The sequence below is a fragment of the Rathayibacter sp. CAU 1779 genome (assembly GCF_054551755.1).
In genome coordinates, this window is the sequence record NZ_JBTOLK010000001.1 from 745,225 (window position 1) to 801,030 (window position 55,806).

The window sequence follows — 55,806 nt, forward strand, 5'->3', positions numbered from 1 at the left end:
CTCCCCTCCCCCCCCCCCCCCCCCCCCCCCCCTGCGCCGGCTGAGACGGCGCAGCAGTGCGCGCTTGGCGCTGGTGCGGCATGCCCCGCCTACCCCTCCGACGTCAGCAGCGCCTTGATCGCGCGGCGCTCGTCCATCGCCGCGTAGCCCTCCGCGACCTGCGACAGCGGCAGCGTGAGGTCGAACACCTTTCCAGGGTCGATCTCGCGACGCTCGATGCGCGCGACGAGGTCCGGCAGGAAGCGGCGGACGGGTGCCGGTCCGCCCAGCAGGTGCACCGTGGCGTAGAAGAGCTCCTCGCCGGGAAGTGCGACATTGTGCGAGACGCCGACGAATCCGACGTGTCCGCCGTGGCGGGTGGAGCGGATCGCCTGCATCATCGACTCCTGCGTGCCGACGGCCTCGATCACGGAGTGCGCGCCGAGTCCGTTGGTGAGTTCCTTGATGCGGGCCACACCGTCGTCCCCGCGTTCAGTGACGATGTCTGTCGCACCGTACTCGAGCGCGAGGTTCTGCCGGGATTCGTGGCGGGACATCGCGATGATCCGCTCCGCTCCCAGTTGCTTCGCGGCGAGCACGCCGAGGAGTCCGACGGCTCCGTCGCCGACGACCGCGACCGTCTTGCCTGGACCGACCTCGGCGGCCACGGCCCCGAACCATCCGGTGCCGAGCACGTCGGAGGCGGCGAGGAGCGAAGGGATGAGGTCGGCGTCCGGGGTGCCGTTCGTCGCGACGAGTGTGCCGTCCGCGAGCGGGACACGCAGGTACTCGGCTTGCGCGCCCTCTCTGCCCATCGACTGCACGTGCACGCATCGGGACTGGAATCCTGCCGCGCAGATCTCGCACGTGTTGTCCGAGGCCATGAACGAGCCGACCACGAAGTCGCCCACCTTCACGGTCTTCACATCGGTGCCGATCTCCTCGATCACCCCGACGTACTCGTGGCCCATCGGAATGGGGCGACGCACCTCGTTGATGCCGCGGTAGGTCCACAGATCCGACCCGCACACGCAGGATGCCGCAACCCTGATGACCGCATCCGTCGGCTCGATGATGCGCGGGTCATCGCGGTGTTCGTACCGCACGTCGCCCGGGCCGTACAGAACAGCTCCGTACATGTCAGTGCTCCTCGTGTCGTGTCGTGTCGCGGATGCCACCAGCTAACGCCCGTTCCGCGGCGCGCGGGAGTGTCTGGCGAGACGTGTACTGGCAGGGCGTCCCACGGCATCCGGTCGCGGCGTAGCGTCGCTGGTGTCGCTGGTGTCGCTGGTGTCGCTGGTGTCGCTGGTGTCGCTGGTGTCGCTGGTGTTGCTGGTGTTGCTGGTGTTGCTGGTGTTGCTGGTGTTGCTGGTGTTGCTGGTGTTGCTCGTGTTGCTCGTGTTGCTCGTGTTGCTCGTGTTGCTCGTGTTGCTCGTGTCGCTCGTGACGATCGTGTTGATGGTGTTGCTCGCCTTGACCGTCCTGATCGCGCCAGCTTTTGGGTGTCGCGCCCGAAATGCTGGCGCGGTAGCCACGAGCGGGCGCTGGAGGCCTGACGCGATCGGCGCGGTACGCAAGAGCGGGTGCTGAAAGTCTGGCGCGATCGGCGCGCTGGCAGCGCAGAGAGAAGGAGAGCATGAACCTCGAACCGACTCATCCGACCGGCAAGGGCTCTCCCGACTGGTTCACCGGCGATGTGTACGTGGATCCGATCGCCACTCGCAAGCCCGAGCCGTCCCGCATGGTGGTCAGCCGCGTGCGGTTCACGCCGGGCGCCCACACCGCCTGGCATTCGCACGCTCAGGGACAGACCCTGCACATCACCGAGGGCGTCGCGCTGATCGGGACGAGGGATGGCACGGTCATCCGCGCCGTTCCCGGCCAGACGGTCTACACGCCTCCCGGCGAGGAGCACTGGCATGGCGCGACGGCCGACCTCTTCATGGAGCACCTGGCGATGCTCGAGGACGGCGACGGATCCGAGCCGACGACCATCTGGCTCGAGCACGTCAGCGACGAGGGCTACGGCGCCGCGAACGCCAGCGCCGCCAGCGGCACCAGCGCAGACGCGTGACTCGACCCAACCATCCGCCGTTTTCCGTCGAGCGACCCGCTTGCTGTCGAGCCACCCCCTTACCGACGTGATTACGGGGGTGGCTCGGCGACAGAGGGGTGGCTCGGCAACGGAGGGGTGGCTCGGGGTGACGGGGACGGGGATGGGTGTGACAGCCACCCCGGATCGACGTGATCACCGGGGCGGCTCGGCATTGGAGGGGTGGCTCGGCGTGACAGGGACGGGCGCGACCCCGCGCAGCACCGCGTCGACGGCGTAGTCGAGTTCGGCGCGCGGATCCGAGACGTCCTGCTGCGGAGCCGCGGCCAGAGCCGGGAAGCGCGCGGCGACGGCTGCGCCCAGCCAGGGTTCCGGATCCGACGCCGTCACCGACCGTTCGAGCGTCGCGTACGTGCGGATCAGGCTGTCCAGCAGCAGAGCCAGGCGCAGCGCGTCGACGCCGGACGCCGGCGGGATCCCACGCACGAGCGCATCGATCCACGCGTAGGGACGCGGTTGGCGCGGCATCCCCGTCGCCTTCACGTCGGTCAGCCACGGATGCGCCGCATACCGGTCCGCGAGCAGCCGTACCCACTTCCGGGAGCGTGCCTGCCAGTCGCGCCCCGTGATGGCGGGCGGATCGCCGATCGCGGCATCCACCATCAGCTCGACGAGCGTCGCCTTGGCGTCGACGTAGCGGTACAGCGCCGTGGTGGTCATGCCGAGACGGGCTGCGACGCGGGAGAGGGAGACAGCGTCGAGCCCGATCTCATCCGCCAATTCCACGGCGGATGCCGCGACCTCCTCCGGGCTGAAGCGCGCCTTGGGCCCGCGAACCGGTGAGGACTCGACGCCCCAGAGCACCTTGAGCGCACGACTTTCCGAACTGTGCATGACATTCACTGTAGCTTCTGTTACTGTGAACATCATTCACAGAAAGGGATGTCACATCATGACCACTGCATTCATCACGGGAGCATCATCCGGAATCGGCGCACGCACGGCGGCGCTGCTGGTCGAGCGCGGGCTGACCGTCTTCGGCGCGGCACGCAACACCGACGCGGTAGCGGCGATCGAGGGTGTGATCCCGGTCAAGCTCGACCTCTCCGACGACGCCTCGATCCGCGCTGCCGTTGCGCAGGTGACCGAGCGTGTCGGCACGGTGGACATCCTGATCAACTGCGCCGGCTACGGCGAGTTCGGCACCGTTGAGGAGACCTCACTCGACGCCGCGCGTCAGCAGCTCGAGGTGAACGTGGTCGGAGCGATGGGCCTCATCCAGGCGGTGCTGCCCGGCATGCGCGACGCCCGCCGCGGGCGCATCGTCAACGTGTCGTCGCTCGCCGGCGAGTTCGCCGCGCCGCTCGGCGGCTGGTACCACGCCTCGAAGTTCGCCCTGGAGGCACTCTCCGACTCGCTCCGCGGCGAGGTCGCGCAGTTCGGCGTCGACGTCACGCTCGTGCAGCCCAGCTATGTGGCAACGGACTGGCACGACACAGCCATGGAGCACCTCGCAGAGGCATCCGGCGACGGTCCCTACGCCGGCATGGCGGCCGCCATGCGCCGCTACTTCTCCAGCCCCGCGCTTGCCAAGCAGATGTCGACCCCGGATGCCGTCGCCCGGCTGATCGTGAAGGCCGCGGTGACTCCGCACCCGCGGACGCGCTACCGCATCGGCGCGGGTGCGAACATCGCCGTCGCCATGGCGACCGTGCTGCCGGACCGCACCTTCGACGCCCTCACCCGCAAGCAGTTCGGGTACGCCTGATCGGCCTCCGTCGCTGTCTACCGGTCGCCGACTCTGTCGCGCCACTTGCGCACTCTCGCGCCGCCCTTCCTGACGCTTGATGTCGCTTCCGGTCGCCGATGCGACGACACGGGCCAGGAACTCGGGGGTGGGAGTGGCGATGCGACGACACGGGCCAGGAACTCCGGGTGGGAGTGGCGATGCGACGACACGGGCCAGGAACTCCGGGTGAGAGTGCCGATGCGACCGCGGCGACTGTCCTCCTAGACTGCGACAGTGTCCGTGACCACCCGCCGCATGCAGGACCTGACCGTCGACGACCACACCATCACCGTTCCGCTGGTGTGGAACGAGCCGGCGGATGTCCGCACCATCGACGTGCACGCATCCGTCATCACCGGAGAGGGCGGCTCCGACCTCCCCTACCTTGTGTACCTGCAGGGCGGACCGGGATTCGAGGCGCCGCGTCCGTTCCACTCGTCGACGGATCCGTACTGGCTGGACCTCGCCCTCGCGCACTATCGCGTCGTGATGATCGACCAGCGCGGCACCGGCACGTCGACACCGGTGAGCGACGCGGACCTGGAGCGCGGAGCATCCGAGCTCGCCGAGTACATCACGCACCTGCGCGCCGACTCGATCGTGCGCGACTGCGAGGCGATGCGCGAGCACCTGGGCGCCACGACGTGGAGCGTGCTCGGCCAGTCGTTCGGCGGGTTCACGACGCTCGCGTATCTGACGACGGATGCCGCATCCCTCGAGCACGTGTACCTCACCGGCGGCCTGAGTGCCGTCGGTCGTCATCCCGATGAGGTCTACGCCCTCACGTACGACAAGATGCGCACCGAGTCCCTGAGGTACTACCGGCGCTTCCCCGAGCATCGGGATGCCATGCGCCGCCTCGTCGACCGCGCGGACGCCGGACGGATCGTGTTGCCCGACGGCGAGGTGGTGTCCGTCTCGCGGCTGCGCTCCATCGGCATGCTGCTCGGCACGAACGACGGATGGCAGACGGTCTGGTCGCTCCTCAACCAGGATCCGGCCACCAACGCGTTCCGCCACGACCTGGCGCACGCACTCCCGTTCTCGGCCCGCAACCCGCTGTACTACGTGTTCCACGAGTCCAGCTACGCGGACGGACACGCCACCCGCTGGTCGGCCGAACGCGTGGAGCCGGACGACTTCCGCGCGGATCCCACGCTCCTCACCGGGGAACACGTACGGCGTGAATGGCTCGACACCGTCCCCGGCCTGCGGCCGTGGCGTGACGTCACGCTGGAGCTCGCGGAGTTCGAGTGGCCGCGGCTCTACGACGCGAGCGTGCTGCAGGCATCCGGTGCCCGCGGTGCGGCGGCCGTGTACGTCAACGACGCGTATGTTCCGTTCGAGTTCTCGATGGAGACCGCTGCGCTGCTGCCCGGCGTGACGCCGTGGGTGACGAGCGAGCACGAACACAACGGGCTGCGCTCCGGCGACGTGCTGACGCGCCTGATCGACCTCGCGCACGGACGCCGCCTGCGCTAGTCGTCATCGCACTCGCGCCGGGCCCGAATGCCTGGCGCTCGATGTCGCTTCCCGCGAGGGAAGCGACCACACGCGCCAGGGATTCGTGCGTGGCGCGAGTCAGCGGGCCGAAGGGCGCTGCGGCGCCGTGCTCGCGCGCACCACGAGGCGGCGCTCAGAACCCGCTCAGAACCCGGTCGGCGCCCGCAGCGTGTACGGCGCCTCGAGGGCCGCGGCCTCGTCATCCGTGAGCTCGAGGTCGAGTGCGGCGACCGCGTCGTCCAGGTGTGCGGGCTTCGATGCGCCCACGATCGGGGCATCCACCACAGGGTTGCGCAGCACCCAGCCCAGTGCGACCTGCGCCATCGGGATGCCGCGCGCGGCTGCGACACGCTCGACGGCATCCGCGATCGGCTGGTCGGCATCCTGGAAGAAACGGTTCTGCAGCGGATCCGTCTGGCCGCGCTGACTGGACTGCTGACCCCAGGGCCGGGTGAGGCGCCCCTTCGCGAGCGGGCTCCACGGGATGGATCCCACCCCCTGGTCGTCCAGCAGCGGGAACATCTCGCGCTCGTCCTCGCGCATCATCAGCGAGTACTGGTTCTGCATCGAGACGAAGCGGGTCCAGCCGCCGAGGTCGGCGGCGTGCTGCAGCTTGGCGAACTGCCACGCCCACATCGAGGATGCCCCGATGTACCGCGCCTTGCCCGCCTTCACCACGTCGTGCAGTGCCTCCATCGTCTCCTCGACCGGGGTTTCCTGGTCGAAGCGGTGGATCTGGTACAGGTCGACGAAGTCCGTGCCGAGGCGCTTCAGCGACGCGTCGATGTTCTCCATGATCGCTCGGCGGCTGAGCCCTGATCCGCCGGGACCGTCGTGCATACGGAAGTTCACCTTCGTTGCCAGCACGATCTCCTCGCGGCGGGTGAGCTCGCGCATCGCGCGGCCCACGATCTCCTCGCTGGTGCCGTAGCTGTAGATGTTGGCGGTGTCCCAGAACGTGATGCCGAGTTCGAACGCGTGCCGAATGATCGGCAGCGCGTCGTCGTAGCCCAGCGACCACTCGTTCCAACCGGTGGAACGGTCGCCGAAGCTCATGCACCCGAGGGTGATGCGGCTCACCTTGAGGCCGGTGCTGCCGAGTCGTGTGTACTCCATGGCGGTTCTCCTTGTGTTCGTTCTGCTGGCTGAGCGTGTCTCTCCCACGGGTTCAACGTCTCTCCTGCTGGTTGAGCTTGTCGAAACCAGCATTGTCAGGCGTCGGCTGGTTTCGACGGGCTCAACCAGCGGGTAGGCCTCGACCGGGGTCAAGCGGCGGAGGTGGCCGGTTCCAGGCGCAGCGTCACGTCGTGCACCGACGGTCCGACGATCCCGGCCGTGATGCTTGCGTAGCGCGCCGCGTACTTGTCCCGGTACGCGGCGTCGACGGCGGGCTGCTCGGCGGCATCCGCCAGCACGAACTCGACGTCGTGTGCGACACCGGCGATCCGGATGCTCCCCCGCCCCGAAGCGATCGCCCGCCGGTACCACGGATTGGCGGCGCCGTGCGCCGACCGGATGTACACCCCACCGTCGGCGGCGACCGACCAGATGGTGACATACGGACGCAGACTGCCGTCGGCACGGTACGAGCTGATGCCGACTTCCTCGTTCCGGGTGACGGATGCCAGGTCGTCGTCGGTCCAATGCGTGCTCATGGTGCTCCTCCCTCGTGGACGTGTCCATGTCACCGCGATCAGCGGCGACACGCCAGTGCCCGCCGTTCCGTGTATTGCCAGTACCTCCCTTTCCCGCCTCACGGGACGTACCGTCGAGGCATGACGATGCAGCAAGACGTGCGCGAGTTCCTCAGTTCTCGCCGCGCGAAGGTCACGCCGGAGCAGGCTGGACTGCCGGTCTACGGCGGAAACCGTCGTGTGCCCGGGCTGCGCCGCGAGGAGGTCGCGATGCTCGCCGGCGTGAGCGTCGACTACTACAACCGGCTCGAGCGCGGCAATCTCGCCGGCGTCTCCGAGACGGTGCTCGACGCGCTGTCGCGGGCACTCCAGCTTGACGAGGCCGAGACGGCGCACCTGTTCGATCTGGCGCGTCAGGCCAACCGGTCGCCCCTTGCCCGGGCACCGCGCAAGCGGTCTGATGTCGTGAGGCCGAGCATCCAGCGGGTCCTGGATGCCATCACCGACGCCCCGGCACTGCTTCGCAACAACTACTTCGACTACGTCTCCGCCAATGCGATGGGTCGTGCGCTCTATGCGCCCGTGTTCGCCGAGCCGGCACCGAACAGCGCGCGCTTCACGTTCCTGAATCCTGCCGCGCGGGACTTCTATCCCGAGTGGGAACAGGTCTCGGCCGAGCTGGTCGCCACCATGCGTGGCGAGGCCGGACGGAACCCGTACGACAAGCGTCTGAGCGACCTCGTCGGCGAGCTGTCGACGCGATCGGACCGGTTCCGCACCCTGTGGGGTGCTCACAACGTTCGCTACCACCGCAGCGGGGTCAAGCGGCTGCATCATCCCGTCGTCGGCGACCTCGAGCTCGTCTACGAGGCGCTCGAACTGCCCGCGGATGCCGGCCTCACAATCTCGACATACACCGCCGAGCCCGGCACCCCGTCTGCAGACGCCCTCAAACTTCTCGCCAGTTGGGCGGCCACCAGGGACGCCCCGCCCTCGCATCCAACGGAATCGCGTCCCTCGGCGGCGCCGTCAGCCTCCGCCGGCTGAGCCTGTCGAGCCAGCCCTCTCTGTCCATCACACCTCGTCCATCACACCTCGCTGGTTGAGCTTGTCGGAACCGGCCCTGCCCGACCACGCTGGCCCGACAAGCTCGACCGGCGAGAACAGCTGAACCGGCGGGAACCGTTCAGCCCGCGGGAACAGCTCAACCGGCGGGAACCGTCCAGCCCGCGATACGCCACACAAGGAGAACCACTCATGATCGATCTCACACTGAACAACGGCGTGACGATGCCCGCTCTGGGCTTCGGCGTCTTCCAGAGTGCGCCGGAGGTGACCGCGCAGGCGGTCGAGACGGCGCTGAACGTCGGCTACCGGCACATCGACACGGCCGCCGCATACGGCAACGAGCGCGAGGTGGGCGAGGGCATCCGTCGCTCCGGCGTGCCGCGCGACGACGTCTTCATCGAGACGAAGGTCTGGGTATCGGACTACGGCTACGACCAGACGCTGCACGCGTTCGAGAAGGCCGTCGGCAAACTCGGGATCGAGACCCTCGACCTGCTGATCCTGCACCAGCCGGCTCCCGACCGGTTCGACAAGACGATCGCCGCATACAAGGCGCTCGAGACCCTGCTCGCCGACGGACGCGTGCGCTCGATCGGCGTCAGCAACTTCATTCCCGAGAAGCTGCAAGAACTGGTGGATGCCACCCGGATCGTTCCCGCCGTCAACCAGGTCGAGCTGCACCCGTACTTCCGCCAGCCGGACGTTCAGGCTGCGGATGCCGAGCACGGCGTCATCACGCAGGCATGGTCGCCGATCGGCGGTATCACGTTCTACCCCGGATACGGGGACGAGCGGCGCAGCGTGATGGACGACCCCACCCTGCAGGAGCTCGCGGCGACCCACGCCAAGTCGCCGGCGCAGGTGATGCTGCGGTGGCACCTGCAGCAGGGACGGTCGGCGATCCCCAAGTCGACGAACCCGGAGCGGATCGCGCAGAACTTCGATGTCTTCGACTTCGAATTGAGTGCCGAAGAACTGGCACGGATCGATGCGCTCGACACTGGTGTGCGCAGCGGGCCTGACCCCGAGGTGCCGCGGCCGGCGATGTTCGACAGGGTGATCCCCGAGGTCTGATCCCGCGCCGTGACTTCCCGCGGTGTCCTCCCGCGCTGTGTCTCCCCGGTCTGTGTCTTCCAGCGGCACTTCGGACCCGATGCCGGCGCGCCGCGAGCGGCCCCCGGCGTGTCTCAGGGAATCGCCGCGGGAACGAACGCATTCCTGAGCCGACTGGGCGAGTCGAAGTGCAGTGCCGGCAGGCACCCTTCGACTCGCACCGCTCGCTCAGGGGGCCGAGGGAGCCGAGGGGGCCGAGGGAGCCGAGGGGGCCGAAAGAGCCGAGGGGGCCGAGGGAGACGAAAGATCCGTGAGAGCCGATGGCACCGCGAATGGTCCCGTCGAGGCCCGCAGCACGAGCTCGTTGTCGATGAGCCGCAGTCCCGAATCGATGCGCTCGCCTCTGATCGCCTGACTGAGCAGCCCGAACGCCTGCTGCCCCACCTCGGTGAAGTTCTGGCGCACCGTCGTCAGCGGCGGCCAATACTCGGCGGATTCCGGGTTGTCGTCGAATCCGACCACGCTGATCTCGGCTGGCACCGCCCGTCCGGCTTCGTGCAGGGCACGGAGAACGCCGAGCGCGAGCTGGTCGTTGGCGCAGAACACGGCCGTCACATCGTCCCTGCCGGCGATGACCTTGCCTGCTTCGTAGCCTGACTCGGCGTTCCACGTGCCGCCGAGCAGCTTCGGCACGTCGCATCCGTGGGCCTCGAGCGTCTCGCGCCAGGCGTCGGCCCGGTCGGCGGCGGCGTTCGAGGTGTCCGTGGGTCCGGACACATGCCAGACCGTCGGATGTCCCAACTCCAGCAGGTGCTCGACCGCCAGCCGCGCGCCCTGCTTCTGGTTCGCGTTGACGGAGACACGATCCTCGTACTCGCGAGAGTCGACGAGCACCGACGGGATGCGATCCGGAAACGTGATCGAATGCTCGCTGAGTTCGTGCGCCTCGACGATGACGATGATGCCGTCGACGGCTTCCTGGTCGAGCCGGGAGAGGGCATCCGTGATGCTGCCGGTTGAGGGATCCCCCGTGGAGATCAGGTCGATGGAGAAACCCTTTGCGGCCGCAGCCGTCGTGATGGCGTCGAGGATGCGCACCGATCCGATGTTCTGCAACGAGAACATCAGCACGCCGACGTTCTGGAAGCGCCCGCTCTTCAATGCCCGGGCCGCGCTGTTCGGTCGGTAGTCCAGCTCGGCCATGGCCGCGAGCACGCGATCCCTCGTGGCCGCCTTCACGGTGTCGAGCCCGTTGGAGACGCGGCTCACGGTCTGTGCTGACACTCCGGCGCGGGCGGCGACGTCCGCGATGGATGCTGCGCGTTGGCGCCCTCGCGGCTCCATCAACACCATGCGTCACTCCCTGCCGTCGACCGCGCGCCGTGCGGCGGCAGGATCGGTTCCTGCATCGTATTCAACTCCGGCGTTCGCCCGCACCCACGGTGCGTCCCAGCTCTCTCGTTCGGTCTGGTTCCGGCACCACATCGTTCGGCTGTCTGTTCCTTTCGCCCGAGGGCCCGCGGGACCGACACTTCGGGACATCCGAGCAGGGATAGGGCGACGCTCGCCACGACGTGCTCGATCGGTCTTCGCGCGCGTGGTCCTTGCGCGCTCGCGGTCTCGCGCGTGTGGTCTCGCGCACGCCCATGCGTTCCGCTGTCCCTTCGTGTCGCTCACGGCGTGCTGAACCGACACTTCGGGACAGCGGAACCACAGAGGTCCAGGGCCTTTGGGCCACTGGAGTGGCGCCACAAGACCCCGTGCCACGGGCCCCACGGCCACACGACCCGGGGCGCGACGACTCGGAGCCGGGACTCGTCGAGCGCGGAGCCGGCGCCCGACGGGTGACGTGGCCAAAGCACCCGTGCAACTATGTTAGCGTAAACATGTTTACGTGAACATTGCGTGATCGGATGTCGACCCGAACGGCATCCACCCCTGGTGCGAACCGGTGCCTCATGGCGCCGGGGAGCACCGCCCCCTACGCACCCGATGAAGGTTGCCCGTGTCATCCCTTACTCACAACACCGCAGGTCGGCTGAGCACGACCGCCGCGACGTCGCAGACCGCCGCTGCCGCAGACTCGCACAACGCTGCTGCGGCAACGTCCCGGCAGACGGTCGCCACGGGCCGACGGAAGACGACGACCCCGCCCGGCCGACGCAAGGGCTCCGTGCTGCAGCGACGCGTCTCGTTCGCCGGCGTCGGCTTCGTGACGCCGTTCATGATCGGACTCGCGCTCTTCGTCGTCGCACCGATCGTGTACGCCCTCTACCTCAGCGTGTTCCGCACGCAGCTGGTCGGCGGCACGACGTTCGTCGGGCTGGGCAACTACATCTCGCTGTTCCAGGACGTGAAGTTCTGGCAGTCGTTCCTGCGCGTGCTGCTGTTCCTCGTGGTGCAGGTGCCGATCATGCTGGTGCTGTCTCTCGTGGCGGCTCTGGCGCTGGACAGCGCCCGCCTGCACGGCGCCGGATTCTTCCGCATCGCGATCTTCCTGCCCTACGCGGTTCCCGGCGTGGTCGCCGCCCTCATCTGGGGTTTCATCTACGGCGACCAGTTCGGACTGACGGCGGCCGTCAACCACGCGTTCGGATGGCACCTCGAGCCGCTCGCCAAGTCCTGGATCCTCGGCTCGATCGGCAACATCGTGACCTGGGAGTTCATGGGCTACAACATGCTCATCTTCTACTCCGCGCTGCGGGTCATCTCCCCTGACCTGTACGAGGCGGCCGAGCTCGACGGTGCCGGAGGGTGGCGCGTGATGTGGAGCATCAAGCTCCCGGCACTGCGGGGCTCCATCGTGATCGCGGTGATCTTCTCGATCATCGGAAGCTTCCAGCTCTTCAACGAGCCGAACCTTCTGCAGCCGCTCGCACCGAACTCGATCAGCAGCTACTTCACCCCCAACATGTACGCCTACAACCTGTCGTTCGCCGGTCAGCAGTTCAACTACTCCGCCACCGTCGCGATCGTGATGGGCCTCATCACCGCAGTCATCGCGTACGTGGTGCAGGTACGAGGCACGAGCGCGGAGAACCGATGAGCGCAGAACCGATGATCACCGGACCGATGACGACCGCCGCCACAACGACGACCACTCGCACGACTGCCGCGTCCGCGACCACGCGACGTGCGGCATCCGCTGCCCGTCGTTCCTCGCCGGTGCGCCGCCGTCGCTCAGCGACCGTCGCCCGCCCGCGCAAGAACCTCGTGCTCACGATCGTGATGATCGTCTTCGTCATCTACTCGTTCGTGCCGCTGGTGTGGCTGTTGATCAACGCGTCGAAGACGCAGGGCGACCTGTTCTCCACGTTCGGTCTCGGGTTCGGCAACCACTTCGCGCTGTGGGACAACATCGTCGAGACCCTCACGTACAAAGACGGCATCTTCGTGCACTGGCTCGGCAACACGCTGCTGTACGTCGTCGTCGGCGCCGGCGGCGCGACGCTGCTGGCCACCCTCGCCGGATACGGCCTGGCCAAGTACAAGTTCCGCGGCCGCCGCGCGGTGTTCGCCATCGTGCTCGGCGCCATCGCCGTTCCGGGCACCGCGCTGGCCGTGCCGACGTTCCTGCTGTTCAGCCAGCTCGGCCTGACGAACACGCCGTGGGCGGTGATCCTGCCGTCGCTGATCAGCCCGTTCGGCCTCTACCTGGTCTGGACGTTCGCGATCGACGCCGTTCCGACCGAGGTCCTCGAGGCAGCGCGCATGGATGGCGCGAGCGAGTTCCGCACCTTCTTCACGATCTCGCTGAAGCTCCTGGCGCCGGGCATCGTGACGGTCGCGTTGTTTGCCATCGTCGCCACCTGGAACAACTACTTCCTGCCGCTCATCATGCTCAGCGACCCCACTTGGTATCCGCTCACCGTCGGTCTCAGCCAGTGGAGCGCACAGGCAACGGGCGTGGGCGCGCAGCCCATCTTCAACCTGGTCATCACCGGAAGCCTCCTCACGATCGTGCCGATCGTCGTGGCCTTCCTCTTCCTCCAGCGCTACTGGCAGTCCGGCCTGACCGCCGGAAGCGTCAAGGCCTGACCGGGCAGCGGATGCCACCACCCGGCATCCGCGTCATCTCACCTCTTCAATTCCCTCCATCTTGTTTCGACCCCTTCCATCCCGATGAAGTGAAAGGCAACCCATGAATCACAGCAAGCGATCGTCGGCTCTGCGCCGCATCGCATCCGTGGCCGCGGCGGGCGCCGTCGTGGCCGCCGCTCTGGTCGGATGCTCGTCCGGCTCCGGTAACGGAGGCAGCGCATCCGACGTCGAGTCCGCCCTGCAGAAGGGCGGAACGATCACCTACTGGACGTGGACCCCCGCCGCCAAGGCGCAGGTCAAGGCGTTCGAGAAGGCCTACCCGAAGGTGAAGGTGAACCTCGTCAACGCGGGCACCAACACCACCGAGTACACCAAGCTGCAGAACGCCGTGAAGGCGGGCAAGGGCGCTCCGGATGTCGCCCAGGTCGAGTACTACGCACTGCCGCAGTTCGCCCTCAGCGACTCCCTCGTCGACCTGAACCAGTTCGGCTTCGACAAGCTGAAGAGCGACTACTCGGTCGGACCCTGGAACAACGTCAACGTGCAGGACAAGCTCGTCGGCCTGCCGCAGGACTCCGGCCCCATGGCGCTGTTCTACAACAAGACGGTCTTCGAGAAGTACGGCATCGACGTGCCCACCACGTGGGACCAGTACGTCGACGCGGCCAAGAAGCTCCACGCGGCCGACCCCAACGCGTACATCACCGCTGACAGCGGCGACCCGGGCTTCATGACGAGCATGGCGTGGCAGGCGGGCGGCCACCCGTTCAAGGTCGACGGCACGAACGTGACCATCAACCTGCAGGACGAGGGCACCAAGAAGTTCACGTCCGTCTGGAACCAACTCGTGGAGAACAACCTCCTCTCCCAGACCCCCGGCTGGACCGACGACTGGTACAAGCAGCTCGGCAACGGCGACATCGCGACGATGATCACCGGTGCATGGATGCCGGGCGTGCTCGAGTCCTCGGTGCCGCAGGCCTCCGGTGACTGGGCCGTTGCCCCGATCCCGACGTACGACGGCAAGGCCGCCAACGCCGAGAACGGCGGCAGCTCCGAGGTCGTCATGAAGCAGAGCAAGAACCAGGCGCTGGCCGCCGGATTCCTCAAGTGGCTGAACGACAGCAAGGACAGCGTCAAGATCTTCATCAACTCGGGCGGCGGATTCCCGTCGACCACGGCCGACCAGAACTCGAGCGCCTTCCTGAACCAGGCTCCCGAGTACTTCGGCGGTCAGAAGATCAACCAGGTGCTGGTCGACGGCGCCAAGGACGTGCTCACCGGATGGCAGTACCTGCCGTACGAGGTGTACGCGAACAGCATCTTCTCCGACACCGTCGGACAGTCCTACAGCGATGCCAAGCCGCTCGACGACGGACTGAAGCAGTGGCAGCAGTCCCTCGTGAAGTACGGCAACGAGCAGGGCTTCAAGGTCAAGGCCGGATAGCCAGCTCACCCACCCGAGAGCGGACCGGCTCGGAATCCTCGAGCCGGCCCGCTGTCCATGTACGGTCCTAGCCGACACGGACAACGCCGGCCCACCGGCACTTCACACACCGCCCCCGCACCACCTGGAGTCCATCCCATGGGTCGTTTCGAGATCGGATCCGACGCCTTCCTGCTCGACGGCACACCCTTTCGCGTCATCTCGGGAGCCATGCACTACTTCCGCGTGCATCCGGGGCAGTGGCGGGAGCGCATCCGCCTGGCCAAGGCGATGGGCCTCAACACCATCGAGACCTACGTTCCATGGAACGAGCACGAGCCCGAGCCGGGAGTCTTCGTCACGGATGACCCACGGCTGGGCCTGCGTCGCTACCTCGAGCTCATCGCTGAGGAGGGCATGCACGCCATCGTGCGTCCCGGTCCGTATATCTGCGCGGAGTGGGACGGCGGCGGGCTCCCGGCCTGGCTGCTCACGGATCCGGATCTGCGGATGCGCACCTCGGATCCGCGCTTCCTCGAACCCGCGAGCCGTTTCCTGCACCACATCCTCGGGCAGGTCGCGCCGCTGCAGATCGACAACGGCGGACCCGTCATCCTCGTGCAGGTCGAGAACGAATACGGCGCGTACGGACGCGACAAGGAGTACCTCAAGGCGCTGACCGAGGTGACCCGCGCATCCGGGATCACGGTTCCGCTCATCACGGTGGATCAACCGGCCGGCGACATGATCGCGGACGGCAGCCTGCCGGAGCTGCACAAGACGGCATCCTTCGGATCCCACGCCGCTGAGCGGCTCGCCCATCTGCGCGAGCAGCAGCCGACCGGGCCGCTGATGTGCGGCGAGTTCTGGTGCGGATGGTTCGACCACTGGGGCGCGCATCACCACACGACGTCGGCACAGGCATCCGCTCACGAGCTCGACGCTCTGCTGGCGGCCGGCGCCTCAGTGAACATCTACATGGTGCACGGCGGCACCAACTTCGGCTTCACGAACGGCGCCAACGACAAGGGCGTCTACCAGCCGATCACGACCTCCTACGACTACGACGCCCCGATCGACGAGGCGGGACGGCCGACCGAGAAGTTCTGGGCGTTCCGCGAGGTGATCGCGAAGTACGCGCCGGTGCCCCACTTCGGGCGGGCGGATGCGCCGACCGCGCCGACGTTCGAGGTTCCGCTTCGTCCGGCCGCAGACGTGCTGACCGCGGCCGAGTCGCTGCAGCACGCGGTTCGGCGTTCGGGCGACCCGCTGCTTCCGCGCGAGGGCCCTCTCACAGATGACGTCCGTCTCCCAGATGGCGTCCGTTTGGCAGACGACGTCGTTCTGGCAGACGAGGTCCTTCTAGTAGATGACGTCCGTCTTGCAGATGATGTCCTTCTTGCAGATGACGTCCGTCTTGCAGATGATGTCCTTCTTGCAGATGACGTCCTTCTTCCAGATGACGTCACACTCGTAGATGACGAGACCGTCGATGCCGTCGCGCCTGCGGATGTCGCATCCCCGGCCCCCGCCTGGACCCGCCACACCGCGCTCCCCACCATGGAAGATCTCGGGGTGTACCGCGGCCTCGTCGCCTACCGCACGACCCTCGACACGGATGCTCCCGCACTCCTCGCCTTCGCCGAGGTACGCGACCGTGCGATCGTCCTCGTGGACGGCATCCGCATCGGGGTTCTTGCGCGTGAGCGGCACGAGCGTGCGCTCGTGGTCCCCGCCGGACGCGAGCTCGTGGTGATCGTCGAGGATGAGGGCCGCGTGGACTACGGACTCCGCATCGGCGAACGCAAGGGTCTCATCGGCCCGGCCACGCTCGACGGCGTCGCCCTCGACGCCTGGGACACGCTCGTGCTCGACGTGGACGCGCTCGTCGACGAGCGTGCCGTCGTCCCCTCGTCCGCGAGGGATTCCGAGGGTGCCGCCGTCCTCTCGTCCGCTCTTGATGCCGACCGTTCCGCTGTCCCGAACGGTCGGTCAGCGGTCTCCGAGGCGACACGAACGGACAGCGGAACGGAGTCCGGCGACGTTCTCTCGACACGAACGGACAGCGGTATCGGGTCAACTGAGGCGTCTTCGACGCCCGCGATGCTTCCGACGTTCCACCGCGCGGAGTTCGACCTCGCAGAGCCATCCGATCTATTCCTCAGCACGGACGGCTGGGGTAAAGGCCTCGCCTGGCTGAACGGCTTCGCGCTCGGTCGTTACTGGAGTGCCGGGCCGCAGCACACGTTGTATGTGCCACGCGGAGCGACGCGTGCGGGATCCAACGACCTTGTCATCCTGGAGCTGGATGCCATGGCCGAACCCGTCGCCCGCTTCGTCGCCGACCTCGAACTGGGGCACACGGAGGAGTAGTCCGACAGGACCCGCGGGTGTGCGAACCGTCGCGACGCTCGTCGGGCGGCTGCTGCCAGGATGGCGGGGTGGGCGCGCGAACGAGAGCGGTGATCTGGGACTGGAACGGCACCCTCCTCGACGACGTCGAGCCGGCCATGCGCACCATGAACACCGTGCTCGCCGAGTTCGGCATGCCGGTCGTGCCGGATCTTGCGACGTACCGTTCACTGTTCGGCTTCCCGATCCGTGACTTCTATGCCCGGCTCGGGTTCGATGTGACTCCTGGCGGGCAGTTCGAAGGCGCGGCAGACCGCTATCTGGAGCTGTTCGACGCGGCGGTGCTCGAGGCATCCTTGCGGCCGGGTGCACGTGAGGCGGTCGACGCCGTGCGCGGGCTCGGGATTCGGCAGGTGCTCATCTCGGCCACCGTCGAGCCGATGCTGCACCGGCAGCTCGAACCGCACGGTGTCCAGGGGTGGTTCGACGAGATCCACGGCATCACGGATGCCTATGCCGGCTCCAAAGCGTCCGCGATCGCCGGATGGCTGGCTTCGTCCTGCCTGGATGCTCGCGACGTGGTCATGGTCGGCGACACCGATCACGACGAGAGCACCGCCAGCGAACTGGGCGCGAGGTTCGTCGCGTTCGAACACGGCCACCAGGCCGGCCGCTTCGGTGTCGACGTGAGGATCGACGACCTCAGGCTGTTGCCGCTGCTGCTCTGACGGCCCGACGACGGCAACCGCCCCCAGCCTCCGGCGAGCGGTCTCAGTGCCGGCACAGCTGCGCATTCCGACGGTTCCGCCGAAGCAGGACCTTCTACCTGGCAGACACCCATCCCAAGGCGACGGCGTAGACCGGCAGTAGTAGCAGGGCCGCGATCTCGACCAGGGCCAACACTGAAGGGCAGATCCAAGCTGCCCGGAGCCACTTGCGATTGTTGTCTTCGGCGTGAGTACGGTGCAGTGCAGCAGCGGCGGCGAGAGGGAGCGCCACAATCGGCACGGGACTGACCCACACGGCAGCGCGGGCGAAGACCTCCCACGTCTCGAGGTCGCGAGGACCTGTCTCCTTCTTGCGCAGGCGATCCGCTTCGTCCTCCAGTTTCTTGCGTGCGAGGTCGAGAAGAGGCGCCGAACGATCACCCCATAGGCGGGGTAGCGATAGAGACGCTGGAACAAGCACGACAGGCACGAAGAGGAGAAGCCCGAAGCCTATCGCGGGTACATAGGCCCAGGGCTGGTCTCGTTCGACAACGAGCGGGAGTGCGTAGCCGATGAGCTGGACCGCGAAGATAAGCACCATCATGGCCGGAAGAATTGTCAGCATGATCAGATCGAGAGCCTTGCCACGAAGCACCGCCGTCGCGGCCTCAGGTAGGACGATCACAGCTGTTGCTGTGGAGATCACCGCGATGCTGGCGAAGATGAAGGCTGCGTTGCTGTCCGGTACCAGACTCCAAGCGGCGAGAGCGGCCAGAGTGACGGCGCTGACGCCCGTGCCGCAGCTCCACCAGATGAACCGCTGACGTGGGCGAGTGGATCTGTGGCCGGAGACGCGATCTGCGGCGATGCGGAGAGCGGCGATCCCCTTCTCGCGATACGCGTCCGCCAGCCGTAGAACGCGCGCTTCCTGCTGAGTGATCGCTGCCGCATCCGAGGTGAGAAGCAGTGCGACGACGGCGCCGAGTGGGACGCCGAAAAGACCTTTCACATCGAGAGCTGACTCGCTCACGGTCGTCACGAAGCCATTGACGAACGTGCAGAGGGCGATGTACGCGGCCGCGGTCGCGACAATGCTTGAGAATCCTCCCCAGAACTGGCGATGCGCGACCGCGTCTTCCGGTGTAAGGCGATCAGGGTCGCGAGGGAGTCTGAGGAGCGCCTGGAGTGCGATCGAGACGGTCAGGAGAACAACGAGCGCCGCGCCCGCATCCTGGAGAGTGATGCTCGGGTAGGGGAAGGAAGGGCTCTTCGTCACCCGATTCTCGAGCAGCGATTCGGTTGCGAACACGATTTGGGCCGCGTACAACAGAACGGCGACTCCGACCGCCGTTCCGATCGTGCGCAGAATCGCTCGTGAGTACCGTGCTCCTGCTTCGACGACTACCGACGGCTGAGGCGTCAGTGGCGCCGGCGGTGTTTCCGGGGCAGTTGGAGTCTGTGTGCGAGCGCCCTGAGCAAGGAATCTCATGATGCTGCCTTTCCGCCTTCTGATGCCGTCAACGGCAGCTGCGTTCTGCAACTGAGCAACATAACTCTCGCCACCGACATCCGGAGCGCGGATGGTGATTCGCTCGTCGAGCGCACGGTCGACTGGGAAGCATGAACGCCGGGCGGCGTCGTGCTCGACCGCGTCCGACCCGTAAGCGGAGCGCGGGCTCGTAGATCTCATGACCAAGAACTACGTCCGGATCGCCGGACAATAACCGATATCACACACGATATAATCGAAGCATGGCCCGATTCGACGTCACCGTGGCTCCGTCGCTCGTCAGCGCGGCGCGACGCGACGCCGGACTGACGCAGCGAGAACTCGCAGAACGAGCCGGCATCGCGCAACCGAATCTCGCGGCGATCGAGGCTGGTCGCCGCGTGCCATCCGACGACCTCCTGGAGCGCATCCTTCGCGCAGCGGACTATCGGCCCAGCACCGCCCTTCGCCTGCACCGCTCCGAGGTGGAGGCGATCGCCCGCCGGTTCAGGCTCGAGAATCCGCGCGTCTTCGGCTCGGTGGCGACGGGGACCGACGGATACACCAGCGACATCGACCTGCTCGTTGATCTGCCGAGCGACGTGGACACGCTCCGCGCTTATGCAGCGCCCGAGTACATCGAGCGACTCCTCGGGTTTCCGGTGGACATGTTCGTTGCATCCGCGGCAAGCGGGTCGGAGATCGGGAACCGTGTGCTCGCCGAGGCTGTGCCGTTGTGAGGCGTGCGTCTCCGACCAGTTCGAAGGATGGATCCGATGAGCATCGTCAGCGTGACGCGAGAAATCTCGCGATCGAACTTGCTGGCATCCGTTCGAGAGTGGAACGCGTGCGATCCAGCGACCCCGGTGATTTCGTCGAGGGATCGCCGTCGCACGATGCTGCGAGCATGGCGATCATCCGCTTGAAGGCACTCACCGAAGTTCCCGACTTCGCACCTTTCTTCCGAGTGCTCGATGACGAGCAATTGGCGGGACTGACCCGCGTCAGGAACATCGCGGCCCACGGCGGATATCTGGCCATGAACGACGACATTCTCTGGGACGTCGTGACCCAGCGCCTTGAGCCCATCCTCGATGTCGTCGAGAAGTTGGTGCGGGAAGGCGACTGACCCTACACGGCCCTGCCTACCTCACGCCAGAATCGTCCAAGGATCCTCGATCAACCGCGTGAACGTCTGCAGCCACTGCGCGGCGAGGGCGCCGTCGATGATCCGGTGGTCGCTGTTCAGCGTGTAGCGCATGCGCTGCCGCGGCACGATCTGTCCGTCCACGACCGCGGGCTCCACCTTCGTGCCGCCGACGGCGAGGATCGCGCCCTCTGGCGGGTTGATGATCGCGGTGAACTCCTCGACCCCGTACATGCCGAGATTGCTGATGGTGAACGTTCCGCCGCTCATCTGCGTCGGGGTGAGCTTGCGGTCCTGCGCAAGCTTCACCAGCTGCTTGGCTTCCTCGGCCAGGCGGCCGACCGATTTGGTGTCGGCGTCGTCGATCACCGGCACCACGAGGCCGTGGTCGGAGGCGACAGCGATGCCGATGTTGATGCGGTGATGCACCTGCATGGTGGTGGCATCCTCGCCGGTGAAGCTGGCGTTCACGAGCGGATGCTCGCGCAACGCGAGCGCAGCGGCCCGCACCAGCAGGTCGTTGACGCTGACCTTCTGCCGTCCGGCCGCGACGAGGCGCTCGTTGAGCGTCGCGCGCATGGTCATCAGCTCTTCGGCGTCGGCGACGGCCGTGACGGCGAAGTGTGGGATGGTCCGGGCGCTCTCCGCGAGTCGCCGCGCGATCACCCGCCGCACCGAATCCATCGGCACCTGCTCGGTGCCGCGGCGCTCGTCGAGCGAGCTCGATCCGGGACGGGGAGCGGATGCCTGGGCCGGCGCCGGAGCGGACGCCGTGGGTGCGCTCTCCGCGGGCGCGGGAGCCGCAGGGGCCGCAGCCGATGCGGGCGCGCCGGCCGTGGCATCCGCTGCGCCGATGAGGTGCTCGACGTCGGCACGGATGATGCGCCCTCCGGGACCGGTGCCCGTCACGGAACGCAGGTCGATGCCGTTCTCGCGAGCGATCGTGCGGACCACGGGCGACGCGAGCAGACGCTCCCGTGAATTCGCACCCGCGGCTGCGGCTGCAGGTTCCGAGGATGCGGCCGGTGCGGATGCGGTCGGTGCGGACGCGGTCGGTGCGGACGCGGTCGGTGCGGAAGCAGCCGGCGCAGCAGTCTCGGCGACCGACCGGGTCGGCGTCTCGGCGGTGGCCGTCTCGACGGCGTCCGCGGTGGCGTCTTCGGGAGTCGCCGCCGCGCCGGGAGCGGTGGCAGCCGAGGCCGCGCCTGCGGCCGCACTCGGGGTGGTCTCACCACCGCCCGATCCGCCCGGCGTTCCGTCCAGCTCCGCGATCGGGGTGCCGATCGCCACCGTCTTGCCCTCCGGCACGAGGATCGCGGTCAACGTCCCCGCTTCGTAGGCCTCGAAGTCCATGGTGGCCTTGTCGGTCTCGATCTCGGCGAGCGTCTCACCTGCCTCGACGTGGTCGCCGATCTTCTTGTACCAGGTGGAGATCGCGCCCTCCTCCATCGTGTCGGAGAGGCGGGGCATGGTGATCTGTTTCATGACGATTCCTTGTTGTTCGTCGAAGGTCTCAGTTCGTCCGGAGCGCTCAGCGCCGCCGTCCGACGGCGTCGAGCGTCTGGTGCACGGCGTTCACGACGTCGTAGACCGACGGCAGCGCCGCGGTCTCGAGCGGCTTCGCATAAGGCAGCGGAACCTCGGCCATGGCCACGCGCCGCACGGGGGCATCCAGGTAGTCGAACGCTCCGTCGGAGATGGATGCGGCGATCTCTGCGCCGATGCCGTACGTGAGCCAGTCGTCCTCGAGCACGACCGCCGCGTTCGTCTTCTTCACGGACTCGATCACCGTGTCGCGGTCGAGTGGACGCAGGCTGCGCAGGTCGACCACCTCGATGTCGAGACCCTCGGTCTCGGCCAGACGGTCGGCGACCTGCTGGGCGACCAGGGCCATCCGGGAGTATCCGATGAGCGTGAGGTCCTTGCCGGTGCGCGTGACCTTGGCTTTGCCGATCTCGGCCGGCTCCACGTGGTCGGGCACGTCGCCCTTCGTGTTGTAGAGCGCGAGGTTCTCGAGGAACAGCACCGGGTCGTCGTCTCGGATGGATGCCATCAGCAGCGCCTTCGCGTCGGCCGGCGTCGACGGGGCGACCACCTTCATCCCGGGCACGAACGCGTAGTACAGCTCGATGTTCTGCGAGTGGGATGCGCCCAGCTGCTGCCCGCCGCCGCCCGGCGTGCGGATTACCATCGGCACGCCCAGCTGTCCGCCGAACATGCCGTGGATCTTCGCCGCATGGTTCACGATCTGGTCGAGCGCGAGCAGCGAGAAGTTGATGGTCATGATCTCCACGACCGGCCGGAGGCCCAGCATCGCGGCGCCGATCGCCGCGCCGGTGAAGCCCTCCTCGGAGATGGGGGTGTCGCGCACGCGGCGCGCGCCGAACTCCTTGAGCAGGCCGGCGGTGATCTTGTACGAGCCGTCGAAGATGCCGATCTCCTCGCCGATCAGCATCACGTTCTCGTCGCGCAGCAGCTCCTCGCGCAGCGTGTCGTGCAGCGCCTGCCGGTAGGTCATCTCGGTCATGCGATCCTCCCGGAAGCCTGCGCGGTGGTGGCCAGAGCCGGGGAGGGAAGCGCCGGGAACAGCGGATCGCCCGGGTATCGACGCGAATCGTTCGCGACCGGTGTGGCGTACGTGTAGTCGAAGAGGGTCGAGACATCCGGATTCGGGCTGGATGACGCGAACGACGCCGCATCGTCGACGATCGCCGTCGCCTGCCGGTCGATCTCTGCCAGCTCCGTGTCGTCGAGCACGCCGGCCTTCTTGAGCGTGGCCGCGAACGTGTGCACGGGATCGTTCTCCTTGAGAAGCTCGACCGTCTCCGCGCTGCGGTACTTGGCCGGGTCGACGACGGAGTGCCCGCGAAGGCGCTCGGTCATCACCTCGAGCAGATACGGACGTCCGGATCGCGCTACCGCGACGGCCTTCTTCGCGGCGGCGGCGGTCTCCTCCGGATCGAGTCCGTTCACTCGAGCGGATTCGATGCGGTAGGCGGCGCCGCGCTTGTACAGGTCGGGTTCCGCGGACGAGTGCGCGACATCCGTTCCCATGCCGAGGCCGTTGTTGATGATGACGTAGACGATCGGAAGGTCCCAGAGGCCGGCGAGGTTCAGCGACTCGTGAAACGCGCCGGTCGCCGTGGTGCCGTCGCCCATGGTGCACATGACGATCTCGGACCGGCCCTGGTACTGCAGCGCGAGCGCCGCGCCGGTGGCGATAGGCAGTTGGCCGCCGACGATGCCGTATCCGCCGAGCAGGCGGTGCGTCACGTCGAACATGTGCATCGAGCCGCCCCAGCCCTTGGAGACGCCGTCGACGCGGCCGTAGAGCTCGGCCATCACCCGTCGCGGCTCGATGCCGCGGTTCAGCGCATAGCCGTGCTCGCGGTAGTTCGTGAACAGGTAGTCGTCGGGGTTCAGCTCGCCGAGCAGACCGACGATCGCGGCCTCTTCGCCGAGGTTGAGGTGGCAATATCCGCCGATCAGGGCTTCGGTATAGGCGCGCTGCGCGCGCTCCTCGAAGCGGCGGATGAGCATCATGTGCGTGTAGTACTCCGTCAGCCGCTGCCGCTCGGCGTCGCCCAGCTTCGGGCGGCGTGTGGAGCGGGACGGAGCAGGACGGGTCGTGCGAGCGGACGTGGTTCGCGTCGTCCGCGCCGGATCGGCCATGGAACGGTTCTCCTCCCGGCGTCTCGTGGGCGCCTGTTGTAAATGACACCGGTGAGTATCATTACAGAGGAAATCATACGCCGTGCGCAGCGGGATCGGGAGGCCGTCATGAAGGTGGCAGTCGAGGAGCCGCGTCGTGGCCGTCCGACGGCCGAACAGCGGGAGGAGCGGCGGGAGCGGATGCTGGAACGCTCGCTCGCCGTCTTCCTGGAGCGCGGATACCAGGGGTCCAGTCTCGATGAGCTGGCGCGCGCATCCGGGGTCACCAAACGCACCATCTACACGGACTACGGCGACAAAGAAGGACTCTTCGCCGCCATGGTGGAGGCCCTCGCCGGCGGGATCAGCCACGGATCCGACACCACGGGCGACACGCTCGAGTCGCTCGCCACGCGCATCGTCGTGCGCATCCACTCGGAAGATCTGGTCGGCCTGCACCGCCTGGTCATCGCCGAGGCGCCGCGCTTTCCGGAGCTCGCCAGGGCGTTCTACGAAAGCACCGACGCCCGCCACATCGTTGCGCTGCGCGCGCATCTCGTGCACGAGCACGGCGAGGAGGCCGGCGAGCTCGCGCCCGCCCTGTTCTCCCTGCTGCTCGGCGAACGCCACAGGCAGAGGCTGCTCGGCGTCGAGGGCCCCGCATCCGAGGCGGAAGCCCTGCGGATCGTGCGGGACGCCCGCAGGCTCCTCGGCCTGACGCCGCGTCGGTAGCGGCGCGCGGAGTCACAGGGAAACGTGCGCGGCACCCTCGTTCCGCTGTCCCTTGATGTCGCTCCTCGACGGATCCCGCGACGCGAAGGGACAGCGGAACCGGGATGCGGCGACCGCGTCGTCCGCACTTCGGTGAGCCGCGTGCGGCACCTACCCTGATCCCATGGGTGAACTGAACGGGACGGTGGCCGTCGTGACCGGAGCGTCGAGCGGGATCGGGGAGGCGACCGCGCGGGCGCTCGCCGCGGAGGGCGCGAGCGTTGCGCTCATCGCACGTCGACGCGATCGGCTGGAGGGGCTGGCGCAGGAACTGGCATCCGCGGGGTCGACAGCGCTGGTCGTCGAAGCCGATGTCACCGACCGCGATCAGGCGCGCACGGCGGTCGCACGCACGGTCGATGAGTGGGGGCGGCTGGACATCCTGGTGAACAACGCGGGCGTCATGCTGCTCGGCCCCATCGAGGGTGCACCCATCGAGGAGTGGGACCGGATGCTCGACCTCAACCTCCGCGCGCTGCTCTCCGTGACCGAGGCGGCGCTTCCGCATCTGCTGGCGGCGGCCGACAGCGGCCCGCGCCGCGTCGCGGATCTGGTGAACATCTCGTCGACGGCCGGACGCCAGGTGAAGCGCGGATCCGCGGTCTACAACCTCACGAAGCACGGCGTCGGCGCCTTCAGCGAGTCGTTCCGCCAGGAGTTCAGCCGTCGCCACCTGCGAGTGGGCGTGGTCGAGCCCGGTGCCGTTGACACGGAGTTGCGTGAGCACCTGCGTCCGGAGGTGCGGGAGGCGCAGGCCAAGCGGATGGCGACGATGGAGCGGCTCCAGGCACCCGACATCGCGGATGCCATTCGCTACATGGTCACGCGCCCGCGGCACATGGTGGTCAACGAGCTGCTCGTGCGGCCGACGGAGCAGGACGACTGAGACCGGATGCCTACGACTGCCCGGACTCCTCGAGGATGGTCCGTAGCCGGTCGAGATCCGCGGCGATCAGTGCCGCATCTCGCGCGAACTCCTCGTCCGTCGCATCGAGCTGTCGCACCGTGAAGATGATCTCCGCGCCATCCGGGTGGTCGATCACGCGCAGCGCGTTGTACGTCGTCTCGCCCGACGGCAGAGTGACCCAGTGGTCGAGCACGCCGAAGTCGTTGCGCGGCGCGAACGTCATGCGGATGCTTCCCATCGGCGACTCCGTGACAAGCACGTCGCCGTCGTGTGTGATCGGCGCGTTCGTGAGGCCGGCAGCCCACGCCGGCAGATTGTCGACATCCGCGGCGTAGTTGTAGACCTGCTGTCGTGACCGACGGATGACGGCACTCACGTGACGACTGGGCATTTCGCGTCGTTCGGACATGTGACCCATTGTCCAGGAGGGGTCCGACATCGGCGGGCGAGCGGTGGCGCATTCGCCCCCGCTCCGCTGTCCCTTGACGTCGCCTCTGGACGGTTCTGGCGACACGAAGGGACAGCGGAAGTGGGACACAGGTCGGAGTGGGACGCCGGAGGGCGTGCCGCGGCCGACGGGCGAGTGACCCACGGCGACCTGGGAGCGTGATCAGCGCACGAGCACAACGCCGTCTCGGTCCGCCCAGGCCGAATCCGCGGTGAGCACCTCGGCCTGCAGCCGAGCACCGAGCGCCAGACAGAGGCGGTCCTCGAGCGAGAGGTTCTCCCCGCGGCGCCACAGGGATGCGGCGGCCTCGGCATCCGCGACGGTCACCGGCTGCACCGTCAGGTCATAGCTGAGCAGCACGCCTCGCGCGAGTGCCCAGTCCGCTCCGGATGTAGCGACCTTCTGCGCTGTCTCCGAACAGTTCGCGGCGCTGACGCGCCACCTGATTCGAGCCGGCCGGCCGTCACGCGTTCGATCAGCCCGAAGCGGCATATACGCTGCCACGAGTGGACCGGATGACGACGGGATTGCTTCGGGGATTGGGCCGATTCAGCGCGGCGCATCCGTGGTCGCACAACGATGCCTACACGCCGTGGATAATGCGGCACGCCCGCAAAGTTCGTCGGGCCGGCGGACTCAGCGCGCTGGATGTGGGATGCGGCACCGGAAACCTGCTTCGCAAACTCGCGGATGTCATGCACGATCTCACCGGTATCGAACCGGACGTCCAGACCGCCATGCGCGCCCGCGCCAACCTGGCCGACATCAACACGGCGACCGTGCATCAGGCCTCATTCGAGGCGGTCTCTCTCGGCCAGCCGAGCTACGACCTGGTGACGTTTGTTGCGGTGCTTCATCACATGCCCTTGACGCAGACGCTTGCAGCTGCTCGATCATTGGTGCGGCCCGGAGGCCGTCTGGTCATTGTCGGGCTGGCGCGTGAAACTCCGGCCGATCTGCCGTGGTCCGTCGCCTCTGTGTTCCTCAACCCGCTCATCGGGGCGGTGCGACATCCCCGGCGCGCGCGCGAAACCCCGGAGAACATGACGGCCCCAACCGCAGAGCCGCAAGAGACGTTCGAGCAGATCGTGGATGCGGCGCGCGCCGTGATCCCGAGCGTGAAGATACGCCGCTCGCTCTTCTGGCGCTATACGGCTGTTTGGGTGGCGCCGGTGTCCGAGTAGCGAACCTTCACGAACCTCCCCGCATTTCCATTATCCCTTGGGAGGGGGGCCTTGCGGCAAGGCCCCCCAGTTGAGGCAGAATCGCTGATCGTGCCGGAAATCGAGGCGCGAACAAGGTGGGAGTATGCATGGCATCGGCTGACGCGAGTGACGAGAGAAGAGGCGACGCGAGAGTGTCGGCCGAAGCCGGCGGTCGTGCTGGGGCGCGCAGCGCATTCGACCTGCCACCGCGGCTTGCCGCGAAGGCGGATCCCGCGCTGATCGGCGGGGACGAGGCGCAGTTCGCCGCCATCGGCACCGCCCTCCGCACCAGGATCGATGACCTGAACAGGCGTCTGGACGAGGAGCGCGCCGCGCCTGGCGGGGCCGGCCAGCAGTCGATGGACCGGGATCTCGAGGTGCGGCGGCTGGCATCCGAGCTGCGGTTGATGCGCCGGTTCGGCCTGGACCTATGCCTCGGGCGCATGGTGACCACAGACGGCGAGGCCGTGTACATCGGGCGCATCGGGCTCACGGACGACGACGGACGGCGGCTGCTCGTGGACTGGCGGGCGCCGGCATCCGAGCCGTTCTTCGCGGCGACGCACGCCAATCCGATGGGGCTCGTCAGCCGGAGACGCTATCGCTGGAGCGTCGGCCGTGTCAGCGACTACTGGGACGAGGTCTTCACCGCCGAGGGCCTGGAACACAACGCGGCGCTCGACGACCAGTCGGCCTTCATCGCGAGCCTCGGCACGAGCCGGTCGTCGCGCATGCGCGACGTGCTGAGCACGATCCAGGCGGATCAGGATGCCATCATCCGCGCCGATTCGCACGGCCCGTTGGTCGTCGACGGCGGTCCGGGAACCGGCAAGACCGTCGTCGCGCTGCACAGGGCCGCGTACCTCCTCTACTCGGAGCCCCGGTTCGCCCGCGGCGGTGGCGGCGTGCTGTTCGTCGGTCCGCACCAGGCCTACCTGTCGTACGTCGACGACGTACTGCCGAGTCTCGGCGAGGAGAGCGTGCAGATCTGCACGCTGCGGGACATGCTGCCGGAGGGCGCGGAAGCGCGCGAGGAGCGGGATGCGCGGGTGGCCGCACTGAAGGCATCCGAAGGGCTCGAGCGCGCGGTGGAGGCGGCCGTCCGTGCGTACGAGACGCCGCCGGCGGCCGCGCTGACGGTCGAGACGCCGTGGGCGGAGATCGAGGTCGGATCGGCGCAGTGGCGCGAGGCCTTCGGATCCGCCGAGCCCGGGTCGACCCACAACGACGCGCGCGATCAGGTGTGGGAGTCGCTGCTGGAGATCCTGATCGACGAAGCCGACGATGAGGATGCTCCCCCGCACCTGATCCGTCGCTACCTCGCCCAGGACGAGGCGCTCACGCACGCCTTCACCCGGGCGTGGCCGGTGCTGGATCCGGCAGGCGTCGTCTCGGATCTGCTCACCGTGCCCGGCTATCTCGCGGGGTGCGCGCCCTGGCTGTCGGACGATGACGTGCGGATGCTGCAGCGCGAGGACGGGCGCGCGTGGACGACATCCGATTTGCCGCTGCTGGATGCCGCACGTCAGCGCATCGGCGACCCGGAGGCGATCAGGCGCTCCCGGCAGCGTGAGGCGGCGGTCGCCGCCGAGCAGGAGCAGAAGAACCTGGTCGTCGCCGACCTGATCGCCGCCGATGACTCGGAGCTGATGGTCATGAAGATGCTGCGCGGCGAGGACCTGCAGAACACGCTCGTGGACCAGGACGCGTTGCCCGCCATCGATCCGGACCTGCTGGCCGGGCCGTTCGCCCATGTCATCGTCGATGAGGCACAGGAGTTGACGGATGCCGAGTGGCAGATGCTGCTGCGTCGCTGTCCGTCTCGCAGCTTCACGATCGTCGGCGATCGGGCGCAGGCACGACACGGCTTTACGCAGAGCTGGCAGGAGCGGCTGGCCCGAGTCGGCGTCGGCGAGGTCACGATGTCGTCGCTCAGCGTGAACTACCGCACGCCCGTCGAGGTGATGACCGAGGCGGAGCCGGTGATCCGTGCCGCGTTCCCGGATGCGAACGTGCCGACCTCGATCCGCACGAGCGGCATCCCGGTCGTGCACGGGTCGGTCACCGAGCTCGAGGAGATCCTCGAGTCGTGGCTGGAGTCGAGCGCAGACGGGGTGGCGTGCGTCATCGGTGCACCGGACTTCCGCGGGATGCCGCGCGTCCGCTCGCTCAGCCCCGTCACGGTCAAGGGACTGGAGTTCGACCTGGTGGTGATCGTGGATCCGGATGCCTTCGGCGACGGCATCGAGGGCGCGGTCGACCGCTACGTGGCGATGACCCGGTCGACGCAGCAGCTCGCGATCCTGGCGACGGCGACCGGCTGACCCACTCCATCCGCGGTCAGTTCGCATGATCGCAGGCACCGCGATCGGCTGCGATCACGCGACGTGGTCGTACACCTATCGTCGGGTCGAATGTCGGATGCCTCGCCTAGCGTCGACGCATGAGCGACGAAGCGAACACCGAGTGGACCGTCGAGCGACATCTGGCAGGCCAGCCCGAGGCATCCGTCGAGTTGTACCGGGCGTTCATCCGGATGGTGGAGGGCATCGGACCCTTCACCTACGCGGTCGCAAAGTCGACCATCACACTGAAGGGTGTGCGGCGCGGCTTCGCGGGCGCCAGGCCCACCGCGAAGGGCCTCTCGGGATACTTCGACGTGCAGCGCGTGATCGAGGACGACCGGATCCAGAGGTCGTCGCCCTACACGAAGCGGCTCTTCGTGCACCAGTTCCTCATCACGGATGCCGCGCAGCTCGACTCAGAGTTCGAGGGCTGGCTGTGGGAGGCGTACGCGGTGGGGGCGGGCGAGCACCTCGCATCCGCATGACGGCAGGCGGCGTCTGACCGTCAGCCGGACCGCAACAGCATCCGATCTCGGCGGCGTGCAGACTCAGGGGCGCGCAACTCAGCGGCGGAGCGCGGTGGGCCGTGGTATCCCGAGGTCTTCGATGAGGTCGCCGAGAGCACGGTCCAGCTCCGCGCCGGCCTGGGCCACCTTGTTGATGCCGAAGCCGCCGAGGCTCGCGCTCGGCACGTCGAACCCCAGCACGGTGCCGGCGTCTCGCGCTGCGTGCGCCTCCAGGCGCAGCGGTGAGTACAGCAGCGCGGCGGGATCGTGCCGGAACAGTCGGGCACCGATGCCGTGGTTCACGATCAGCCAGACGGCGCTCGCCGTCGGGTTGCCGGCGAAGCGCATGAGCTCATCCGGACGGGAGGTCCACACGCGCACGAATCCGCTCGGCGCCTCCCACTGCAGGCCGCGCACGAAGCCCGACCAGTCGCCGTCCTCGGTGAGGCGGGCGGAGGCATCCGCATCGGTGAGCGACGGGACGGCCTCTTCGAACGCGGCGACGAAGGAGTCGAAGCGGGCGTTGAGGTGCAGCTGCACCCTGGTCGCGGCGTATTCGGTGGTGGTCTCGGTCGCGTCGTAGCTCACTGTGACATCCTGCCGCGCCGGACAGCGCCACAATGGTCGGATGCCAACCCGACTGATCATGGACTGCGACACCGGAACCGACGACGCGATAGCGATCATGGCGGCAATCGGTCATCCCGAGCTCGAGCTGCTGGCGATCACGACGGTGAACGGCAACGTCGCACTGCCGAACGTCACCGAGAACACCCTGCGCGTGCTCGACCATCTCGGGTCGAGCATCTCGGTGTACGAGGGGGCCGAACGCCCGCTCGTGCGCGATGACCTGCCGATTCCCCGGGACGTGCTGAACGCCGACAACCCCGAGTTCCAGGCGCCGCTCGCGCTTCCGACCGCGCGGAGTCACGCTCAGGCGACGCCTGCCGTGGAGTTCTTCGTTGACTTCTACCGCGACGACGCCAACGCCGACGTGACCCTCGTGGCGACGGGCCCGCTCACCAACGTGGCGGCCGCGCTGCGGAGGGATCCCGCCCTCAGCGAGCGGATCCCTCGTCTCGTGCTCATGGGCGGCGCGGTCTCCGGCGGCAACGTCACGGCGGTGGCCGAGTTCAACATCTGGGTCGACGCGGATGCCGCACAGGAGGTGTTGACCGCCGGCATCCGCGACGTCGTCGTCATGCCGCTGGATGCCACGCACAGCGCTCCGCTCACCGTCGCAGACTGCGACGCGCTCGCCGCGCTCGGCACCCCAGGCGGGCAGGCGGCGGCCGCGTTCATCAGGCACCGCATCGAAACGGACGGCGACGGAACGGCCGGCGACGCCGAGACCGGACCGGATGCCCCGGTGCACGACCCGCTGTGCGTCGCGTACCTCGTCGACCCCCTGGTGCTCACGGAGTCGGGGCGATACCCGGTGACGGTCGAGACCACGGGCGAGCACACGCTCGGCGAGCTGATCGTGGATCGTCGCCCTTGGTCGCCCGGCGGACCCTCGGCGACGGTCGCCCTTCGCGCGGACCACGACAGGTACATCGGCTTTCTGCGCGACGCGCTCCGCGGCTGACGACACGCCGCCCGGAGGTCTTGGTCAGCCGCCAGACACCGCCGACACGTACCCGTGCATGAAGCCGATGACGAACATCACCACGCCGACGATCGTCCCGATGATCGACACCGCGAGCCCGACGTAGCCGAGCCACTTCGTCGAGCCTCTGTGCAGCGCGATCCCGGACAGCACGAAGCCTGCGATCAGCAGCAGGATCCCGACGAGCTCCGGACCGGTCCACGGCAGCACGACGGCGATCAGACCCAGGACGGCCGCAGCCACGGCGCTGTAGCCAACGACATCGCTCGATTCAGACCGAGCCGGGCCGATGGGGCCGGCAGGCGATGCCGTCGCGGCGCCAGCGACACGGTCGGTCCAGGCGGATCCGTCCCAGTAGCGGAGCCCGGAGGATTCGTCCTCGTACCAGCCCGCCGGCGCCTGTCCACTCATCCGTCGATCCTCCCGTTGCGTCATCCGCGTCATCCGCCGAACGCGACCACCCCTGTTCGGGTGTCGAGAACGAGCATGCCACCTGCGTGGGCCGGTGTGCAGAGAGTGCGGGCTCATCCGTCGCGAAGTCTGCTCGCACCTCCCGGCCACCCTCTGGGGGCGGAAGAGCGATGGCTCAGGCGGCCAGATGGAACGTGTCTGCGAAGCGTCCGAGCAGTTCGCTCCGGCCGTCGAGCACCTCGACGACGCCCGTGGCGATCGCCCGATCCGCGGTCAGTTCCCCGGTGATGAGATGACGGATGTCCGGCCCGGCAGCGAAGGCGAGGTCGGCCGGTCCTATCCCCCGTGTCACATCGAGTGCCGAGCCGTCCACCCGAACGAGCAGCTCGGCCGCGCCGAACCGCGTGGCGTACGAGGTGGTGGGCAGGGTCGCCGCCACCTGCGGACGGAACGCGGTGCGCAGATCCATCGTCACCGAGTCGGGCGTGATGACCTGCTCGTCGCGCGGATCGTCCAGCGCCTTGAAACCCCAGGCGCCGAACGCCAGCACGATCGGCTCCAGTTCGCGGCCGTACGGCGTGAGCTCGTAGAGGATGATGCGCGAACGTGGCGCCCTGCGGATGACGCCCGCCGCCTGCAGCTCTTTGAGCCGCGCTGCCAGGATGTTGCTCGGGATGCGTGGAAGCCCCGCGGCGAGCTCACCGTAGCGACGTGGCCCGACGAGCAGATCGCGCACGATGAGCAGCGCCCAGCGTTCGCCAACGAGCTCCAGGGCTCGCGTGATGCCGCCGTACTGGCCGTAGTCGCGCGCTGCCATCGAGCTCAGGACTGCTGGACCGGGGCCTGCTGGCTCGCGTACGCCTCCGGACCCTCCTGTGCGGCGACCGGATCCATCCAGCCGAACTCGACGATGTTGCCGTCGGGATCGGTCACCTGGCGCTGGTACATGAAGCCATAGTCCGCTGCCGGACGCGCCTCTGTGCCGCCTGCGGCGAGCCCGTCGGCGACGACCGCATCGACCTCCTCGCGGCTGTCGCGGAACAGCGCCACCGTCATCGACGGATTCGCCGCCGGGTTGCCGATGGGCAGATCCGTGAACGTCTGGAAGTAGTCGCGCGTCACGAGCATGAAGTAGTTGTGGTCTTCGTCGACGACGATGCAGGCCGCGTTGTGATCGGTGAACTTCGGATTCACCGTGCCGCCGATCGCCTCGTAGAACGCCTTGGCGCGCTCGAGATCGGTGACGGGCAGGTTGACGAACATCATGCTCATGGTGGTCCCCTTTGTCGGTTCCGTATCCGGTGTGTTCTTCGTGCGAACGCGTTAACACTTGCAAAAAGCAAGCTGACTGTCAAGAGACTCGACTTGCCCCGCCGCCGGCTCCGGATGACGGGCGATCCGACCCGCACCCCGAATGCGACACCCCGGCACCCGATGCGACCCGCGAACGCGACACCCGGTCATCCGGCGGGGCCGGACCGTCGCAGCCCACGAGAATGGGCCCGTGGTCGATCAGGGGGAACAGCCAGGGCATCCGCACCGTCGCCTCAAACAGGGCAAAGGTCGGATGGAGGCGATCAGCGACGGCGTTTTCGCGGTGGCGATGACGCTCCTCGTGCTGGACCTCGCCATCCCGCTCGCCGCACGAGGGAACCTCGTGGGCGCCCTCCTGAAGGAGTGGCCCGGCTACCTCGGCTTCCTCGTGAGCTTCGCCACCATCGGGACCATCTGGCTCGGGCACAACACGATGACGGAGTACCTCGAGCGCGTGGATCCGGTGCTCCTCCGCCTGAACCTCCTCCTCCTGTTCTTCGTCTGCCTGCTGCCCTTCGCGACGGGACTGCTCGGCGAGTTCCGAGACGCAGAAGGCGCTGAACGCGTCGCGTCGGTGACCTACGGGATCATGCTGCTGCTGTGCTCGGCGCTGCTCTCCGTGCTGTGGCGCTACGCCGTGAGCGCGAAGCTCGTCATCCCCGATCTCGACGACGACGAGATCTCACTCCTCACCACGCGCCTCACACCCGGCCTGGGCGGCTATGTCGTGCTGATCGTGCTGGGCGTCTTCTTCCCGAAGATCTCCGTGTTCGGATACCTGCTGGTCTCCGTCTTCCTGCTGCTGCCGTTCCGTCCACGGATGCCACGCCGTCGCGCCCGCGAACGTCCCCCGTCACGCGCCCGGGGTTGAGCGAGGGCTCACGCCTTCGGTGATCGCGCCTCGATGAGCCTGTCGCGGGATCCGAGGATGCCGAACACCACCTGTACGACGACCACCGCGAGCATCACGACGAGCGACACGGCCCAGGCGTTCGTCGCATCGTGCAGCACGCTGATCACGATCGGCCCCGTCGCGGCGAGCAGGTAGCCGATCGACTGGGCCATCCCGGAGAGGGCAGCCGACTGCCCGTGGTGGTGCGTGCGGAGGCCGAGCAGGGCGAGCGCGAGCACGATGGATCCGCCGGAGCCGAGCCCGATCGAGCACACCCAGAGCAGGCCGAGGGCCGGGACCGTCAACTGGCCGAGGATGCCGACGAACATCAGCACGCTCACCGCGACGGCGATCGGGCGCTGATCCCGCAGCCGGTTGATCGTCGCGGCCGCGAGCACGGTGCCGACGAGACCCAGCATCTGGTATGCGAACTGATGCCATCCGGCGACGACAGGAGAGAGCCCGCTGGACTGCTCGATGGCCGGCCACCACGTCACGACCGTGTAGTAGATGGTCGACTGCAGTCCGAGGAACAGCGTCACCTGCCACGCGAGGGCTGATCCCCACGGCGAGCGGTATCCCCTCACGCCACGTGCCGCCCGGACGGACGCTGCCTGAACGGACGGTTCCGGGGCAGAAGTCGCGGTCGTCGCGGTCGTCGCGGTCGTCGACCGCCCGGAGCGCGCGTCGGGCCCGCGCCGCAGCTGCGGGAGCAGCACGCCGAACGCGATGACGGCGAGTCCCGCCCAGAGGCCGAGGGAGAGGCGCCAGCCGTGCGGCGCGGCATCCGCGATGGGTACGGCGATTCCGGCGGCGACGGCGGCGAAGGCGGACTGCACCGCCGAGTAGGTCCCGGTGACGGAACCCACGCGGGTCGGATAGTCGCGCTTGACGAGCGCAGGCAGAAGCACGTTCAACAGGGCGATCGCGAGACCCAGCAGCACCGTTCCGACCCAGATGGTGACGGTGCCGGGCCAGGATCGCGTCACGATGCCGATGGCCAGCACGATGAGCGCCGCGCCAAGGGTGCGCTCGATGCCGAGCCGCGACGCGAGCAGCGGTGCCACAGGCGAGAACACGCCGAACGCCACGAGCGGTATGGAGATGAGCACCGACGCCGTGACCGCGCTGAAGCCGAGATCCGCCCGGATGTCGCCGAGCACCGGACCCACCGACGTGATCGACGCGCGCAGATTCGCCGCGATGAGCAACAGCCCGATGAGCACGAACCCGCCGCGCGCCATGCGCAGCGTGCGGTCGGCGGATGCTTTCGGTTCGGCATTCGGCACGGGTGACGCTTTCGTAGGTGGGCGGACCATTCGAGGGTAGGCGCTCGCCGGATCCGATCCCGCAGTCCGGCCTTCGGCACGATCCGGATGCCGCGGGACCGGCCGAACCTCTGACTGGACCCTTCGTCTCGCCGCTACCGTCGCGCCGGTCGCGCGTATCGGCACGCGACAAACACGATTCACGGATGCTAGTACCAGGCGTATTACCGTTGTCGCGTGGCGACACACGATGGTGCGGCCCGGCAGGCGCAGCGGGCAGAGGTGAAGCAGGCAGAGGCGAAGCGGGCAGAGGCGAAGCGGGCGCAGACGAAGCGTGCCGACAACGGTCGCTCCGAGCTCGGCGCCTTCCTGCGTGCGCGGCGGGAGACCCTCTCGCGAGCGGATGCCGGCCTGCCCACGCTCGGCCGCACCCGCACATCGGGGCTCCGCCGCGAAGACGTCTCGTACCTGAGCGGCGTGAGCGTCACCTGGTACACGTGGCTGGAGCAGGGGCGGGACATCCATCCGTCGCGTCAGGTGCTCGACGCCATCGCACGGGCGCTCCGGCTCACGGTCACCGAGCACGACTACCTGCTCGCGCTCGCCGGGTATTCGCCGGCACCGGTGGCGACCCACTCGAGGGTCGTCACGGCACCAACGCAGCTGCAGCGTTTCATGGATGCCCTTGCCGACTCTCCTGCCTACACCGTCACTGCGGACTGGCACATCGCGGGGTGGAATGCCGCTTACGCCGCCCTCTACCCTGGCGTCGCCACCGCGCGCGCCGAGGACCGCAATCTGCTCTGGCTCGTCTTCACCGACCCGTACGTGCGGGAGCTCCTTCCGGACTGGGATGTCACGAGTCGCCGGTTCGTCGCCGAGTTTCGAGCAGATGCCGGACCCCGCCTCGGCGACCCCGCTTTCCTCGACCTGATCTCGCGTCTCGAGGAGGCGAGTCCGGAGTTCCGTTCGGCGTGGGCGGCTCACGACATCGAGGGATTCACGTCGCGTGAGCGGGTTTTCCGGCATTTCACGGCCGGCCTGATCACGCTTGAGCACCACCAGTTCGTTCCGTCTGACCACCCCGACTTGCGCGTGGTCGTCTACACCCCGGCGCCCTAGGGAGCGCGGTAAGGAGTACTGCCGAAAGTTAGATCCGACGAAGACTTGCTGGATTAATAACACACTGAGTGATACTTTTCCGTTCGGGTCGGGATCGATGACGATCCGGGTGGAGTACCGCACACCCGCTTCGCGCCCTGGTCCTTTCTCCATGACAGGCATGACAGAAAGGTCTCGCACGGTGTTCAAACGATTGGCGTCTGCCGTACTGGCTGCGTTGGGAATCGCTCTTCTCTCGGTGGCGACGGCGGCGCCCGCCCACGCCGGCTCGCCCGGCCGTCCATCCCCACCAGGCTCGTCCGAGTCGAAGCTCTGGGACACCCAGCTGTTCTTCGACAACAACGGTGTTCCGTGGTCGGTGTCCGACTTCCAGGCACTGCGGGCCAAAGGCATCACTGGGGCGGAGATCGACCTTCCCTGGGGCGGCATCGAGCCGTCGAAGGGCACATTCGACTTCTCCGAACTCGATACCGAGCTGGCGAATGCGGCGAAGGCGCGCTTCACTCTCGTTCCGATCTTCTGGCAGTCCGGATGGACTGGCAGCCCGGCTCCCTGGGAGACCGATCGCGAGGTGACGAGCGACGGAGGGACCGGGGTGGCACCCGCGTGGTGGGGTGGCGGACAGAACGCATACTTCGACTACGTCGAGACGACCGTGCGGCACATCACTCACACCCCCGGCTACGGCGGCGCCATCCTCGACTACGGATTCCTGGATGCCCAGTGGGACAACCAGGGCACGGGTGGATGGGCGCAAGCCGATATCGACGAATTCCACGCCCATTACTTGCCCGAGCATTTTCATGGGATTGCCGCCTTCAACGTGGCACACGGAACGAACTACGCATCGTTCTTGGATGTGCCGGCCGCAAAGCCGGGCGAGCCGCTCGCCGACGTCTATCAGGCATTTCGCTCGTGGAGCGTCGCGGACACGTATGCACGCCTGACTGCGGCCGTGAGAAGAATCTCAAACGGTCCGCTCTACTACTACTTCGGTGGGCACCTCGCGAACGCGCCGAGCTACGCGAACAATCCCGATACCTTCTTCGCCCTCGCTCGCCGATACGACGTGACGGTGATCGTGGATGCCGCGCAGTCACCCGGCCTGGCGCTGACCTTCGGTTCACTTGCTCGCGCTTACGGGGTGAAGCTGGCACAAGAGTGGACTGCACCGGACGGCCAGGCAGCGCTGAAGGCTCAAGCCGCACAGTGGGTCGCGAACTACGGACTCGGCCTGCCAGAGGGAGGCGGAGAGGACTTCTTCATCCACGATGGAACCGACAAGGATGTCTACGGATATCCGATCTACACCTCGTGGCTCTCTACCCTGAAGTCGCTCGACGGTTCGTACCCGTCGCAGCCCGTGGCCGTGTACGTCGATGTGTCGCAGGGCTACGACAACTCCGCGGGCGGTTCCCTCCTGAACGTCGAGAATCTGATCACGACCGCATGGGATCGAGATCAATCCGGATTCGACGTCGTCACGAGCCAGGAGATCGCGAACGGACGCGTCGATCTGTCGCATTACCGGGCGGTGCTGCCGCTCAACGGCCAGGACGCGCACGTCAGCGCCTACGCATCTCACGGTGGTGTCGTTCTCAGCGACGCTTCCCAGCTGCTCGACTACGCGCCAGCCTATGCACAGCTGACGAGCGCAGGCGCGCTCCAGGTCGTTCCGACGGTCGCGCCCGACCGACGAAGCGCACAGATCGTCCTGGCCGAAGTCAGCAGTGCCTATCCGTACGACGGGTCCGTCGTCCTGCGGACGGACGGTCTCAACCTGCGAAAGGGTGCGTATCACGTCGTCAACGGTTCGACAGGCAAGCCGCTCACCCAGGTTGTGTTGAGCGACGGTGGCCTCTGTGTACCCGCACAATTGGCGTCCGCTGAACTCGTGTACTGGCGGGTCGTTGCTGGGCCGGTGCCGCAGGGTACTCCGGAGCCGACCACGTGCCCGGTCTCCCCGGGCTCGTCCGAGTCGACGGTGTCGGTCACGGCGGGCCAGCCGGGGGAAGGCATGCAGTTTCTCGGGGTCGGTCAGGCGGGGCATGGAGCAGACGGAAATCTGAGTGCGACGACGCAGGACGGCACGCCCGCGGTGCAGACCTGGACGAGCGATCAGAGCGGCGCCCCCACGGCGAATGTCTACCTGCAGGTCGATCCGTCGAGCGCGGTCGCCGCCTCGAGCACGATCGATCTAACAGTGACGTATTGGGGCAGCGTCGGGCAGGGGTTCACCGCGCAGTACGACGCCCCAGGCGATCCCTACCATGCCGGACCCTCGGTGAACAGCTCGGGAACGGGCACGTGGGAGACCGCGACCGTGCGGCTTAGTGATGCTCAACTCAGCGAGGCACAAAACCTCTCCGCTGACCTGCGGCTCGTCGCACGGGATCCCTCGCAGCCGCTGATCATCGCCAGCGTCAGCATGAGCGCCGTGTCCGGCTGATATCGGGATCACGCAACCAGGAGGGCCTCCGAGTCACCCGTCACCGGGCTCGGGGGCCCTTGCGCGCGTCCACATCGTCTGGCTTGCGAGGCACGGAGCACCCGCAACGCACAGGCACTCGCAAGGCACGGAGTATTCGCAAGGCACGGTGTGCCTCAACAGCGTTCCATGACGCCGCTTTTCTTGCACGTGGCACGTACGCTCGCCACATGCCCACCGCTCCCGACTTCGATCTCGTGGTCCGTCGTCTGCGCGCCGCAGGATGCGTCTTCGCCGAAGACGAGGCCCGCCTCCTGATCGACGAATCGCTCGACGAGGCACAGCTCGAGCGGGATGTCGCGCGGCGCGTGGCCGGAGAGCCGCTCGAGTACATCCTCGGCTGGGCGGAGTTCCGCGGGCTCCGCATCGCTGTCGCGCCCCGTGTCTTCGTGCCGCGTCAGCGCACGTCCGTGCTCGTGCAGGAGGCGCTGCGACTGGCACCGCGGGCTCCCGTTGTTCTCGACCTCTGCTGCGGTGCGGGCGCGATCGGCGCGGCCATCCTCGATGCCCGACCGGATGCCGCGGTGCACGCCGCCGACATCGACCCGGCCGCCGCAGACTGCGCGCGTCGCACCCTCGCATCCGTCTCGGCGTCGTTCGGCTCGAACACTGCGTCACGCAGTTCGGACACTGCATCGCACCCCGAGCCGCGGGTCTACGTCGGCGACCTGTACGCGCCGCTGCCTGCATCCCTCCGCGGAGCCGTCGACCTCATCGTCGCGAACGCGCCGTATGTGCCGACCGACGAGATCCGTCTGATGCCGCCGGAAGCCCGCGAGCACGAGGCGCTCGCAGCGCTCGACGGCGGCGACGATGGATTGGCGCTGCAGCGCAGAGTCGCGGACGGCGCGCGCGGATGGCTCAGGTCTGGCGGACACCTGCTCATCGAGACGAGCAGGAGGCAGGCATCCGCCACGGCGGGCATCCTCGAGTCAGCCGGGTTCACAGTCTCGATCGTGCACGACGACGACGTGGACGGTACGGCAGCCATCGGCACTCTGCTCTGAACGCGATGTCTGGTGGAGTCGCGTCAAGCACAGCCCGCGCGCATCTCTTCCCGCGGCTCGACGTTCATCACTGCCGCTCGACGTTCATAACTCAGGACCGAAGCCTCGATTGGGCTCGTCATCCGCCGTCCTGCGGCACCTGGATGGTTCCACAGTTCCTGCCTTCCTGAGTTGTGAACGCGTGTGCCCCTTACCGCACTGAGAAGGCACTGACAGGCGCCACGGCGAGCACTCGTCTACGACCGGTAGAATCGACGCGGCCTCGGCTTCCGCCTCCCGCACCGCGGATGCCGCCACTGAACGCAGGAAAGAAGTCACGTGAGCTCAGCCGCGCCCGAGCGCGTCAGCGCCCGTCGATCCTGGTCGGATCGGTACTGGATCGTCGCCCTGACGCGCGCGATCGTCGCCCTCCTCGCAGGCGGCTTCATCACGTTCGACCCGGAGCACTCGGCCCGCGTCGGCCTGATGGTCTTCGGCAGCTTCGCGCTGCTCGAGGGGATCGTCGTCGGCGTGGGCAGCCTCGTGCTCAAGGATTCCCTGATCAGATGGCTGTTCGTCGCCCAGGGCGCACTCAGTGTCGTTGTCGGGATCGCCGCCCTCGCACTGAACGGCGCAGGCCTCGGGGTGCTGCTCTACGGCGTCAGCGTCTGGGCCCTGCTCACCGGATTCGCCGAGCTCTACTGCGGAATCCGCAGTCGCGGCCGGTCGGAGTCGTCCCGCGACTGGATGGTCATCGGCGCACTGACCGTGGTGCTGGCCGTGGTCTTCCTCGTCATTCCGCCCGACTCCCTGCTGGCCGTCGGCCTGTTCGGCGCCTACGCCGTGATCGTCGGCGTCTACGTGGGGATCGGGGCCTTCACCCTCAAGTTCGGACTGGCACACGGGCACGCCGCCGACGACACAGCTTCGGAGAAACACGCGTGACCGACGACAACAAGACACCTGAGGGGCGCCAGCCGAGCCTGCGCGACCGCATGAAGCCCATCGAGTTCATCGGCATCGCCGCGGTGCTGGCTCTCTTCGTGGGCCTCATCGTGCTGATGGCCACGCGCGAGCCGATCCTGTCGCTCATCTTCTTCGGCGTCGCGTTCATCGTGACCCTCGTCGTGCTGGCCATGTTCGCGCTCGGGTTCAAGCCCGACGACGAGGAGCGACGCGACCTCGCGGAGCAGAACCACGAGCATCCCGAGCTCCCTTCAGGCGAGACGGATGCCGGTGGCTCCGACACCCCGGACGCCCCGTCCGGCCCTCGCAACCCGCACGACTGAGTCCATCACGTGCCGAGGGCCCGCGCAGTCATGGCCGGCTGGGTGAACGAGAGGGTCTAGCGTCGGGCACTGGGTCCTGAGTAGATTCGCCGGGAACTCTTCCGCGGATAGGGCAGGTCTGGCACGCATGAAACGAACCTCGTGGTTCCTGTTCGGCATCGGAACGCTGCCGTTGTTGGGTACCGTGCTCTTCAACTCGTCGGTTGGCGTGTTCGAGAAGTCGGTAGTGATCGCGGCCACCCTCTTCGTCGCAGCGATCATCGCCGCTATCGAAGGGACGCCCGCGCGAAGGGCGAAACGAGAGGCCGCACGGGAAACCTCGTCGGAGATGACCAGGGAGTCATTGTTCCGGGAGTGACAGCGACCCTCGGGCTCGCGACATGATCGGACGAGGCTGCCCACAACGGGATCCATCTCGGTGAGTCGGGGATCGGAGGTGTGACGGGCCCGATCCAAGCCCGCGGCGGACCGGTCTTGCGGCGGCGGTCGCGCTAGTCGAGGGTGAGGAGTTCCCCGACGTTCCTCGAGAAGTATGCCAAGACGGCAGTGAACTCGGGCCCACTACACCAAGCCCCTGCTGTCCTCGTGAAACGTGGCGCCGGCCCGGAAGACCGCGGCCAAGCCGGTCAGCGCGCCCGCCGCCCTACATCCGGTCGACGAGCTCCGACGCGAGTCCCACGTACCCGGCAGGGGTCAACTCGAGGAGGCGAGCCTTGGCATCCGCTCCGATGTCGAGCGTCTCGATGAATGCTGCGAGCCCCTCGCGATCGACGCGCTTGCCGCGGGTCAGCTCCTTGAGCAGGGCGTAGGGATCGCTGATGGACGAGCGTCCGGCGGCGACCTCCGCGCGGATCACCGTCTGGATCGCCTCGCCGAGCACCTCCCAGTTGGCCTCGAGGTCGCGGTCGAGCGCGTCCTGGTCCAGGGCGATCTCGCGCAGGCCGCGCTCGATGTTGTCCAGCGCGAGGAGCGAGTGCCCGAGGCCGACGCCGATGTTGCGCTGCGTCGTCGAGTCGGTGAGGTCGCGCTGCAGGCGGCTGGTGACGAGCGTGGACGCGAGCGAGTCCAGCAGTGCGCTGGACAGCTCCAGGTTCGCTTCGGCGTTCTCGAAGCGGATCGGGTTGATCTTGTGTGGCATCGTGGACGAGCCGGTTGCGCCGGCCTGCGGGATCTGGCGGAAGTACCCGAGCGAGATGTACGTCCAGATGTCGGTCGCGAGGTTGTGCAGCACCCGGTTGGCGTGCGAGATCCGGCCGTAGAGCTCGGCCTGCCAGTCGTGCGACTCGATCTGCGTGGTCAGCGGGTTCCAGGTGAGCCCGAGCGATTCGACGAACTCGCGCGAGATCGCCGGCCAGTCGGCACCCGGATCCGCGGCCAGATGCGCAGAGAATGTGCCTGTCGCCCCGCTGAACTTGCCCAGGTACTCGCTGTCCGCCACCTGCTTCGCGATCCGCTCCAGCCGATACACGAAGACCGCGAACTCCTTGCCCATGGTCGTGGGCGTCGCGGGCTGGCCGTGCGTGTGGGCGAGCATCGAGGCATCCCGCATCTCGATCGCGCGAGCGCGCAGCGCGTCGATCACGACCCGGAACTTCGGCAGCCACACGTCGCGCACGGCCGACGACACGGTCAGCGCGTACGAGAGGTTGTTGATGTCCTCGCTCGTGCAGGCGAAGTGCGTGAGCTCCGCGATCGAGTCGAGGTCCAGCTCGTGCAGCTTCTCGCGCACCAGATACTCGACGGCCTTCACGTCGTGACGCGTGGTGGCCTCGAGCGTCGCGAGCCGGTCGATCTCGTCCTGCCCGAACTCGGTGACGAGCGCACGCAGAGCGGATGCCTGTGCATCCGTCAGCGGCCGGCTCCCGAACATCCCGTGAGAGGTGAGATACAGCAGCCATTCGACCTCCACCTGCACGCGGGCGCGGTTCAGGCCGGCCTCGGAGAGGAAGTCTCCGAGCGACGAGACGGCGGCGCGGTAGCGGCCGTCGAGCGGGCTCAGCGGCTGGGGAGGCAGGGATGTCATGGCTTTCCGTTTCCTTGAGTCGGAGGGCGCAGCGCCGGTGCCAGCTGGGCGAGCAGAGCGCGATCCGCGCGCTCGATCATGCCGAGCACCGCGGCGAAGAAGGTGTGGTCGGAGTAATACGGATCCGGCACGTCAAGTGAATCGGATCGCGGAGTCTCGAAGCTGCGCAGAAGCTGCACCTTGCTCCGGTCGATGCTGTTCGTCGTCCAGTTCTTCAGGATCCGCTCGTGGCTGCGATCCAGGGCCACGACGAGGTCGAGGTGCTCGAACCACTCCGGATCGAACTGGCGGGCGCGGTGGGCGGAGCCGTCATAACCGTGAGTGTGCAGGGTCTCGACGGCTCGCGGATCCGCCTGCTCCCCGACGTGCCAGTCGCCGGTCCCCGCTGACGACACCTGGATGCGGCTGCCGAGCCCGGCATCCTCAGCGAGCTGTCTGAACACCACCTCGGCCATGGGGGAACGGCAGATGTTGCCGCTGCACACGAAGCAGATGCGGAAGGGCGGACTCGCTGTCGTCGATGCCTCTGCGGTGCGGGCGTCCTGCGGCACAGCGTGCGACAGCTGCGCCTGCGTCTCCTCCGGCGCGAAGCTCATGCATCCATTGTGCTGCAGGTTGCGGCTCGGCCGTCCACTCGTCCGTCTGTCCACCCATCGTCCCCAGACCGGCAAGTGCGGAGTACTCCACGGATATGCGCATCCAGCCGCCGCCGTCCGCCGCCGGTCGACAAGCTGGTCACCCCGAGGGAGGTGGTCATCTGGACGGCTCATACAACGCGGCACGGTCCGCGGTCGACTACGTGCGGTCCGAACTGACGGCAGCCCTCGCGCAGCTCCCGGACCCGGCGGACGTCGACTGGAGGTCGGAGGCGCAACGGCGCTGTGGCACGCGAATCGACGCCATCAGGTCGACGGTCAAGGATGCGTTGCACGCGCTGGACTACGCAGCGATCGCGTTCCGTGACGCTGCGATCCTCGACAGTAGCCAGGGCGCTGGCACGCCTGCGGTCGAAACGTCGGGGGCTGGCTCCGGTGGGTGACGACATCACGATCTCGGGCGGTGGAACGCGCGTGGCGACCGAGGCCCTCTATGCGGCGCGCGATTCGCTCGTTGCCCTGAGCGGCGTGTTCGGCGAGCTGTCACACTCCCTGCGGCCGGCAACAGCCGTGACGACGTCAGCGCCCGGCCCGGATGCTGCTGCAAGTGGCGGGGTGGGTGCGGGTGCGGCGAGTGCTGCGGATGCCGCGCGCCTGGCGTACGAGGCTGTCGCGAGCATCCGGTATGCGGCCTCGCAGTCCACAGGTCTCGCCCGAAGTCTCGGCGAAGCCGCCGCGTCCTACGATGCGGCCGAGGCGGGCGCCCGATCGGGCATGGATCTGCTCCGCGACCCCGCTTTCCTCAACGCGCTGAGCACACTGAGCGGCTGGGCGCTCGGACAACTGGCACCGTTCGCGGTGGCGCTGGGGATCGTGACGGGGCCCACGTTGGTGGCTGCGCTGGCGGCGGCCTTCGGCGCGGGAAGCCTCGCGGACGGCTCGCCCAGCGGATTCCTCGGACGGCTCGAGCACCTTCTCGGGAGCAAAGCGAGTCTGCTGCGCGACCCCCGCATGGTCGCACTCGTCCGGTACGCAGTGTCATCGACGGATGATGCGATCCTCGGCGCCGCTGGTGCGCCGCTGTCCGCGATCGCACTGGCTGGCGACCAGGGCACCGGTGCCTTCGGGATACACGGCGCCGCCCGAGTCATCGTCGGTGCAGGATCCACGCTCGGCCTCCTGCGCGAGACGCCGGTGAGGGTGGATCGCGTCTCAGCGGGCACAGTCACTCCGCCGTCGGACTACACGGATCTCGTCCGGCGCATCCCGTCCGCCACTTCGGACGGTCCGCAGGTGCGGATCGAGCGTTACGCGGGATCCGACGGCGATCCGGTCTACCTGGTCTACGTGGGAGGCACGGTCGACTGGGACCCGGTCACCGGAGACCAGCCGTTCGACGTCACGAGCGACCTGACGGGCGTCGCGCAACTGGACCCGGCCTCGCTTCGGGCGACGCAGGAGGCAATGCGGGAAGCAGGCATCCAGCGCGGCGACACGGTCATCCCGGTCGGATACTCGCAGGGCGGCATCATCGCAACGGACCTCGCGACGTCGGGCGAGTACATCACACCGACGCTCGTCACGTTCGGATCGCCCACCGGCGGGGTCGCCGTGCCGGCGGGCGTGACGGACATCGCCGTCGAGCACACGGACGACCTGGTCCCCGCTCTGGGCGGGCTGCCGAGCGGGACCGGCAACGATGCCGGTGATCGCGTCCTCATCACTCGGCAGACGTTCGACCGCGAGATCCCGTCCGGTTCGTCGCCCGCAGACGCGCACCGCATCTCGGAGTATGCGATCACGGCGCAGCAGATGGACGCCACGACAGATCTGCGGCTCGCCGCCGGTCTCGCAGCGCTTCCGACCGGATCGGCCGGCGAGGCCGGGCTCTATCGCGGGGTTCGCACCACCGGAGAAACCGGATGAGCGCCGGATTCCCGGCGCTCTGGCCTCAGTGGCGGGTGACCGGCCGGAATATCAGACCGAGCAGCCAGCTGATGACGGCCAGGATCAGCGCCGCCCACACGCCGTCCCAGAATCCGTCGACGTGGAGGCCGAAGCCCATGGCGTCGCTGATCCACGAGACGATGAGCAGCAGCAATCCATTGACGATCAAGGAGATCAGACCCAGCGTCAGGATGTACAGCGGGAACGCGACGATGCGGATCACCGTGCCCACGATCCCGTTGACGACCCCGAAGATCAGAGCGATCAACAGGTACGTCAGGATCAGCGGGAACTCACCGCCGCTCGGGTCGTACGACTTCACGGTGACGCCGCTCACGATCAGTGTCGTGACCCAGAGCGCGAACGCGTTGATGATCAGTTTCAGCAGAAACCTCATACGCACAGTCTTTCAGGCGCTGCGTCGCCCGGGAAGGAGGGCGCGCTGTGCACGCGTCCTTACAGCCTTCCGGGGACGGCACGTGCTTCCGAGGACGGCACGTGCTTCCGAGGTCAGCACGTCCGGGAGGACAGCCGAGCCCGCCGTCGCAGTGGACTGCGGCGGATTTCCTTTGCCACGAGCAGCCGATCGAGCGGTCACCGACGCGGCATCCTCCGGTCGAGCGCGATCGACCGGGGCTGCAGCCGGCGAACGGTTCTCCCCTTGCACGCAGCCAGCGGAATATGCCCGTGGGTAAGTTATCGGTGTGGATCCCCAGAACGTCGACAGAGTGCGCTTGCGCCCGGAGATCGCCGGCCTCGCCGCTTACGCCCAGGGCCGGGTCCCGGCACAGGACGGCTTCAAGCTGTCGAGCAACGAGAACCCGTTCGATCCCCTGCCGGGTGTCGTGGAGGCCGTCGCCGCAGCGGATGCGCTCAATCGCTACCCGGACGGCGCGGCGCTGGCCCTGCGGGATCGCCTGGCAGAACGCTTCGGCGTCGGCACCTCCGAGGTGCATCTCGGCGCCGGATCCGTCGCGCTCCTGTCGCAGTTCATCAACGCTGCCGCCGGACCGGGCGATGAGGTCGTCTACGCGTGGCGATCGTTCGAGGCGTACCCGGGGCTCGTCGTCGTGTCGGGCGCCGCCAGCGTGACAGTTCCGCTGCTGCCGGATGCGAGGCACGACCTCGACGGCATGCTCGCCGCCATCAACGAGCGCACCCGCGTGGTGATCGTCTGCACCCCGAACAACCCGACAGGGCCGATCGTGACGACGGACGAGTTCGAGCGCTTCATGGCGTCGGTACCGTCGGATCTGCTCGTCATCCTCGACGAGGCCTACGTCGAGTTCGTCACCGATCCGGACCACGTCGACGGACGTCAGCAGATCGGCCGCTACCCCAACCTCGTCGTGCTCCGCACCTTCTCGAAGGCGTATGGCCTCGCCGGACTTCGCATCGGCTACGCGATCGGACCGGAGCGGCTGCTGAACGCGGCGCGCGCGGCAGCCATCCCGATGAGCGTCACCGACACGGCGCAGGCCGCGGCGCTGGCGTCGCTCGACCGTGAGAGCGAGCTGCTCGATCGCGTCGCTGTGATCGCCGAACGTCGCACGCGACTTCGCGACGGGCTCATCGCCCAGGGCTGGGACGTTCCGGAGGCCCAGGGGAACTTCGTGTGGCTGCGCACGGGCGAGGACACGGCGCGGTGCGTTGACGCCTTCTTCGACGGTGGACTGGCCGTGCGCGGATTCGCGCCAGACGGCATCCGGGTGGGTGTCGGTGAGGAGGAGTCTGTGGATCGGGTTCTAAAGATCACGCAGGAGCTTGTCGGCACCCTACGGAAGACGCCCCGAAACGAGCAGTTAGGTTAGTCAGGATGTCTGCCACGAACGACCGGTTCGCGTCGCCGGAAGGGCTCTCCGCCGCGACCGTGCAAGTACTGACCCCCGATGGTCGCTTCGAGCCGACGGATGCCGCGGCCGATTTCCTGCCCTACCTCGAGACCCTCACCGACGACGACTACCGCCGCTTCTATCGCGACATGGTCGTCGTGCGTCGTTTCGACGTCGAGGCCACCAACCTGCAGCGGCAGGGACAGCTCGCGCTGTGGCCGCCGAGCAGCGGGCAGGAAGCGGCCCAGGTCGGATCCGCCTACGCCGCCAAGCCGCAGGACACGATCTTCCCCTCGTACCGCGAACACGTGGTGGCGACCATCCGCGGGGTGGATCCGCTCGACATCATCCGTGTCATGCGCGGCGTGACGAACGGCGGATGGGATCCGACGGATCCGAAGAACGGCAACTTCCGCATCTACACGCTCGTGCTGGGCACGCAGGCGCTGCACGCCACCGGATACGCGATGGGCGTGAAGTTCGACGGCAACGTCGCAACCGAGAGTCCCGACTCCGACCAGGCGGTCATGGTCTACTTCGGCGACGGCGCAAGCTCGGAAGGCGATGTCAGCGAAGCGTTCGTGTTCGCCGCCAGCTATCAGACACCGCAGGTGTTCTTCTTGCAGAACAACCAGTGGGCGATCTCCGTCCCGGTCAAGACGCAGTCGCGTGCGCCGCTCTACCTGCGCTCGAGCGGATTCGGCATCCCCGGCTACCAGGTCGACGGGAACGACGTTCTGGCCAGCTACATGGTCACCGCGAAGCAGTTGGATGCTGCCCGCGGCGGGCAGGGACCGAGCCTCATCGAAGCCGTCACGTACCGCATGGGTGCGCACACCACGAGCGACGATCCGACGCGCTATCGCACCTCGGACGAGGACGACCATTGGCGCGGACGTGATCCGATCGCCCGCATGCGAGCGTTCCTGGCCGGCCGCGGCATCGGCGACGAGTGGTTCGCCTCCGTCGACGAGGAAGCCGCAGACTACGCGGCCGACGTCCGTCGCCGCACGCTCGAGCTCTCGGTTCCGACGGCCGAGCTGATCTTCGACCACGTGTACTCGGAGCCGCACGCCGACGTCGTCGAGCAGCAGGCGTGGCTCGAGCGCTACGAGAAGTCGTTCGAAGCGGATGCCGCGGCATCCGTGCCCGCACCGTCACCGGCATCGGCGGCACAGGCATCGGCGGCACAGGCATCGACGCAGGGGGCGAGCGCGTGACAGACGTGACGACCACGCAGAACGCGGCGCAGGCATCCGCTCGGATGCCGTTCCGCACGGGGACCGAGAGTCTCCCGATGGCGAAGGCGTTGAACGCCGGGCTCCGGCAGGCGCTCGCCGACGACCCGCACGTGCTGCTGATGGGCGAGGACATCGGCCCGCTCGGCGGCGTGTTCCGCATCACCGAAGGACTGCAGGCGGAGTTCGGGCCGCAGCGTGTCATCGACACCCCGCTTGCGGAGTCGGGCATCGTCGGCACGGCGATCGGCCTCGCCATGCGCGGATACCGACCGGTGTGCGAGATCCAGTTCGACGGATTCGTGTTCCCCGCCTTCGACCAGATCACCACACAGCTCGCGAAGATCACGTCGCGGCACGAGGGTGCACTGCGGATGCCCGTGGTCATCCGCATCCCCTACGGCGGTCACATCGGCGCCGTGGAGCACCACCAGGAGAGCCCCGAGACGTACTTCGCGCACACCGGCGGGCTCCGCGTCGTGAGCCCGTCGACGCCGAACGATGCGTACTGGATGATCCAAGAAGCCATCGCCTCCGACGACCCGATCATCTTCCTCGAGCCGAAGAGCCGCTACTGGCCGAAGGGCGAGGTCGACTTCACGGCCAGTGCCGCCCCGCTGCACGCCAGCCGCGTCGTGCGCACCGGAACGGACGTCACGCTGGTCGGTCATGGCGCGATGGTGAGCGTGCTGCTCCGCGCGGCGGAGATCGCCGCCGAGGAGGGCACCAGCCTCGAGGTGGTCGACCTCCGATCGCTGTCGCCGATCGACTACGGACCGCTGCTCGGATCCGTGCGCAAGACAGGACGTCTGGTGGTGGCGCAGGAGGCGCCGGGATCCGTGAGCGTGGGCAGCGAGGTCGCCGCAACCGTCGCCGAGAAGTCGTTCTACTCCCTGGAGGCCCCCGTGCTGCGCGTGTCCGGATTCGACACACCGTTCCCGCCCGGCAAGCTCGAAGACCTGTACCTGCCCGACGCCGACCGCGTGCTCGAAGCCGTCGATCGCGCGCTCGCGTACTGACGACATCCGCTCGAACGCAGCGTCTCACCCCGAACCCCCAGAGCCTCGAAAACGTCCGCAAGGAGAACCATGAGTGAGTCCGAGTTCCTGCTTCCGGACGTCGGTGAGGGCCTGACCGAGGCCGAGATCGTCTCGTGGAAGGTGGCGCCAGGCGACACCGTGCACGTCAACGACGTGTTGTGCGAAATCGAGACGGCGAAGTCGCTCGTCGAGCTCCCTTCACCGTTCGAAGGTGTCGTCGACCGGTTGCTCGTCACGGAGGGCGACACCGTCGAGGTCGGTGCGCCGATCATCATCGTCGGCGACGGACCGCAGGGAGGTGCCGCGCAGCACACCGACGGTCTGGACAACGTCATCGAGGTGGACGACGCCGAGCTGGCGAGGGTGCGCGAGACGGCCGGATCGGGGGATGCTGCGGCAGCCGCTTCAGCAGCCTCTGCCGCGCAGACTCCCGCGTCGCACGCTGCAGCCGCGGCGCGTGAGGATGCCGAGGCGGCAACCCTCATCGAGCGCGACGGCGACGAGCCCAAGCCCGGCGCCGTGCTCGTCGGATACGGATCCGCCGGCCACGGTGCCAGCCGTCGTCGCAGCCAGACGCGTCGACCCGAGGTTCCCGGACGTCACGTGCCGACGGCAGCGGACCTCGTCCCTGCGGCGTCGGCGACACCTGTGATCGCGAAGCCGCCGATCCGCAAGCTCGCCAAAGACCTCGGTGTCGACCTCCTCGCCATCTCCGGGACGGGCATCGCCGGCGAGATCACTCGGGATGACGTGGTGCGCAACGCCAGCCAGGCCAGCGTCTTCCGCAACATCGAGACCCCCGAGTGGGCGGACGAGCGCGAGGAGCGCGTGCCGGTCAAGGGCATGCGCAAGCAGATCGCGTCGGCCATGGTCCGATCGAAGTTCACCGCCCCGCACGTGAGCGTCTTCGTCGACGTCGACGCGACCCGCACGATGGAGTTCGTCAAGCGTCTCAAGGACTCGACGGCATTCGCCGGCGTGCGCGTCTCGCCGCTTCTCATCATGGCGAAGGCGATGATCTGGGCGGTGCGCCGCAACCCGAGCGTGAACGCCACGTGGACCGACGACGAGATCATCATCCACCACTACGTGAACCTCGGCATCGCGGCGGCGACGCCGCGCGGACTCATCGTGCCGAACATCAAGGACGCCCAGTCGATGACCCTGCTCGAGCTCGCGAAGGCGCTCGAACAGCTCACGCTGATCGCCCGCGACGGCAAGACTCCGCCGGCCGACATGCAGAACGGCACCATCACCATCACGAACATCGGCGTGTTCGGCATGGACACCGGAACGCCCATCCTCAATCCCGGCGAGGTCGGGATCGTCGCCCTCGGCACGATCAAGCAGAAGCCCTGGGTGGTGGACGGCGAGGTGCGCCCGCGCTTCGTGACCACGATCGGCGGATCCTTCGACCACCGCGTCGTCGACGGCGACGTCGTCTCACGTTTCGTTGCCGACGTGGCCTCCATCATCGAGGAGCCCGCACTCCTTCTCGACTGATGCCGCAAGTGCACGACTACGGACGCGAGAGTGCACAACCCCGGATGCGAGAGTGCACTCTCGGCACCGGGCAGGGGCCGCCGTCGCACCCGGAGCCTTCAGCGCTTGCTCGAGCGAGTTGGCGCCTTGTAAGGCGCCGACTCGTGGCGCGGGGTCTCGAAACCGACGAATCGTTCGCCGAGCGCCACCGATCGGCGCTTGCGATCGACGCGCTGCGTCGACCACGGTGGCTGCAGAGCCGACCACCACGACGACGAACAGCCATCCGAATGCGGGGTGGCCGAGCACGAAGCACGTCACCGTGGCGACGATCCCGAGCAGCATGACCGAAGTGGCCACCCCGGATATCCGCGCGCGCCGAAGATAGCGCGGGTCGGGATCGAGCATGTTGAGCTTGACGAAATCGCGGGTGCGGGAGATGGCCAGAACCGGAATCGAGACGCCGATCCACACGACCGCTGCCGCCATAAGGCCCACCGCATATCCGACGAGGAGGATCGGCATCCACACCGGTCCGCCATCGAACCAGTAATGCCAAGGATCTCGGGCGAGGGCGACGGCGAGGGCGTTCTGGAATGCGGGCAGCACCCACACGATCAGCTCCGTGACAGAGCACAGAACGGCGGCCACGAACGGCAATAGGAACATCGGTACGGTGAACGTCTGCATGTCGCGCCCACCGCGCCAGAGCGGCTGAAGTACGCCGAACACCCCTGCGAGCACGGGCCCGGCGAAGGGCAGGTATCCCCACACCGTCTCGCCCTGGCTGTCCGGAATGGCCAGGAATTCGCCGATGACCGTGACGATGACTCCCGCCGCGAGCACTGCGATGGCCGGGGCGCTGAAACACAGACGCAAGGGGCTGGGTGTCGGGGCTGCCGAAGGGTCCTCAGAAGGCGAACTCACCCGGCCATTATCCCGGCGACTCACGTTCGGACCGCGCCGACCACAACGCCTTCAACGCGCGGCGCCCGGCATCCGCGCGCCGCGCGATATGACAACGAGAGGAGCCGCGGGGGCGGAGCGGACTCTCAGCGACGAGCAGCGATCTCGAGCGCCTTCAGCGCCCGATCGAGCGAACCGCCCAGGTTGTAGCGCTCGCCGATGGCGTGCACGGATGCCAGGTGCGCGGCATCCAGCGGCCGGAGCGTCCCGTCGACCTCCGGCAGCTCCACTCGTTCGCCGACCACGATGGCAGGCATCGCACGGGCGAGATAGTCGGTGGACACGGTCAGCTTCATCCGCACGCTCGGTGACAGCGCGACGGACGGATCCGCCGCCGCCGCCGCCAGGATCCCGTCCAGATCCCCGAACTCCCGCAGCAATCCCGCTGCGGTCTTCTCGCCGACGCCGGCGACGCCTGGCAGCCCGTCGGACGGATCCCCTCGCATGGCGGCGAAGGCTGCGTACTGCCCGGGTGAGATGCCGTATTTGGCCTCGACGACGGCATCCGTCACGAGCTCGAGCTTGCTCATGCCGCGCGCCGTATAGATGATGCGCACGCCGGAAGCGTCGTCGACGAGCTGAAACAGGTCGCGGTCGCCGGTGACGACGTCGACTGCCGTCGACCCGGACGACCGACTCGCTTCACGACGGACAAGGAACCCGATGATGTCATCGGCCTCAGCCTGCTCCGCACCCACCACCTGGATGCCGAGCTCGCCCAGCAGCTCGCGGATCACCGGTACCTGCGGCACCAGTCCGGCTGGCGTGTCCTCTACGTCGACGCCGCCCGGGCGCAGTTCCGCGACACGGTGCGCCTTGTACTGCGGGATGAGATCCACCCGCCAACGTGGACGCCAGTCGTCGTCCCAGCAGGCCACGAGCGCCGTCGGCTCGTAGTCGGTGACGAGCTTCGCGATGATGTCGAGCAGTCCGCGGATGCCGTTCACCGGCATCCCTTCCGCATCTCTCACGCTGTCGGGCACGCCGTAGAACGCGCGGAAGTACAGAGAGGCGGTGTCGAGCAGCATCAGTCGGCCCATGCGCTTGATCCTCGCACCCACGGACGACGCCGGCACCTCCGGTGCCATGACGACCCGCTTGCCCCTCGTTCGGCTGTCCCTTCGTGTCGCCCGGCGCGGTACAAGCGGCACGAGGGGACAGCGGAGCCGGGTATCGGATGCCTGCGCAGCGAAGCCGTGCCGGATGCCTGCACTCCCCTTCCGCTGTCCGTTCATGTCGCCTGGCGTCGACTGCCGCGGCACGAAGGGACAGCGGAGCTGAGTCTCGGCTGCCCGCACTCCCGAACCGATCCGTGGGAGCGGTACCGCAGGTCTCGCGGCATCCGCAGCAGGGCGCGGCGCATGCCTCGGCTCGCAGACCCTGTTGCTTTTGAGTATCATTATCAATAAGCATCGGCGTCAGTCGCGTCGTCGGTGCTCGCCTGCCGCACACACGCGGCGATCGGTGCCGGAACGGTGCCGATCCGGCCACACACGCGGCTTAGACAAGGTTCCCTTTCATGAAGCGTTCCGTCCTGACGCTCTCCGCCCTCGCCTCGGTCGCTGCGGCGGCCCTCCTCCTGGCCGGATGTTCCGCATCATCCGCCGACCCGTCCACGTCGAAGACCGGCAGGATCGCCGTCGTCGCCTCCACCAACGTGTGGGGGGATATCGCGAAGCAGGTCGGCGGCGACGAGGTCGACGTGACGTCGATCATCGACGATCCCGACAAGGATCCGCACGAATACCAGGCCAGCGGGCAGAACCAGCTCGCGCTCTCGAAGGCCGAGGTCGTCATCGTGAACGGCGGCGGATACGACGACTTCGTCGGCGAGATGCTCTCGGCCGTGCAGACCACTCCGACCGTGCTGAACGCGGCAGACATCTCCGGCCACGACCAGCACCCGTCGAGCGGCGAGTTCAACGAGCACCTCTGGTATGACTTCCCGACGGTCGACAAGGTCGCCGACAAGCTCGCCGATGCGTTCGCGGATGCCCGGCCCGGAGACAGGGCTGCGTTCCGTGCCAACGCCAAGGCGTTCGAGGCATCCGTCGCGAAGCTCACGGCCACGGAGGCCGATCTGAAGCAGCAGTTCGCAGGCAAGGGCGTGGCGATCACCGAGCCTGTGCCGCTGTACATGCTGAGCGCGATCGGACTCGTCGACAAGACGCCGGAGAAATTCAGCGAGGCAGTCGAGAGCGATACGGATGTCGCACCCGCGGTCTTGCAGCAGACCCTCGACCTCTTCTCCAGTCGTGCCGTCTCGCTGCTCGTCTACAACGAGCAGACGACCGGTGCGCAGACCCAGCAGGTGCTGGCCGCGGCGAAGGCGAGCTCCATTCCTGTCGTCGGAGTGACGGAGACGCTCCCCGCAGGCAAGGATTACCTGGGATGGATGCGCGCGAACCTGACGAACATCGGCGCGGCACTGCAGAAAGCGGCTTCGTGATGACGAACAGCTCCGAGCTCCCGGTGCTCTCCGAGGACGAGGCGCTCCTCGACGGCCGTCCTGAGGATTCCGTTCGGCCGGCCGAAGGCGGTGACGGGACGGTCGATGCCGGGGCGGTCGATGCCGGAATGGTCGCCGACGACGCCGCAGACAGCTCGCTCGACGCCCCGCGCGGATCCCTCGAAACGGTCCTCTCGCTGCGCGACGCCACTCTCGGATTCGCCGACCGCACGCTCTGGTCCGGACTCGACCTCGATGTGCACGCCGGCGAGTTCATCGCGGTGCTCGGTGCGAACGGATCCGGCAAGACGAGCCTGCTCAAGGTGATCCTCGGGCAGCAGAAGCTGCTCTCCGGATCCATCGAGTTCCTCGGCGAGCCCGTCACCAGTGGAAACCGGCGCATCGGCTACATCCCGCAGCAGAAGCTCGCCGACGAGGGAACGCCGCTTCGCGCGAGGGATCTCGTCGGGCTCGGCGTCGACGGGCACCGATGGGGCATCCCGTGGCCGTCGAAACAGCGGCGTCAGCGGATCAACGACCTGCTCGACGCGGTCGGCGCGTCCGCTTATGCCAAGGTGCCGATCGCCACGCTCTCCGGTGGGGAGCAGCAGCGTCTCCGCGTCGGCCAGGCGCTGGCCGGCGACCCGCGGATGCTGCTCTGCGACGAGCCGCTCCTCTCGCTCGACCTCACCCATCAGCGCGCGGTCAGCGAGCTCATCGACCGGCACAGGCGCGAACGCCAGCTCGGCGTGCTGTTCGTGACACACGACGTGAATCCAG

Annotated in this window: 54 protein-coding genes and 1 pseudogene (1 of these 55 only partly in view); 34 read left to right on the forward strand and 21 right to left on the reverse strand. The window is 67.7% G+C overall.

Features of this window, described 5'->3' with window-relative positions:
• Window positions 1-89: 89 nt before the first annotated feature.
• Window positions 90-1,118, reverse strand: a complete 1,029-nt coding sequence (locus ACX9R5_RS03345; RefSeq protein ID WP_459407581.1) for a zinc-dependent alcohol dehydrogenase family protein — start codon at window positions 1,116-1,118, stop codon at window positions 90-92.
• A gap of 133 nt (window positions 1,119-1,251) precedes the next feature.
• Here ACX9R5_RS03345 and ACX9R5_RS03350 point away from each other — a divergent pair, with 133 nt between their 5' ends.
• Window positions 1,252-1,569: a hypothetical protein gene (locus ACX9R5_RS03350; protein ID WP_459407582.1), complete on the forward strand. Its 318-nt coding sequence runs from the start codon at window positions 1,252-1,254 to the stop codon at window positions 1,567-1,569.
• A gap of 46 nt (window positions 1,570-1,615) precedes the next feature.
• A complete protein-coding gene (locus tag ACX9R5_RS03355; RefSeq protein WP_459407583.1) occupies window positions 1,616-2,053 on the forward strand; it encodes a (R)-mandelonitrile lyase in 438 nt (145 codons plus the stop codon).
• A 174-nt stretch (window positions 2,054-2,227) separates the two neighbouring features.
• Here ACX9R5_RS03355 and ACX9R5_RS03360 read toward each other — a convergent pair whose 3' ends face one another.
• Window positions 2,228-2,926, reverse strand: coding sequence for a TetR/AcrR family transcriptional regulator (locus tag ACX9R5_RS03360; protein WP_459407584.1), 699 nt, complete (start codon window positions 2,924-2,926; stop codon window positions 2,228-2,230).
• Window positions 2,927-2,984: 58 nt separating this feature from the next.
• Here ACX9R5_RS03360 and ACX9R5_RS03365 point away from each other — a divergent pair, with 58 nt between their 5' ends.
• On the forward strand, window positions 2,985-3,800 hold the full coding sequence (locus ACX9R5_RS03365) for an oxidoreductase (protein WP_459407585.1): 816 nt from the start codon (window positions 2,985-2,987) through the stop codon (window positions 3,798-3,800).
• A gap of 255 nt (window positions 3,801-4,055) precedes the next feature.
• On the forward strand, window positions 4,056-5,303 hold the full coding sequence (locus ACX9R5_RS03370; RefSeq protein ID WP_459407586.1) for an alpha/beta fold hydrolase: 1,248 nt from the start codon (window positions 4,056-4,058) through the stop codon (window positions 5,301-5,303).
• A gap of 165 nt (window positions 5,304-5,468) precedes the next feature.
• Here ACX9R5_RS03370 and ACX9R5_RS03375 read toward each other — a convergent pair whose 3' ends face one another.
• Window positions 5,469-6,440 carry an aldo/keto reductase gene (locus tag ACX9R5_RS03375; RefSeq protein WP_459407587.1) on the reverse strand — a complete coding sequence of 324 codons (972 nt, stop codon included), beginning with the start codon at window positions 6,438-6,440 and terminating at the stop codon, window positions 5,469-5,471.
• 149 nt (window positions 6,441-6,589) lie between these two features.
• Entirely contained in the window at window positions 6,590-6,979 is a 390-nt protein-coding gene (locus tag ACX9R5_RS03380) for a DUF2255 family protein (RefSeq protein ID WP_459407588.1), read from the reverse strand.
• Between the two features lie 120 nt (window positions 6,980-7,099).
• Between ACX9R5_RS03380 and ACX9R5_RS03385 the strand changes: the two genes are divergently transcribed.
• Together ACX9R5_RS03385 and ACX9R5_RS03390 are read left to right on the forward strand one after the other, a co-directional pair.
• Window positions 7,100-8,005 (forward strand): helix-turn-helix transcriptional regulator, encoded by a 906-nt coding sequence (locus tag ACX9R5_RS03385; protein ID WP_459407589.1) that lies wholly within the window; start codon window positions 7,100-7,102, stop codon window positions 8,003-8,005.
• A gap of 210 nt (window positions 8,006-8,215) precedes the next feature.
• A complete protein-coding gene (locus ACX9R5_RS03390) occupies window positions 8,216-9,100 on the forward strand; it encodes an aldo/keto reductase (RefSeq protein WP_459407590.1) in 885 nt (294 codons plus the stop codon).
• Between the two features lie 207 nt (window positions 9,101-9,307).
• On the opposite strand, the gene ACX9R5_RS03395 is transcribed toward ACX9R5_RS03390, so the two are convergent.
• Window positions 9,308-10,432: a LacI family DNA-binding transcriptional regulator gene (locus ACX9R5_RS03395; RefSeq protein WP_459407591.1), complete on the reverse strand. Its 1,125-nt coding sequence runs from the start codon at window positions 10,430-10,432 to the stop codon at window positions 9,308-9,310.
• A gap of 820 nt (window positions 10,433-11,252) precedes the next feature.
• Here ACX9R5_RS03395 and ACX9R5_RS03400 point away from each other — a divergent pair.
• The 6 genes and pseudogenes from ACX9R5_RS03400 (at window position 11,253) to ACX9R5_RS03425 (ending at window position 17,626) form a co-directional block, all read left to right on the forward strand.
• A complete protein-coding gene (locus ACX9R5_RS03400) occupies window positions 11,253-12,125 on the forward strand; it encodes a carbohydrate ABC transporter permease (RefSeq protein ID WP_459409026.1) in 873 nt (290 codons plus the stop codon).
• Complete coding sequence (locus ACX9R5_RS03405; protein WP_459407592.1) at window positions 12,122-13,117, forward strand: carbohydrate ABC transporter permease; 996 nt, start codon at window positions 12,122-12,124, stop codon at window positions 13,115-13,117. Before ACX9R5_RS03400 ends, ACX9R5_RS03405 begins: the two co-directional genes overlap by 4 nt.
• Before the next feature lie 103 nt (window positions 13,118-13,220).
• A complete protein-coding gene (locus tag ACX9R5_RS03410) occupies window positions 13,221-14,567 on the forward strand; it encodes an ABC transporter substrate-binding protein (RefSeq protein WP_459407593.1) in 1,347 nt (448 codons plus the stop codon).
• Window positions 14,568-14,705: 138 nt separating this feature from the next.
• Window positions 14,706-15,773: pseudogene (locus ACX9R5_RS03415) on the forward strand (glycoside hydrolase family 35 protein); the annotation flags it as partial.
• Window positions 15,774-16,106: 333 nt separating this feature from the next.
• Window positions 16,107-16,919: a hypothetical protein gene (locus ACX9R5_RS03420; RefSeq protein ID WP_459409027.1), complete on the forward strand. Its 813-nt coding sequence runs from the start codon at window positions 16,107-16,109 to the stop codon at window positions 16,917-16,919.
• A 68-nt stretch (window positions 16,920-16,987) separates the two neighbouring features.
• Complete coding sequence (locus ACX9R5_RS03425) at window positions 16,988-17,626, forward strand: HAD family hydrolase (RefSeq protein ID WP_459407594.1); 639 nt, start codon at window positions 16,988-16,990, stop codon at window positions 17,624-17,626.
• A 94-nt stretch (window positions 17,627-17,720) separates the two neighbouring features.
• On the opposite strand, the gene ACX9R5_RS03430 is transcribed toward ACX9R5_RS03425, so the two are convergent.
• The gene (locus tag ACX9R5_RS03430; RefSeq protein ID WP_459407595.1) at window positions 17,721-18,881 is read right to left on the reverse strand and encodes a hypothetical protein; all 1,161 of its coding nucleotides are present in this window, start codon (window positions 18,879-18,881) and stop codon (window positions 17,721-17,723) included.
• A 476-nt stretch (window positions 18,882-19,357) separates the two neighbouring features.
• Here ACX9R5_RS03430 and ACX9R5_RS03435 point away from each other — a divergent pair, with 476 nt between their 5' ends.
• Window positions 19,358-19,834: a helix-turn-helix domain-containing protein gene (locus tag ACX9R5_RS03435; protein WP_459407596.1), complete on the forward strand. Its 477-nt coding sequence runs from the start codon at window positions 19,358-19,360 to the stop codon at window positions 19,832-19,834.
• A 167-nt stretch (window positions 19,835-20,001) separates the two neighbouring features.
• Window positions 20,002-20,223, forward strand: coding sequence for a HepT-like ribonuclease domain-containing protein (locus tag ACX9R5_RS03440; RefSeq protein WP_459407597.1), 222 nt, complete (start codon window positions 20,002-20,004; stop codon window positions 20,221-20,223).
• A gap of 21 nt (window positions 20,224-20,244) precedes the next feature.
• Here the strand turns inward: ACX9R5_RS03440 and ACX9R5_RS03445 are convergent, their stop codons facing one another.
• From ACX9R5_RS03445 to pdhA (ACX9R5_RS03455), 3 genes are read right to left on the reverse strand one after another with little or no spacing between them, the layout of a single operon-like run.
• Window positions 20,245-21,726, reverse strand: a complete 1,482-nt coding sequence (locus ACX9R5_RS03445; protein ID WP_459407598.1) for a dihydrolipoamide acetyltransferase family protein — start codon at window positions 21,724-21,726, stop codon at window positions 20,245-20,247.
• 46 nt (window positions 21,727-21,772) lie between these two features.
• Window positions 21,773-22,768, reverse strand: coding sequence for an alpha-ketoacid dehydrogenase subunit beta (locus tag ACX9R5_RS03450; protein WP_459407599.1), 996 nt, complete (start codon window positions 22,766-22,768; stop codon window positions 21,773-21,775).
• Window positions 22,765-23,913: a pyruvate dehydrogenase (acetyl-transferring) E1 component subunit alpha gene (pdhA, locus tag ACX9R5_RS03455; protein WP_459407600.1), complete on the reverse strand. Its 1,149-nt coding sequence runs from the start codon at window positions 23,911-23,913 to the stop codon at window positions 22,765-22,767. The genes ACX9R5_RS03450 and pdhA (ACX9R5_RS03455) overlap by 4 nt, the downstream gene beginning before the upstream one ends.
• 108 nt (window positions 23,914-24,021) lie before the next feature.
• Between pdhA (ACX9R5_RS03455) and ACX9R5_RS03460 the strand changes: the two genes are divergently transcribed.
• Complete coding sequence (locus ACX9R5_RS03460; RefSeq protein ID WP_459407601.1) at window positions 24,022-24,624, forward strand: TetR/AcrR family transcriptional regulator; 603 nt, start codon at window positions 24,022-24,024, stop codon at window positions 24,622-24,624.
• 163 nt (window positions 24,625-24,787) lie between these two features.
• Window positions 24,788-25,549, forward strand: a complete 762-nt coding sequence (locus ACX9R5_RS03465) for an SDR family NAD(P)-dependent oxidoreductase (RefSeq protein ID WP_459407602.1) — start codon at window positions 24,788-24,790, stop codon at window positions 25,547-25,549.
• Window positions 25,550-25,559: 10 nt separating this feature from the next.
• On the opposite strand, the gene ACX9R5_RS03470 is transcribed toward ACX9R5_RS03465, so the two are convergent.
• Both ACX9R5_RS03470 and ACX9R5_RS03475 read right to left on the reverse strand, forming a co-directional pair.
• On the reverse strand, window positions 25,560-25,979 hold the full coding sequence (locus tag ACX9R5_RS03470) for an SRPBCC family protein (RefSeq protein WP_459407603.1): 420 nt from the start codon (window positions 25,977-25,979) through the stop codon (window positions 25,560-25,562).
• 201 nt (window positions 25,980-26,180) lie between these two features.
• Complete coding sequence (locus ACX9R5_RS03475) at window positions 26,181-26,510, reverse strand: PIN domain-containing protein (protein WP_459409028.1); 330 nt, start codon at window positions 26,508-26,510, stop codon at window positions 26,181-26,183.
• Window positions 26,511-26,533: 23 nt separating this feature from the next.
• On the opposite strand from ACX9R5_RS03475, the gene ACX9R5_RS03480 reads away from it, so the two are divergent.
• The 3 genes from ACX9R5_RS03480 to ACX9R5_RS03490 all read left to right on the forward strand — a co-directional run bounded on the left by ACX9R5_RS03480 (window position 26,534) and on the right by ACX9R5_RS03490 (window position 30,053).
• Entirely contained in the window at window positions 26,534-27,202 is a 669-nt protein-coding gene (locus tag ACX9R5_RS03480; RefSeq protein ID WP_459409029.1) for a class I SAM-dependent methyltransferase, read from the forward strand.
• Window positions 27,203-27,375: 173 nt separating this feature from the next.
• A complete protein-coding gene (gene helR, locus ACX9R5_RS03485; RefSeq protein WP_459407604.1) occupies window positions 27,376-29,547 on the forward strand; it encodes an RNA polymerase recycling motor ATPase HelR in 2,172 nt (723 codons plus the stop codon).
• Between the two features lie 119 nt (window positions 29,548-29,666).
• On the forward strand, window positions 29,667-30,053 hold the full coding sequence (locus ACX9R5_RS03490; protein ID WP_459407605.1) for a DUF5655 domain-containing protein: 387 nt from the start codon (window positions 29,667-29,669) through the stop codon (window positions 30,051-30,053).
• Between the two features lie 78 nt (window positions 30,054-30,131).
• Here the strand turns inward: ACX9R5_RS03490 and ACX9R5_RS03495 are convergent, their stop codons facing one another.
• Entirely contained in the window at window positions 30,132-30,662 is a 531-nt protein-coding gene (locus tag ACX9R5_RS03495; protein ID WP_459407606.1) for a hypothetical protein, read from the reverse strand.
• Window positions 30,663-30,702: 40 nt separating this feature from the next.
• Between ACX9R5_RS03495 and ACX9R5_RS03500 the strand changes: the two genes are divergently transcribed.
• Entirely contained in the window at window positions 30,703-31,662 is a 960-nt protein-coding gene (locus ACX9R5_RS03500) for a nucleoside hydrolase (RefSeq protein WP_459407607.1), read from the forward strand.
• Window positions 31,663-31,686: 24 nt separating this feature from the next.
• On the opposite strand, the gene ACX9R5_RS03505 is transcribed toward ACX9R5_RS03500, so the two are convergent.
• The 3 genes from ACX9R5_RS03505 to ACX9R5_RS03515 all read right to left on the reverse strand — a co-directional run bounded on the left by ACX9R5_RS03505 (window position 31,687) and on the right by ACX9R5_RS03515 (window position 33,366).
• On the reverse strand, window positions 31,687-32,094 hold the full coding sequence (locus ACX9R5_RS03505) for a DUF2510 domain-containing protein (protein WP_459407608.1): 408 nt from the start codon (window positions 32,092-32,094) through the stop codon (window positions 31,687-31,689).
• Window positions 32,095-32,269: 175 nt separating this feature from the next.
• Window positions 32,270-32,911 carry a winged helix-turn-helix transcriptional regulator gene (locus ACX9R5_RS03510; RefSeq protein WP_459407609.1) on the reverse strand — a complete coding sequence of 214 codons (642 nt, stop codon included), beginning with the start codon at window positions 32,909-32,911 and terminating at the stop codon, window positions 32,270-32,272.
• A 5-nt stretch (window positions 32,912-32,916) separates the two neighbouring features.
• On the reverse strand, window positions 32,917-33,366 hold the full coding sequence (locus ACX9R5_RS03515) for a VOC family protein (RefSeq protein WP_459407610.1): 450 nt from the start codon (window positions 33,364-33,366) through the stop codon (window positions 32,917-32,919).
• Between the two features lie 232 nt (window positions 33,367-33,598).
• On the opposite strand from ACX9R5_RS03515, the gene ACX9R5_RS03520 reads away from it, so the two are divergent.
• Window positions 33,599-34,279: a TMEM175 family protein gene (locus tag ACX9R5_RS03520; protein ID WP_459407611.1), complete on the forward strand. Its 681-nt coding sequence runs from the start codon at window positions 33,599-33,601 to the stop codon at window positions 34,277-34,279.
• An 8-nt stretch (window positions 34,280-34,287) separates the two neighbouring features.
• On the opposite strand, the gene ACX9R5_RS03525 is transcribed toward ACX9R5_RS03520, so the two are convergent.
• Window positions 34,288-35,589, reverse strand: a complete 1,302-nt coding sequence (locus ACX9R5_RS03525) for an MFS transporter (protein ID WP_459407612.1) — start codon at window positions 35,587-35,589, stop codon at window positions 34,288-34,290.
• A gap of 216 nt (window positions 35,590-35,805) precedes the next feature.
• On the opposite strand from ACX9R5_RS03525, the gene ACX9R5_RS03530 reads away from it, so the two are divergent.
• The 6 genes from ACX9R5_RS03530 (at window position 35,806) to ACX9R5_RS03555 (ending at window position 41,811) form a co-directional block, all read left to right on the forward strand.
• Window positions 35,806-36,690, forward strand: a complete 885-nt coding sequence (locus ACX9R5_RS03530) for a helix-turn-helix transcriptional regulator (RefSeq protein ID WP_459407613.1) — start codon at window positions 35,806-35,808, stop codon at window positions 36,688-36,690.
• A 160-nt stretch (window positions 36,691-36,850) separates the two neighbouring features.
• Window positions 36,851-39,139, forward strand: coding sequence for a hypothetical protein (locus ACX9R5_RS03535; RefSeq protein WP_459407614.1), 2,289 nt, complete (start codon window positions 36,851-36,853; stop codon window positions 39,137-39,139).
• Window positions 39,140-39,348: 209 nt separating this feature from the next.
• Window positions 39,349-40,185 (forward strand): putative protein N(5)-glutamine methyltransferase, encoded by an 837-nt coding sequence (locus ACX9R5_RS03540; RefSeq protein ID WP_459407615.1) that lies wholly within the window; start codon window positions 39,349-39,351, stop codon window positions 40,183-40,185.
• A 318-nt stretch (window positions 40,186-40,503) separates the two neighbouring features.
• Complete coding sequence (locus ACX9R5_RS03545; protein ID WP_459407616.1) at window positions 40,504-41,109, forward strand: HdeD family acid-resistance protein; 606 nt, start codon at window positions 40,504-40,506, stop codon at window positions 41,107-41,109.
• Window positions 41,106-41,453 (forward strand): hypothetical protein, encoded by a 348-nt coding sequence (locus tag ACX9R5_RS03550; RefSeq protein ID WP_459407617.1) that lies wholly within the window; start codon window positions 41,106-41,108, stop codon window positions 41,451-41,453. Before ACX9R5_RS03545 ends, ACX9R5_RS03550 begins: the two co-directional genes overlap by 4 nt.
• A 127-nt stretch (window positions 41,454-41,580) precedes the next feature.
• Window positions 41,581-41,811 (forward strand): hypothetical protein, encoded by a 231-nt coding sequence (locus tag ACX9R5_RS03555; protein ID WP_459407618.1) that lies wholly within the window; start codon window positions 41,581-41,583, stop codon window positions 41,809-41,811.
• A 285-nt stretch (window positions 41,812-42,096) separates the two neighbouring features.
• On the opposite strand, the gene purB is transcribed toward ACX9R5_RS03555, so the two are convergent.
• Both purB and ACX9R5_RS03565 read right to left on the reverse strand, forming a co-directional pair.
• Window positions 42,097-43,476 (reverse strand): adenylosuccinate lyase, encoded by a 1,380-nt coding sequence (gene purB / locus ACX9R5_RS03560; RefSeq protein WP_459407619.1) that lies wholly within the window; start codon window positions 43,474-43,476, stop codon window positions 42,097-42,099.
• Complete coding sequence (locus ACX9R5_RS03565) at window positions 43,473-43,931, reverse strand: low molecular weight protein-tyrosine-phosphatase (protein WP_459409030.1); 459 nt, start codon at window positions 43,929-43,931, stop codon at window positions 43,473-43,475. The genes purB and ACX9R5_RS03565 overlap by 4 nt, the downstream gene beginning before the upstream one ends.
• A gap of 576 nt (window positions 43,932-44,507) precedes the next feature.
• Here ACX9R5_RS03565 and ACX9R5_RS03570 point away from each other — a divergent pair.
• A complete protein-coding gene (locus tag ACX9R5_RS03570) occupies window positions 44,508-45,998 on the forward strand; it encodes a hypothetical protein (protein WP_459407620.1) in 1,491 nt (496 codons plus the stop codon).
• 25 nt (window positions 45,999-46,023) lie between these two features.
• Here the strand turns inward: ACX9R5_RS03570 and ACX9R5_RS03575 are convergent, their stop codons facing one another.
• Window positions 46,024-46,416 carry a phage holin family protein gene (locus ACX9R5_RS03575; RefSeq protein ID WP_459407621.1) on the reverse strand — a complete coding sequence of 131 codons (393 nt, stop codon included), beginning with the start codon at window positions 46,414-46,416 and terminating at the stop codon, window positions 46,024-46,026.
• 307 nt (window positions 46,417-46,723) lie between these two features.
• On the opposite strand from ACX9R5_RS03575, the gene ACX9R5_RS03580 reads away from it, so the two are divergent.
• The 4 genes from ACX9R5_RS03580 to ACX9R5_RS03595 all read left to right on the forward strand — a co-directional run bounded on the left by ACX9R5_RS03580 (window position 46,724) and on the right by ACX9R5_RS03595 (window position 51,632).
• The gene (locus ACX9R5_RS03580; protein ID WP_459407622.1) at window positions 46,724-47,830 is read left to right on the forward strand and encodes a histidinol-phosphate transaminase; all 1,107 of its coding nucleotides are present in this window, start codon (window positions 46,724-46,726) and stop codon (window positions 47,828-47,830) included.
• A 5-nt stretch (window positions 47,831-47,835) separates the two neighbouring features.
• Window positions 47,836-49,071 (forward strand): pyruvate dehydrogenase (acetyl-transferring) E1 component subunit alpha, encoded by a 1,236-nt coding sequence (pdhA, locus tag ACX9R5_RS03585; protein WP_459407623.1) that lies wholly within the window; start codon window positions 47,836-47,838, stop codon window positions 49,069-49,071.
• Between the two features lie 44 nt (window positions 49,072-49,115).
• Complete coding sequence (locus tag ACX9R5_RS03590; protein WP_459409031.1) at window positions 49,116-50,108, forward strand: alpha-ketoacid dehydrogenase subunit beta; 993 nt, start codon at window positions 49,116-49,118, stop codon at window positions 50,106-50,108.
• A gap of 69 nt (window positions 50,109-50,177) precedes the next feature.
• The gene (locus ACX9R5_RS03595; protein WP_459407624.1) at window positions 50,178-51,632 is read left to right on the forward strand and encodes a dihydrolipoamide acetyltransferase family protein; all 1,455 of its coding nucleotides are present in this window, start codon (window positions 50,178-50,180) and stop codon (window positions 51,630-51,632) included.
• Here the strand turns inward: ACX9R5_RS03595 and ACX9R5_RS03600 are convergent.
• Both ACX9R5_RS03600 and ACX9R5_RS03605 read right to left on the reverse strand, forming a co-directional pair.
• Window positions 51,573-52,538 carry a hypothetical protein gene (locus tag ACX9R5_RS03600; protein WP_459407625.1) on the reverse strand — a complete coding sequence of 322 codons (966 nt, stop codon included), beginning with the start codon at window positions 52,536-52,538 and terminating at the stop codon, window positions 51,573-51,575. The two genes, ACX9R5_RS03595 and ACX9R5_RS03600, sit on opposite strands and share 60 nt — an antisense overlap.
• 125 nt (window positions 52,539-52,663) lie before the next feature.
• Window positions 52,664-53,617, reverse strand: coding sequence for a 5'-3' exonuclease (locus tag ACX9R5_RS03605; protein WP_459407626.1), 954 nt, complete (start codon window positions 53,615-53,617; stop codon window positions 52,664-52,666).
• Between the two features lie 479 nt (window positions 53,618-54,096).
• Between ACX9R5_RS03605 and ACX9R5_RS03610 the strand changes: the two genes are divergently transcribed.
• Window positions 54,097-55,026 carry a metal ABC transporter solute-binding protein, Zn/Mn family gene (locus tag ACX9R5_RS03610; RefSeq protein WP_459407627.1) on the forward strand — a complete coding sequence of 310 codons (930 nt, stop codon included), beginning with the start codon at window positions 54,097-54,099 and terminating at the stop codon, window positions 55,024-55,026.
• 128 nt (window positions 55,027-55,154) lie between these two features.
• Window positions 55,155-55,806: the 5' portion of a metal ABC transporter ATP-binding protein gene (locus tag ACX9R5_RS03615; protein WP_459409032.1), read on the forward strand. The gene runs 326 nt beyond the window's last position; only the first 652 of its 978 coding nucleotides appear in the window; it begins with the start codon at window positions 55,155-55,157; its stop codon lies off the right edge, out of view.

Excerpts from the sequence above, each read along its gene's own strand:
- ACX9R5_RS03345 (WP_459407581.1), bottom strand. The coding sequence starts at position 1,118 with ATGTACGGAGCTGTTCTGTACGGCCCGGGCGACGTGCGGTACGAACAC.
- ACX9R5_RS03355 (WP_459407583.1), top strand. The coding sequence starts at position 1,616 with ATGAACCTCGAACCGACTCATCCGACCGGCAAGGGCTCTCCCGACTGG.
- ACX9R5_RS03360 (WP_459407584.1), bottom strand. The coding sequence starts at position 2,926 with ATGCACAGTTCGGAAAGTCGTGCGCTCAAGGTGCTCTGGGGCGTCGAG.
- ACX9R5_RS03365 (WP_459407585.1), top strand. The coding sequence starts at position 2,985 with ATGACCACTGCATTCATCACGGGAGCATCATCCGGAATCGGCGCACGC.
- ACX9R5_RS03375 (WP_459407587.1), bottom strand. The coding sequence starts at position 6,440 with ATGGAGTACACACGACTCGGCAGCACCGGCCTCAAGGTGAGCCGCATC.
- ACX9R5_RS03380 (WP_459407588.1), bottom strand. The coding sequence starts at position 6,979 with ATGAGCACGCATTGGACCGACGACGACCTGGCATCCGTCACCCGGAAC.
- ACX9R5_RS03385 (WP_459407589.1), top strand. The coding sequence starts at position 7,100 with ATGACGATGCAGCAAGACGTGCGCGAGTTCCTCAGTTCTCGCCGCGCG.
- ACX9R5_RS03390 (WP_459407590.1), top strand. The coding sequence starts at position 8,216 with ATGATCGATCTCACACTGAACAACGGCGTGACGATGCCCGCTCTGGGC.
- ACX9R5_RS03395 (WP_459407591.1), bottom strand. The coding sequence starts at position 10,432 with ATGGTGTTGATGGAGCCGCGAGGGCGCCAACGCGCAGCATCCATCGCG.
- ACX9R5_RS03405 (WP_459407592.1), top strand. The coding sequence starts at position 12,122 with ATGAGCGCAGAACCGATGATCACCGGACCGATGACGACCGCCGCCACA.
- ACX9R5_RS03410 (WP_459407593.1), top strand. The coding sequence starts at position 13,221 with ATGAATCACAGCAAGCGATCGTCGGCTCTGCGCCGCATCGCATCCGTG.
- ACX9R5_RS03420 (WP_459409027.1), top strand. The coding sequence starts at position 16,107 with ATGGAAGATCTCGGGGTGTACCGCGGCCTCGTCGCCTACCGCACGACC.
- ACX9R5_RS03435 (WP_459407596.1), top strand. The coding sequence starts at position 19,358 with ATGGCCCGATTCGACGTCACCGTGGCTCCGTCGCTCGTCAGCGCGGCG.
- ACX9R5_RS03440 (WP_459407597.1), top strand. The coding sequence starts at position 20,002 with ATGGCGATCATCCGCTTGAAGGCACTCACCGAAGTTCCCGACTTCGCA.
- ACX9R5_RS03445 (WP_459407598.1), bottom strand. The coding sequence starts at position 21,726 with ATGAAACAGATCACCATGCCCCGCCTCTCCGACACGATGGAGGAGGGC.
- ACX9R5_RS03450 (WP_459407599.1), bottom strand. The coding sequence starts at position 22,768 with ATGACCGAGATGACCTACCGGCAGGCGCTGCACGACACGCTGCGCGAG.
- pdhA (WP_459407600.1), bottom strand. The coding sequence starts at position 23,913 with ATGGCCGATCCGGCGCGGACGACGCGAACCACGTCCGCTCGCACGACC.
- ACX9R5_RS03460 (WP_459407601.1), top strand. The coding sequence starts at position 24,022 with ATGAAGGTGGCAGTCGAGGAGCCGCGTCGTGGCCGTCCGACGGCCGAA.
- ACX9R5_RS03465 (WP_459407602.1), top strand. The coding sequence starts at position 24,788 with ATGGGTGAACTGAACGGGACGGTGGCCGTCGTGACCGGAGCGTCGAGC.
- ACX9R5_RS03470 (WP_459407603.1), bottom strand. The coding sequence starts at position 25,979 with ATGTCCGAACGACGCGAAATGCCCAGTCGTCACGTGAGTGCCGTCATC.
- ACX9R5_RS03475 (WP_459409028.1), bottom strand. The coding sequence starts at position 26,510 with ATGCCGCTTCGGGCTGATCGAACGCGTGACGGCCGGCCGGCTCGAATC.
- ACX9R5_RS03480 (WP_459409029.1), top strand. The coding sequence starts at position 26,534 with ATGACGACGGGATTGCTTCGGGGATTGGGCCGATTCAGCGCGGCGCAT.
- ACX9R5_RS03490 (WP_459407605.1), top strand. The coding sequence starts at position 29,667 with ATGAGCGACGAAGCGAACACCGAGTGGACCGTCGAGCGACATCTGGCA.
- ACX9R5_RS03500 (WP_459407607.1), top strand. The coding sequence starts at position 30,703 with ATGCCAACCCGACTGATCATGGACTGCGACACCGGAACCGACGACGCG.
- ACX9R5_RS03505 (WP_459407608.1), bottom strand. The coding sequence starts at position 32,094 with ATGAGTGGACAGGCGCCGGCGGGCTGGTACGAGGACGAATCCTCCGGG.
- ACX9R5_RS03510 (WP_459407609.1), bottom strand. The coding sequence starts at position 32,911 with ATGGCAGCGCGCGACTACGGCCAGTACGGCGGCATCACGCGAGCCCTG.
- ACX9R5_RS03515 (WP_459407610.1), bottom strand. The coding sequence starts at position 33,366 with ATGAGCATGATGTTCGTCAACCTGCCCGTCACCGATCTCGAGCGCGCC.
- ACX9R5_RS03535 (WP_459407614.1), top strand. The coding sequence starts at position 36,851 with ATGACAGAAAGGTCTCGCACGGTGTTCAAACGATTGGCGTCTGCCGTA.
- ACX9R5_RS03540 (WP_459407615.1), top strand. The coding sequence starts at position 39,349 with ATGCCCACCGCTCCCGACTTCGATCTCGTGGTCCGTCGTCTGCGCGCC.
- ACX9R5_RS03555 (WP_459407618.1), top strand. The coding sequence starts at position 41,581 with ATGAAACGAACCTCGTGGTTCCTGTTCGGCATCGGAACGCTGCCGTTG.
- purB (WP_459407619.1), bottom strand. The coding sequence starts at position 43,476 with ATGACATCCCTGCCTCCCCAGCCGCTGAGCCCGCTCGACGGCCGCTAC.
- ACX9R5_RS03565 (WP_459409030.1), bottom strand. The coding sequence starts at position 43,931 with ATGGCCGAGGTGGTGTTCAGACAGCTCGCTGAGGATGCCGGGCTCGGC.
- ACX9R5_RS03575 (WP_459407621.1), bottom strand. The coding sequence starts at position 46,416 with ATGAGGTTTCTGCTGAAACTGATCATCAACGCGTTCGCGCTCTGGGTC.
- pdhA (WP_459407623.1), top strand. The coding sequence starts at position 47,836 with ATGTCTGCCACGAACGACCGGTTCGCGTCGCCGGAAGGGCTCTCCGCC.
- ACX9R5_RS03590 (WP_459409031.1), top strand. The coding sequence starts at position 49,116 with ATGCCGTTCCGCACGGGGACCGAGAGTCTCCCGATGGCGAAGGCGTTG.
- ACX9R5_RS03595 (WP_459407624.1), top strand. The coding sequence starts at position 50,178 with ATGAGTGAGTCCGAGTTCCTGCTTCCGGACGTCGGTGAGGGCCTGACC.
- ACX9R5_RS03605 (WP_459407626.1), bottom strand. The coding sequence starts at position 53,617 with ATGGGCCGACTGATGCTGCTCGACACCGCCTCTCTGTACTTCCGCGCG.
- ACX9R5_RS03610 (WP_459407627.1), top strand. The coding sequence starts at position 54,097 with ATGAAGCGTTCCGTCCTGACGCTCTCCGCCCTCGCCTCGGTCGCTGCG.